The sequence below is a fragment of the Delftia sp. PX-1 genome (assembly GCF_055797465.1).
In genome coordinates, this window is record NZ_CP184763.1 from 5024576 (window position 1) to 5082246 (window position 57671).

The following is a 57671-nucleotide window of genomic DNA, read 5'->3' on the forward strand; positions in this document are numbered from 1 at the left end:
TGGCCAGCACCTCGGGGTCGTTGACGGCCTCGCGCAGCAGCTCCAGCACGCCGTCGAAGCTCTCGAAGGGCTGGTGGATCAGCACATCACGCTTGCGGATCTGGGCCATCACCGAGCGGCCCGGCTGCAGCTGGCGCGGCCATGCCGGACGCCAAGGCGGAAACAGCAGCGCGGGGTCATCGACCAGATCCACCAGCTGCGACTGGCGCACCAGGTTCACGGGCCCCTTGACGCGGAACAGTGCCTCGGTCGGCAGGCCGAACTGGCCCAGCAGCAGGTCGGACAGCATGGGCGAGCAGGCAAAGGACACCTCCAGCCTCACCGCCTGGCCGTAGTGGCGATGGTGCAGACCCTGGCGCAGGGCCGTGCGCAGGTCGCTGACGTCTTCCTCATCCACAGCCAGGTCCGAATGGCGCGTGACACGGAATTGCGCAAACTCCGCCACCTCACGCCCCGGGAACAGCTCGACGAGATGGGCGCGCACGATGCTGGAGATGCTCACGAACAGTCGCTGCTTGCCCGCGATCTTCTCGGGCAGGCGCACCAGGCGCGGCAAGACACGCGGCACCTTGACGATGGCCACCTCGTTGGCACGGCCAAAGGCATCGACACCTTTGAGGCGCACGATGAAGTTCAGCGCCTTGTTGGCCACCTGGGGGAATGGATGGGATGGGTCCAGGCCCACGGGCATGAGCAGCGGCTGGACTTCGCGCAGGAAGTACTCGCGCACCCATTTGCGCTGGGCGCTGCTGCGCTCGCCATGGGATACCACGCGTATGCCCTGCCCCGCAAAGGCCGGAATCAGCGACTGGTTGTACAGCGTGTACTGGCGCAATACCAGCTCATGCGCCTTGTCCATCAGCGAGCGGAAGCTCTGCAGGGTGTACAGGCCCTTGGCGTCGCCGGCCTTGGCGGCCGTCACATGCGGGGCGCAACGCACCTCGAACCATTCGTCGAGATTCGAGGAGACGATGCACAGATAGCGCAAACGCTCCAGCAGCGGCACATCTTCACGCACGGCCCAGTCCAGCACGCGCTCATTGAAGGCCAGGATGCAATGGTCACGGTCAAGAAACTGTTGCTGCTGCTCTTGCACTTCACCGCTTTCGGCTGTGGCGTGCAGTCCAGTGTATTCGGGGGCGGGAAGCCTTGCAGAAGAAGCAGAGGCAGAAGCCGCAATGGCCTGGCCCTGCAGCTCCGACAAGGCGGTGGAGAGGCTTTTCGCCAGAGGCATCATCGGGACATTCAGGGGTGCAGAGACGGGTATGGGAGCTGTCTGGCGGGCCATGCCCAGCGAAGCCGGCCCTGCGGGCACGGCACGCGCTCCCTGTTCATGTTCTGGTTCGGCAGGTGCGGCAGAGGCGCCACCGGGAATCGGCGTGAATGTCTGGGGCATGGATGCAGGGGCCCGGCCTGGGCAGGACCCGGTAGTCACCCCGCTAGCCGGGGATTCGGGCAGTCTGCCCCGGATTTGTGACATGTTCATGACATGCATTCCTCTGTTCATGACATCTGTCATACAAGCCAAGCCAGGCGCAAGCAACGGCGCAGAAACCGTCACGCAAAGGTCATGACCCAGTCACACCGGCACGAGAGCGACGCGAGATCGCCGGGGTGCTAAGCTAGCTGCCTTCCCCTGGATGCCGTTGGCTGCTGCAAACCTGCCGCAGCCGTGCCGTCGTCCGCCTTTCGCGCATGCCCTCTTCCAATCCCCCCGAAAGCCGCCTGGCCGCCATCGACATTGGCTCCAACAGCTGCCTGCTGGCCATGGCCCGCAGCGACGGCGCAAAGGTACAGCTGCTCAGCCATCGCAAGGAAGCCATACGCCTGGGCAGCGCCCTCGACGCCCAGGGCGCCTTGAGCCTGGAGGCCATGCAGCGCGGCTGGGCCTGCCTGGAGCGCTATGCGCAGGTGCTGGGTGATTTGCCCCGCCACCGCGTACGTGCAGTGGCCACGCAGACGCTGAGAGAGGCATCGAATCGCCAGATCTTCCTGGACGAAGGCCAGCGCATCCTGGGCTGCCCCATCGAGGTCATTGACGGCGAGGAGGAAGCACGCCTGATCTATCGCGGCGTCGCCCAGTTGCTGCCGTCCGGCGCCCAGCGGAGGCTGGTGGTGGACATCGGCGGCCGCTCGACCGAGCTGTGCCTGGGTCAGCAGCGGCAAGTACTGCAGGCACGCTCCTTCGCCTTCGGCAGCGTGACCTGGGCCTTGCGCCACTTCCCCGATGGCGAGCTGTCGGCCCAGGCCCTGTCCCAGGCCGAAGCAGCCGTGGCCGACATCATTGCGCCCGAAGCAGGACTTTTCGCTGCCGGGCAATGGAGCCATGCCTATGGCTCCTCGGGCACGGCCGGTGCCATTGTCAAGGTCCTGGCCCATGCGCCCGGGGGCACGGCCGGCTGGATCACGCGGCAGGGACTGGACTGGCTGCATGCGCAGTTGCTGCGCGCAGGCCATGTCGACCGTGTGAACATGGACGGACTCAAGGAAGAGCTGCGCCCCATGATCGGCGGCGGTATGAGCGTGATGCGGGGCATCTTCTCCAGCCTGGGCATCGAGCGCATGCGCGTCACGCACGGAGCCCTGCGCCATGGCGTGCTCTATGAATTGGCCCACAAGCTCGATGCGCAGGCCAAGGGCCGGCAACGACAGTCCACCGGCACCTGAAAACCAAGGCCCTGCCCTCGCCAGGGAACGACAAAATGCTGTTTTGCGCGCAAGTGCTACACTTTGTAAGTTCCCCCTCATCCCTTTACCACCGCCCTAACGCTTCGCCATGTCCGCGCCGACGATTGCGTACGACCCTGTACTCGAACGTCCGTCTTCGATGATGGCGGCGTCGCTGCAGCGCAGCCTGCGCGAGCAGCAGGCACTGCTCGACAATGCCGGCGTGGGCATCGTCTTCATCCGCCAGCGCGTCATCGTCCGATGCAACCAGTGCTATGCCGACATCTTCGGCTACGCGGGCGAACATGCGCTGGTCGGCATCAACAGCGAGCACCTGCACCCCAGCCGCGACGAGCTGCGCAGCCTGGGGCGCGAGGCCTATCGCACGCTGAGCGCGGGCCTGTCCTTTCGCACGCAGCGCCGCCTGCGCCGCAAGGATGGCAGCCTGTTCTGGGGTGAACTGACGGGCCGGCTCATCAATCCGGGCGATGCACGCGAAGGCTCCATCTGGATCGTCAGCGACATCGACGACCGTCTGCGCGCCCAGCAGGCCCTGAGCCAGGCCCACGAACTGCTGGAGCAGCAGGTGCGCGACCGCACACGCGAACTCAGCGCCACGGTGGAGAACCTGCACCGCGAGATCGCCGACCGCAAGCTGGACCAGGAACGCATCTACTGGATGGCGCACTACGACGCGCTCACCGGCCTGCCCAATCGCACGCTGCTGGCCGAGCGCAGCGCCCGCGCCATCGAGCTGGCCAAGGTCAACGACACGCCACTGGCCGTGATGTTCCTGGACCTGGACCATTTCAAGCATGTCAATGATTCGCTGGGCCATCGCGTGGGCGATGCCCTGCTGGTGGAGATTGCCCGCCGCCTGCGTGCCGTGGTGCGTGACCGCGATACGGTGGCCCGCATCGGCGGCGACGAATTCGTGCTGCTGCTGCCCGGCGCCAATGCCCAGGGTGCGGCCCGCGTGGCAGGCAAGCTGCAGGAGGCGTCGCGCCAGGCCTACCAGATCGACCGCCACGAACTGACCATTGCGCCGTCCATGGGCATCGCGCTGTACCCGCGCGACGGCCACGACATCGACTCGCTGACACAGGCCGCCGACGCGGCCATGTACCACGCCAAGCAGGCCGGCCGCAACACCTACCGCTTCTTCACTCCGCAGATGCAGGCCCAGTCCCTGCGCGCCCTGCAGCTGGAGAACGCCTTGCGGCGGGCGCTGGAACGCAATCAGCTGTATCTGCACTACCAGCCGCAGATCACCCTGAGCACCGGGCGCGTGCGCAGCGTGGAGGCACTGCTGCGATGGGAGCACCCCGAGCTGGGCTCGGTCTCGCCCGCGGAGTTCATCCCCGTCGCCGAGGACAGCGGCCAGATCCTGCAGATCGGCGAATGGGTGCTGCGCAGCGCCATGCAGCAACTGCAGGCCTGGCGCAATGCGGGGCTGCGGGACCTGAAGGTGGCCGTGAACCTGTCGGCCATCCAGTTCCACCAGCAGCAACTGCCCGAAATCATCAACCGCATCCTGCTCGACAGCGACCTGCCAGCCGATTCTCTGGAGCTGGAGCTGACCGAGGGCGTGGCCATCCATGATCCGCGCCAGGCCACGGCCACCATGGACCGGCTGCGCGAGCATGGCGTGCGCCTGGCCATGGATGACTTCGGCACCGGCTATTCATCCCTGAGCCAGCTCAAGCGCTTTCAGATCTACAAACTCAAGATCGACCAGTCCTTCATCCAGGACCTGGACCACGACAGCAATGACCGCGCCATAGTCAGCGCCATCATCCGCATGGCCCAGGCCCTGGGCATGCAGACCACGGCCGAAGGCGTGGAAACGGAGGCGCAGCTGCAGTTCCTGCGCGAGCAAGGCTGCGATGAAGCCCAGGGCTACCATTTCAGCCGCCCGCTGCCGCCCCAGGCGCTGGAGGCCTTTCTGCGCAGCCAGGGCTGAACGGCTCACCGCGCCACGGTCTGCAGACGAAAAAGCCGAAGACTGCAGCTTCGGCTTTCCATGGCAGAGAAAGTGCCCCCGCCGCTCAGGGCATGGGTGAATTCTTCGCCACGCTGGCCAGGCGCTCGGCGCAGCGGCTGGCCTGGTCGCCATCGCGTGCCTCCACCATCACGCGCAGCAAAGGCTCGGTGCCGCTGGCGCGGATAAGCACGCGCCCCGTATCACCCAATTCGGCCTTGACGGCCTCGGTGGCTTCCTCCAGCTGGGTGTTGCGCTTCCAGTCCTGGCCCGGCTGCAGCCGCACGTTGAGCAATACCTGGGGAAACAGCTGGACCGAAGACAGCCACTGCGACAGGCTCTTGCCCGAACGCACGCAGGCCTGCAGCACCTGCAGCGCGCTGACCAGGCCATCACCCGTGGTGTGCTTGTCCAGCGCCAGCAGATGGCCCGAGCCCTCGCCCCCCAGGGTCCAGCCCTGCCGGTGCAGCTCCTCCAGCACATAGCGGTCGCCGACCTTGGCGCGCACAAAGCCCACACCCTGGGACTTCAGCGCCACCTCCACGGCCATATTGGTCATCAGTGTGCCCACGGCGCCCGGCACGGCCTCGCCACGCGCCAACCGGTCGGCCGCCATCAGGTACAGCAGTTCGTCGCCGTTGTAGAGCCGGCCTGCCGCATCGACCAGCAGCAGCCGGTCGGCATCACCATCCAGCGCCACGCCGAAGTCGGCCTTGTTCGCTCGCACGGCCAGCACCAGGGCCTCGGGATGGGTGGCACCCACGCCTTCGTTGATGTTCAGTCCATCGGGTGCACAGCCAATGGCCACCACATCGGCCCCCAGTTCATGGAAGACCTTGGGGGCGATCTGGTAGGCCGCGCCATGGGCCGCATCGACCACGATCTTCACACCCTTGAGCGTGAGCGCATGGTCGAAGGTGCTCTTGCAGAACTCGATGTAGCGCCCTGCCGCGTCTTCAAGGCGCCGGGCCTTTCCCAGAGCGGCAGAGTCGACCCATACGGGATCTTCGGTCAAGGCCTGCTCGACCTCTTCCTCCCAGGCATCGGGCAGCTTGGTGCCCTGTGCGCTGAAGAACTTGATGCCGTTGTCGTAATAAGGGTTGTGGCTGGCGCTGATGACCACGCCCAGGCTGGCGCGCTGGGCGCGCGTCAGATAGGCCACGCCCGGCGTGGGCAGGGGGCCCAGCAGCATCACGTCCACGCCGGCAGAGTTGAACCCGGACTCCAGCGCGCTCTCCAGCATGTAGCCCGAGATCCGCGTGTCCTTGCCGATCAGCACCATGGGACGGGCTTCCTTGCGCCGCAGCACACGGCCCACGGCATGCGCCAGACGCAGCGCGAAGTCGGGGGTGATGGGCGAACGGCCCACCAGGCCGCGAATTCCATCGGTACCAAAATATGTGCGTGCCATAGTGCTCCTTTGTTGTTCAGTCGTTGTCGTGCATGGTCTGCCAGACCGTCAATGCCGCCACCGTATCGGCCACGTCGTGCACGCGCACCACGCGCGCGCCACGCTCCACCGCAAGCAGTGCCGCCGCCACGCTGGGCACCATGCGCTGGCCCTGTGGACGGCCACTGACCTGCCCGAGCGAGCCCTTGCGCGACCAGCCGGCCAGCAGCGGGAAGTCTAGGCCCAGCAATTCATGCTGGCGTGCAAGCAGGGAAAAATTCTGTGCCACGCTTTTGCCGAAGCCGATGCCATAGTCCCAGACGATGCGCTCCCGCGCCACGCCCCGGGCCAGCAGGGCATCGCTGTGCAACTGCAGGAAATCGCGCACGGCGGGCACGGCATCGCCTTGCATGGGCGTGGTCTGCATGTCCTGCGGCGTGCCATGCATGTGCATGAGACAGATGCCGCAGCTCGGGTGCGCGGCCACCACCTGCTGCGCGCCCGGCTGGCGCAGCGCCCAGATGTCGTTGACGATGTCGGCCCCCAGATCGAGCACAGCCTGCATGACCTCGGGCTTGTAGGTATCGACGGAGACAGGCACGCCCAGTTGTACCGCACCCTGCACAACGGGCAGCACGCGCCGCAACTCCTCATCCAGCGGAACAGCTGGTGAGCCGGGCCTGGTGGACTCGCCGCCAATATCGAGGATGTGCGCGCCCTCACTGACCAGTTGCTCTGCATGCCGCAAGGCCTGCTCCACCGTGTTGTGCCGCCCGCCGTCGGAAAACGAGTCGGGCGTCACATTGACGATGCCCATGACCAGTGGACGCTGAAGGTCTAGAACAAAGCGCGAAGTCTGCCATTGATGCGGCATGGGGTTTCCTGAAGGTAGGCGCCTGCCGGACCGGGTTCATCGCCCGGCCGTTGCGGGCGATTGAGCACATCCTGCAAGCAAAGCAAAAGGGCCCCTCAGGGCCCTTTGCATGGGATTGACCAATTCTGCGGCAAGCAGCTCAGGCCGTGGTGGGCGCAGGGTCGGCATCCACTGCCGGCGTGCCGCCGGACGAGTTGCCACCGTCGGACGACGGAGGGTTGCGCGGCACCCAGTCCTTGGGAGGACGCGGCTCACGGCCGGCCATGATGTCATCGAGCTGCTCGGCGTCGATGGTTTCCCAGTCGAGCATGGCCTTGGCCATGGCATGCATCTTGTCGGAGTTGTCCTCGATCAGCTTGCGCGCCAGTCCGTACTGCTCGTCGATGATGCGGCGAACCTCCTGGTCCACCTTCTGCATCGTCTGCTCGCTCATGCTGTTGGTCTTGCTCATCGAGCGGCCCAGGAAAGGCTCGCCTTCCTGCTCCGCATAGACCATGGGACCCAGCGCGTCGGTCATGCCGTAGCGGGTGACCATGTCGCGTGCGATCTGCGTGGCCCGCTCGAAGTCGTTGCTCGCGCCCGTGGTCATCTGGTTCATGAACACTTCTTCGGCAATGCGCCCACCGAACAGCATGGCGATCTGGTTGAGCATGAACTCCTTGTCGTAGGAGTAGCGGTCCTTCTCGGGCAGGCTCATGGTCACGCCCAGCGCACGGCCGCGCGGGATGATGGTGACCTTGTGCACGGGATCGCACTTGGGCAGCAGCTTGCCGATCAGTGCGTGGCCTGCCTCGTGGTAGGCTGTGTTGCGGCGCTCTTCCTCGGGCATGACCATGCTCTTGCGCTCGGGGCCCATGATGATCTTGTCCTTGGCCTTCTCGAAGTCCTGCATCTCGACGGTGCGCGCATTGCGGCGCGCGGCCATCAGGGCTGCTTCGTTGCAGAGGTTGGCCAGATCGGCGCCCGACATGCCAGGCGTGCCGCGCGCGATCACGCCCGGGTTCACGTCCTGGCCTACAGGGATCTTGCGCATGTGCACATTGAGGATCTGCTCGCGGCCACGGATGTCGGGCAGCGTCACATACACCTGGCGGTCGAAACGGCCGGGGCGCAGCAGCGCCGCATCCAGGATGTCGGGACGGTTGGTTGCAGCCACGACGATCACGCCGAGGTTGGTCTCAAAACCGTCCATCTCGACCAGCATCTGGTTCAGGGTCTGCTCACGCTCATCGTTACCACCGCCCAGGCCTGCGCCACGCTGGCGGCCCACGGCATCGATTTCATCGATGAAGATGATGCAGGGTGCATTCTTCTTGGCGTTCTCGAACATGTCGCGCACGCGGGCCGCGCCCACGCCGACGAACATTTCCACGAAGTCGGAGCCCGAGATGCTGAAGAACGGGACCTTGGCTTCACCAGCGATGGACTTGGCCAGCAGCGTCTTGCCGGTACCCGGAGGCCCGACCAGCAGCAGACCACGCGGAATGCGGCCGCCGAGCTTCTGGAACTTGTTGGGGTCCTTCAGGAAGTCCACGACTTCCTTGACCTCTTCCTTGGCTTCGTCGCAGCCTGCGACGTCGGCAAAGGTCACGGTGTTGTTGTTCTCGTCCAGCATGCGCGCCTTGCTCTTGCCGAAGCTGAAGGCACCGCCCTTGCCGCCGCCCTGCATCTGGCGCATGAAGTACACCCACACGCCGATCAACAGCAGCATGGGTCCCCAGCTGACGAGCAGGGTCATGAGGACCGAGCCTTCTTCGCGGGGCTTGACGTCGAACTTGACGTTGTTGTTGATCAGGTCACCCACGAGCCCGCGATCCAGGTAGGTAGCGGTGGTGCGCACCTTGCGGTCATCGTTGGTCGTGGCCACGATCTCGGTGCCGCCGGGGCTTTCCTGGATGGTGGCGCTCTTGATGCGATTGCTTCGCACCTCTTCCAGGAACTCGGAGTAACCGACATGGGACGCGCCAGCGCCGCCACGGGTGTCAAATTGCTTGAACACCGTAAACAGCACCATGGCGATGACCAGCCAGACGGCAATTTTTGAAAACCACTGATTGTTCAAGCGGGGCTCCAATGGGGGATACAGATAAAACGACTTCCAGCGTGCTCGAAGCGTATTTGCGGTCCATTTTAGGTGTTTCAAGCTGGCTGGTCGCCTATATCCCTCTATAGCAGCCATAGCTTGAATACGGTCTTGACCCGGGTCAGGGCAGCGCCGGGCGGCTGCACAGGCCTACTTGAGCCCCATGCCCACCAAAAACGTCTCCGAAGACTTGTCACGCGAGGACTTGGGCTTGATCGGCTTGACCACCTTGAAGGTCTGCCGGAACAGCGCAACCAGGTCATCGTAGGCCCCGCCGTGGAAGAGCTTCACGACCAAGGCGCCTTCAGGTTTCATATGGTGGATGGAAAAATCAACCGCCAGTTCGACCAGCAGCGCAATGCGCGCCGCATCCGTCGTGCCGTTGCCCGACAGGTTGGGAGCCATGTCGGAGACCACCACGTCGGCCTTGCCCCCGCCCAGGGCCTCCTGGAGCTGGGCCAGAACCGGCTCCTCGCGGAAATCGCCCTGGATGTACTGCACGCCCTCGATGGGCTCCATGGGCAGCAGATCCAGCGAGATGATGCGGCCGTTGAGCGCGCCGACGGCCGCCCCGTTGGGCGACAGGCAACGGCGCACATACTGGCTCCAAGCCCCGGGTGCGCAGCCCAGGTCCACCACCGTGGCACCCGGCCGGATGAGCTTGAGCTGCTCGTCGATCTCCTTGAGTTTGTAGGCCGCGCGCGCGCGGTAGCCGTCCTTCTGGGCGGCCTTGACGTAAGGATCGTTGACGTGGCTGTTGAGCCAAGCCTTGTTGACCTTCTTGCTTTTTGTGTTGACTTTCATGCTGGATTCTTTCAGCCTCGATAATACGGCCATGCCCCAAATTCAATTGACTCCCGCCGAGCGCCGGGAACACCGCGCCAACGCACACCACCTGGACCCCGTGGTCCTCATCGGGGGTGACGGCCTGACGGCTGCCGTGCAAAAGGAGGTCAACGCCGGCCTTAACGCACATGGCCTGATCAAGGTCCGTGTCTTCAACGACGACCGCGCCGCACGCGAGCAGATGTATCTGCAGCTGTGCGACGAGCTTGGCGCTGCACCCATTCAGCACATCGGCAAGCTGCTGGTGCTCTGGCGCCCCATGCCGGAAAAGGAAAAAGCCATCGACGAGAACCGCATGCCCGGCCCTCGCGATGTCAAGCTGCTCAAGTTCAGCAAGCGCTCCGGCCAGAAGCCCGAGGTCAAGCAGATCCGCGTGCTGGGCAACCAGCGCCTGACGGCAGGTGGCCAGGTCAAGCGCGCCAAGCCCAAGCAGAAGTCGGTCAAGAAGCGTCAGGCAGACTGAGTCCGCCGCATCCATGACCGTAGCATCCCATGCCGCCAGCGTGGCCCAGGCCGCGCAACCGCCCTCCGCCTCCCCCTCTGCGCAGCAGCGCTTCGTGATCTGCATGAAGTGGGGCAAGAAGTACGGTCCGGAGTATGTCAACAGGCTCTACGCCATGGTGCGTCGGCATCTGAAGGGCGATTTTCGCCTTGTCTGCCTGACCGATGACGGCGTGGGGATTCGCGACGAGGTCGAATGCCTGCCGATTCCTCCGCTGAACCTGCCCGCGGGCATTCCGGAGCGTGGTTGGAACAAGCTGGCCACCTTCAGTGCCGACCTGCACGGCCTGCGCGGCACGGCGCTGTTTCTTGACGTGGACGTGGTCATCACCGGGCCGCTGGACGATTTTTTCACCGAACCCGGCGAGTTCCTGATCATCCACGACTACAAGCGTCCGTGGCGCATCACGGGCAATTCCTCGGTGTACCGCTTCGAGCTGGGTGCCCACCCCGAGGTGCTGGACTACTTCCGCACGCATTTCGAAGAGATACGCCGCAACTTTCGCAATGAGCAGGCCTATCTGTCCGACATGCTGCACAAGCAGGGCAAGCTCAAGTACTGGCCGCAGGCCTGGTGCCCCAGCTTCAAGTACCACTGCATTCCCGCATGGCCGACGAACTACTGGAAGCCGCCCTTCGTGCCGGATGGTGCGCGCGTGGTGATCTTCCACGGCGAATGCAACCCGCCTGACGCGTTGACCGGCCGGCGCAATCGGCGCTTTCGCTATATCCGGCCTGCCACCTGGGTGGCCGAGCACTGGCACGAGTGAGCAGCTCGACCCACAAAAAAACGCCCGCGCTTGCGGGCGTTTTCGTTTGGCATGGTGCCGAACCGGCAGGACCGGGATCAGGCCGTGGCCCGGGTGTTCGCTTGAGACGAACGGCCTATGCGCCACAGCACGACGAGCGCACACAGCCACTGCAGCGCATACATCACCGTGCCCACGCTGTGCCACAGCTTGAGGTTGTCGCGTGCAACGATGCGCGGCGACACGCCGTACTGGACGACAAATGCCAGCAGCATGCCTGCGATCACAAAGCCCAGGCAGGCCTTGGCCCAGGGCTGCACGACCGACTCCTTGCTGCGCCGGGACAGGACCAGCAGCACGGCCGCGCAGGCGATGGACACCCAGGTCTGCGCGGCAAACAGCTTGGCAGCCATGAAGCCCGCGACAGCCGGCGTGGGCAAGTGGGCGAACAGCATGGGCACGGCCATGAAGCCGATGGCCGACAGGCTGCCCCACCACAGGGCAGCAGCCAGCAGGGGAACGCGCTCGTACAGGTTGCTCATGGGCTTAGGCCTTCCTCAACGATCGAGGCACAGGCACCGACGCATCAGAGGTAGCGCACCGACACCACTTCATAGCGGCGCTCGCCGCCCGGTGCCTGCACGACAGCGGTATCGCCTTCCTCCTTGCCGATCAGCGCGCGTGCGATGGGGCTGGAGACGTTGATCAGGCCCAGCTTGAGATCGGCCTCGTCCTCGCCGACGATCTGGTACTTGACCGTGTCGCCGCTGTCCTCGTCTTCGAGTTCAACCGTTGCACCGAAGACCACGCGGCCGCCGGCATCCACGGCGGAGGGATCAATGATCTGGGCTGCGGACAGCTTGCTCTCTACCTCGGCAATGCGGCCCTCGATGAAGCCTTGGCGGTCCTTGGCGGCCTCGTACTCGGCGTTTTCGCTCAGGTCGCCCTGGGCACGGGCCTCGGCGATGGCCTGGATGATGGAAGGACGCTCCACGGTCTTCAGACGGTGCAGCTCGTCCTTGAGTTTCTCGGCTCCGCGCTTGGTGATGGGAATGGTGGCCATTGAAAAGTCTCCATGTGCAGCAAACGCCGCGCGTTGCGCGGCTTCTTTGGCACAGGCGGGCCGGCAGTATGGCGGCAGGGCCTGCGCCCCAAAAGCAAACCGCCGCACGTTGCCGCGCGGCGGTTTCATCAAGTCATGTGGTCCATTATGCCGCGTTTGACCACCAGCTTCGGTGGGAAAACCCGGCGGCACTGTCGGACAGTGCCGCCGGCTGCACCTCGTCAGAAACGAGGGGCGGCAGCGCGGAAGGATCAGGCCGTCTGCAGCTGGGCGTGCAGTTCCTGGACGGAGTGCACATCCATGTTGCCCATGGACTTCATGCCTTCGACGGCGGCTTCGGCACCGAAGATGGTGGTGAAGGTGGTCACGCGCGCCAGCAGGGCGCTGGTGCGGATGGCTCGCGAGTCGGCGATGGCGTTGCGGCGCTCTTCCACCGTGTTGATGACCATGGCGATCTCGCCGTTCTTGATCATGTCCACGATGTGGGGACGGCCCTCGGTCACCTTGTTGACGAGCTGCACCTCGATACCTGCCTCAGAGATGGCCGCTGCCGTGCCGCGCGTGGCGCACAGCACGAAGCCCATGGCAGCCAGTTCCTTGGCCACGGCCACGGCGCGCGGCTTGTCGGCGTTCTTCACGGTCAGGAAGACCTTGCCCTGGGTGGGCAGTGCCACGCCGGCGCCCAGCTGGCTCTTGACGAAGGCTTCGCCAAAGGTCTTGCCCACGCCCATGACTTCGCCGGTGGACTTCATCTCGGGGCCGAGGATGGTGTCCACGCCCGGGAACTTCACGAACGGGAAGACGGCTTCCTTGACGCTGAAGTACGGCGGCGTGACTTCCTTGGTGATGCCTTGCTGGGCCAGCGTGTCGCCGGCCATGCAGCGCGCAGCCACCTTGGCCAGCTGGATGCCCGTGGCCTTGGAGACGAAGGGCACGGTGCGCGAGGCACGCGGATTGACTTCCAGCACGTAGATCACGTCGCCATCGGCCGTTTCCTTGATGGCGAACTGCACGTTCATCAGGCCGACCACGCTCAGCGCGTTGGCCATGGCAGCCGTCTGGCGCTTGATCTCGGCCACGGTCTCGGGCTTGAGGTAGTAAGGCGGCAGCGAGCAGGCGGAATCGCCCGAATGCACGCCGGCCTGCTCGATGTGCTCCATCACGCCGCCGATGAAGACGGCGCCTTCGCGGTCACGCACGCAGTCCACATCGCACTCGATGGCGTTGGACAGGAAGTGGTCCAGCAGCACGGGCGAGTCATTGCTGACCTTGACGGCTTCGCGCATGTAGCGCTCCAGGTCGCGCTGCTCATGCACGATTTCCATGGCACGGCCACCCAGCACATAGCTGGGACGCACGACCAGGGGGTAGCCCAGGCCGGCCGCCTTTTCCAGCGCTTCGGGCTCGGTACGGGCCGTGGCATTGGGCGGCTGGCGCAGGCCCAGCTCATGCAGCAGCTTCTGGAAGCGCTCGCGGTCTTCGGCCGCGTCGATCATGTCGGGCGTGGTGCCGATGATGGGCACGCCTTCCTTTTCAAGACCCAGCGCAAGCTTCAGGGGCGTCTGGCCGCCGTACTGCACGATGACGCCAACAGGCTTCTCGACAGCCACGACTTCGAGCACGTCTTCCAGCGTCAGCGGCTCGAAGTACAGGCGGTCCGACGTGTCGTAGTCGGTGGACACGGTCTCGGGATTGCAGTTGACCATGATGGTTTCATAGCCGTCCTCGCGCATGGCGAGCGCAGCATGCACGCAGCAGTAGTCGAACTCGATGCCCTGGCCGATGCGGTTCGGGCCACCGCCCAGCACCATGATCTTTTTCTTGTCCGTCGGCTCGGCTTCGCACTCCTCGTCATAGGTGGAGTACATGTAGGCCGTGTCGGTGGCGAACTCGGCAGCGCACGTGTCCACACGCTTGAACACGGGGCGCACGCCCAGTGCCTTGCGTGCCTCGCGCACGGCCTTTTCATTGCTGTGCAGCAGCTTGGCCAGGCGACGGTCGGAGAAGCCCTTTTGCTTGAGCGTGCGCAGCGTGGTGGCGTCCAGTGCGGCCAGCGCGGCATCGCCCTTTTCCTCGTAGACCTGGTCCAGCTCGAGTTCGATCTTCACGATCTCTTCGATCTGCACGAGGAACCACTTGTCGATCTTGGTGATGTTGTGCACCTCGTCCAGCGTCCAGCCGGCAGCGAAGGCATCGCCCACATACCAGATGCGGTCCGGACCTGGCTCGCCGAGTTCCTTTTCGAGAATTTCGCGGTCCTGGGTTTTTTCGTTCATGCCGTCCACGCCGACTTCCAGGCCGCGCAGCGCTTTCTGGAAAGACTCCTGGAAGGTACGGCCAATGGCCATGACCTCGCCCACGGACTTCATCTGCGTGGTCAGGCGGTTGTCGGCAGCGGGGAACTTCTCGAACGCGAAACGCGGGATCTTGGTGACCACGTAGTCGATCGAGGGCTCGAACGAAGCGGGCGTCTTGCCGCCCGTGATGTCGTTCTTGAGTTCGTCCAGCGTGTAACCCACGGCCAGCTTGGCAGCAACCTTGGCGATGGGGAAGCCCGTGGCCTTGGAGGCCAGCGCCGAGGAACGCGACACGCGCGGGTTCATCTCGATGACGATCATGCGGCCGTCCTTCGGATTCACCGAGAACTGCACGTTGGAGCCGCCCGTGTCCACACCGATCTCGCGCAGCACCGCCAGCGAGGCGTTGCGCATGATCTGGTATTCCTTGTCGGTCAGCGTCTGCGCGGGTGCCACGGTGATCGAGTCGCCGGTATGCACGCCCATGGGGTCCAGGTTCTCGATGGAGCAGATGATGATGCAGTTGTCCGCCTTGTCGCGGACGACTTCCATCTCGTACTCCTTCCAGCCGAGCAGCGATTCCTCGATCAGCAGCTCATTGGTCGGCGACGCTTCCAGGCCGCGCTTGCAGATGGTCTCGAACTCTTCGGGGTTGTAGGCAATGCCGCCGCCCGTGCCGCCCAGCGTGAAGCTGGGGCGGATGACGGTGGGAAAGCCCATTTCCTTTTGCACGGCCCAGGCTTCGTCCATCGAATGGGCGATGCCCGAGCGCGCCGAACCCAGGCCGATGCGCGTCATCGCATCCTTGAACTTGAGGCGGTCCTCGGCCTTGTCGATGGCCTCGGGAGTTGCGCCGATCAGCTCGACCTTGTACTTGTGCAGCACGCCGTTGCGCCACAGGTCCAGCGCGCAGTTCAGCGCGGTCTGGCCGCCCATGGTCGGCAGGATGGCGTCGGGACGCTCCTTGGCGATGATCTTCTCGACCGTCTGCCAGGTGATGGGCTCGATGTAGGTGACGTCGGCCGTGGCCGGGTCGGTCATGATCGTGGCAGGGTTGCTGTTGATCAGGATGACCTTGTAGCCCTCTTCGCGCAGCGCCTTGCAGGCCTGCACGCCGGAGTAGTCAAACTCGCAGGCCTGGCCGATGACGATGGGACCGGCGCCAATGATCAGAATGCTTTTGAGGTCGGTGCGCTTAGGCATTTTTGTGTTTCTCCATCAGCGCCGTGAAGCGGTCAAACAGGTAGGCGATATCGTGCGGGCCGGGCGAAGCCTCGGGGTGGCCCTGGAAGCAGAACGCAGGCTTGTCCTTGTGCTCAAGGCCTTGCAGCGTGCCGTCGAACAGGCTGATGTGCGTGGCGCGCAGCGTGTCGGGCAGGGACTCCATCTCCACGGCAAAACCGTGGTTCTGGCTGGTGATGCTGACCCGGCCGTTGTCCAGGTCCTTGACGGGGTGGTTGGCGCCGTGGTGGCTGTTGGCCATCTTGAAGGTCTTGGCGCCGGCGGCCAGGGCCATGATCTGGTGACCCAGGCAGATGCCGAAGACGGGCTTGCCGGACTCCACCAGCTCCTTGGTGGCGGCAATGGCGTAGTCGCAGGGCTCCGGGTCGCCAGGGCCGTTGGACAGGAAAACGCCGTCGGGGTTGAGTGCCAGCACATCCTTGGCGGGCGTCTTGGCCGGCACCACGGTCAGCTTGCAGCCGCGCTCGGCCAGCATGCGCAGGATGTTGAACTTCACGCCGAAGTCATAGGCCACCACATGGAAACGCGGGGCCTGCTGCTGGCCGTAGCCTTCGCCCAGCTTCCACTCGGTTTCCGTCCATTCGTACTGCTGGGCTGCGCTCACCACCTGGGCCAGATCCAGGCCCTTCATGCTGGGGGCCGCCTTGGCCGCAGCCAGTGCCTCGTCGATGCGCGCCTGGGTCACTTCTTCGCCAGCGGCCAAACCGACGATGGCGCCGTTTTGTGCGCCCTTGTCGCGCAGCAGCCGTGTGAGCTTGCGCGTGTCGATGTTGGCAATCGCCACCGTGCCGCTGCGCGTGAGGTAGTCGGGCAGGGTCTCGGACTTGCGGAAGTTGCTGGCCAGCAGCGGAAGGTTCTTGATGATCAGGCCCGCCGCATGGACCTTGCCAGCCTCGACATCCTCTGCGTTGACGCCGTAGTTGCCGATGTGCGGATACGTGAGCGTCACGATCTGCTGGCAGTAGCTGGGGTCGGTGAGGATTTCCTGGTAGCCGGTGATTGCCGTGTTGAAAACGACTTCACCAACCGTGGTGCCTTGCGCACCGATCGAGTTGCCAACAAAGACCGTGCCGTCTGCGAGCGCCAGGATGGCGGATGGGAATGCTCCCTTGAGAGACAAAAGCACTGGGTTCTCCGGTTCTAATTACGGTTACGCCCAGCGTGCCGCACGGACGGATCCGGGCGGGTTATAGCTTGTCTGCAGGGGGTGGCGAGGAAGCGTCGCTAGGCGTAGTGTGGAATGCTTGAAAGCCGCCCATTATAGGCTGGTCGTGCTTCAGCCTCCTGACAGGAGGCGGGATTACCCTTGACGTGAGCCGGCACTCACGCTGCTTGCGTGCAGGCATATCGCCGCTGCAGCAGCCACGTTCAGCGACTCCTCACCGCCTGGCTGGCCGATGCGCACATGCTGCGCTGCCCGCTGCATCAGCGCCTCGCCAACGCCCTGCCCTTCATGGCCCATGGCCCAAGCACATGGCCAGGGCAGAGCCGCGCTCTGGATCAGTTCACCTTGATGGGAACTGGTCACGATCAGGGGCAAGCCAAGCGCACTCAGATCCTCGGGTGACGCCGACTCCACCAGGTGCAGCCCGAAATGCGCGCCCATTCCGGCGCGCAGCACCTTCTGGCTCCACAGCGCAGCCGTGCCCTTCAAGGCCACGATCTGGCCGAAGCCGAAAGCGGCCGCACTGCGAAGAATGGAGCCCACGTTGCCTGCGTCCTGCACACGGTCGAGCACCACGGTGGCCACGCCGGCACGCACGGCCGCCGACGCCTGCCAGTCCATCAGAAAGCCGATGCGCGCCGGAGACTCCAGTCCGCTGACCTCGGCAAACACGGCATCGGACAGCACCACGCACTTGCCTGCGCCCTGCACCCACTCCCGCGGCACCTGAGGCCAGAAGGACTCGGCCACCACGGCCACGGCGGGCTGCATGCCGCGCGCCAGGGCAGCACGGCACAGATGGTCCCCCTCCAGCCAGACACGTCCTTGTTTGCGGTAGGCCCCGCTGTCCTGGGCAAGCCTTCGCAAATCCTTGACCAGGGCGTTGTCACGGGACTGGATCGATGTAGCGGCAGGTTGTCGGCTCATGGCAAGGCTTCCGGGCAAAGAGAACAGCGAAGAACAGCGCCACGGGCGCAGAAAGCGAAGGCGCTCAGGCCGACAGCAGCAAGGCCTGCGCGCCCTGCGCCGCAGCGGCCACGCGGGCGGCTGCCAGCGGCTCGGCCCTGCGGGCAATGCTCACGACATGGGCCACGGGCGCGAAGGTTCGCCGGTGCTCCTGGCAGGCGCCATGCAGGCGCAGCGCGGCAAGATGGGCCGCCGTGCCATAGCCCTTGTGGCCGTCGAAGCCGTATTCCGGGTATTGCTCATGCAGGCGCTGGCACCACCGATCCCGCGTGACCTTGGCAAGAATGGAGGCCGCCGAGATGGACTGCACCAGGGCGTCGCCCTTGACGATGGCCTCGGCCTGCACATCCAGCACGGGCAACTGGTTGCCATCCACCAGAACCAGTACCGGCTTCAATCGCAGGCCCAGCACCGCGCGGCGCATGGCCAGCAGCGTGGCCTGCAGGATGTTCAGGCGATCGATCTCTTCGACCGAGGCCTCGGCAATGCTGCAGCACAGCGCCTTGGCACGGATCTCGTCATAGAGTGCCTCGCGGCGCGCAGCCGTGAGCTTCTTGGAATCGTTCAGACCCTCGATGGGATGGAGATCGTCAAGAATGACAGCGGCGGCCACCACGGGGCCGGCCAACGGGCCGCGGCCCGCTTCGTCCACGCCCGCAACCAACCCCGGCGGATGCCAGGGCAGGCACGCCTGTTCAGGCGGCAGTGGGGGCAATGATTTTCTCGATCGCATGGGCGGCCAGTTCGGCAGTATCGCGCCGCAATTCATGGTGCAGCGCTGTGAAGCGCTGTACCAGCGCTTCGACGGTTGAAGGGGAATGCTCGCAGGCCTGCAGCCATTGCAGCACGGCCGCGCTCAGCGCCTGGGGCGTTGCCGCATCCTGGATCAGCTCGGGCACGACGAAATCGCCGCACAGGATGTTGGGCAGGCCCACCCAGGGCTGCAGTTGCTTGCCACGCATCAGACGCCAGCTCCACGGGTGCATGTTGTAGCCGATCACCATGGGCCGCTTGTACAAGGCGGCTTCCAGCGTGGCCGTGCCGCTGGCTATCAGCGTCACGTCACAGGCTGCCAATGCGTCATGGGACTGGCCGCGCACGATGTGCAGCGACGAAGCCATGCCGGCTTGCGCGGCAATGCGCTGCAGCTCGTCGAATTGCGAAGGCACAGCAGGCACTACTATTTTAATAGCTGGCAGCGCCTTCCGAACCAAAGCTGCCGCCTGAAAGAAGCGGGCAGCCAGGTAACGTATTTCAGAGCGCCGACTGCCGGGCAGCACGGCCAGCACCAGACCATCTTCGGGCAGCCCTAACCGGCGGCGTGCAGCTGCGCGGTCGGGCTGCAGCGGAATCACGCTGGCCAGGGGATGGCCCACGTAGGTCGCGTCTATGCCATGGCGGGCCAGCAACTCGGGCTCAAAGGGGAAGATGCACAGGACATGATCGGCCGCGCGGCGGATCTTGTCGACGCGATCGGCACGCCAGGCCCAGATCGAAGGACAGACGAAATGCACGGTCTTGATGCCCGCAGCACGCAGATCGGTTTCCAGCCCCAGGTTGAAGTCCGGCGCGTCGATGCCGACAAAGACGGCCGGCCGCTGCTGGAGCAGTCGCTGACGCAGCTGGCGTCGGATATTCAGAATCTCGGCCAGCCGGCGAAACACTTCCCAGCTGTATCCATGCACGGCCAAGCGCTCGCTGGACCACCAGGCTTCAAAGCCGCGCTGCTGCATCTGCAGCCCGCCGATGCCAAAGGCCGAGGCCTCTGGCCAGCGGGACTGCAGCCCACCCAGGAGCAAGGACGCCAGCAGGTCGCCAGAGGTTTCTCCGGCGACCATGGCAATCGATGGACTCAGGCGCGCCGATGGCGCCGCGTTCTCTGTCATGCCGTCCTTTCGCGCGCCAGATCAGCGCGCAATGCCCCGGGTCGAAGCCGCCAGGAAATCCAGCATCAGCGATACATCGGCCGCGGCCTCGGGCAGTTCACCCTCCAGCGAAGCAATGGCTTCTCGCGCAGCTTCAAGGGTCAGTCCCTGGCGGTACAGCAGACGATGCATCTGCTTGACGGCCTGAATGCGCTGCGACCCGAAGCCGCGACGGCGCAAGCCTTCGATATTGAAGCCGCGCACGGCCAGCGGATTGCCATCCACCATCATGAAGGGCGGTACATCCTGCGAGATATGGCTGGCAAAGCCGGCCATGGCATGGGCACCCACCTTGGTGAACTGGTGCACACCCGTCAGGCCGCCCAGGATGACATGGTCGCCCACGTGCACGTGGCCGGCCAGGGTAGCGTTGTTGGCCAGGATGGTGTGGCTGCCGACAACGCAGTCATGAGCCACATGCACATAGGCCATGATCCAGTTGTCGTCGCCGATGGCCGTGACGCCCTGGTCCTGCACGGTACCGGTGTTGAAGGTGCAGAACTCCCGCACCGTGTTGCGGTCACCGATAACCAGCCGGGTAGGCTCGCCTGCGTACTTCTTGTCCTGGGGCTGCGCGCCCAGGGACGCGAACTGGAAAATCCGGTTGTCGCAGCCAATGCGGGTATGGCCTTCAACAACGCAATGCGCGCCGATGGTGGTGCCGGCGCCGATTTCCACATGCGGTCCGATGACGGCATAGGCGCCGACCGACACCGACGAATCCAGCTGCGCAGCGGAATCTATCAGTGCCGTGGGATGGATGCGTTCAATGCCAGCCATGCGCCCGTCAGCCCACGTTGCGCATGGTGCACATCAGCTCGGCTTCGCAGGCCACTTCGTCCTCGACGCGGGCCACGCCCTTGAACTTCCAGATGCCGCCGCGCACACGGTCGATGGTGATCTCCAGCACCAGCTGGTCGCCCGGCTCCACGGGACGCTTGAAGCGCGCCCCGTCGATGCCCACGAAGTAGTAGATGTTGTTCTCATCCGGAACCTGGCCCATCGCATCGAAGGCCAGAAGGCCGGCCGCCTGCGCCAGCGCCTCCAGGATGAGCACGCCAGGCATGACAGGGCGGCCCGGGAAATGGCCCATGAAATAGGGCTCGTTGAACGTGACGTTCTTGATCGCCTTGATGCGTGTATTGCGCTCAAGCTCCGTGACCTTGTCCACCAGCAGGAAGGGGTAGCGGTGGGGCAGTTGCTTGAGAATTGCGTGAATATCCATCATTGCGTTCCGTTATGGCCTTGATCCGCCGATTGCTGCAGTTGCCGCTCCAGGGCCTTGATGCGATCGCGCATGGAGTGCAGCTGCTTCAGCGTCGCAGCATTTTTTTCCCATTTGGCGTTTTCATCCACGGGAAACATGCCCGTGTAAACACCTGATTGTGTCAGCGAACGGGTCACTACCGTCGCTGCCGAAATATGCACCCGGTCAGCCAGCTGCAGATGGCCCAGCACGATGGCCCCGCCTCCCACGGTGCAATGCGCGCCAATGCGCGCGCTGCCGGCCACCCCCACGCAGCCGGCCATGGCCGTATGCCTGCCGACGTGCACGTTGTGACCGATCTGGATCAGGTTGTCGAGCTTGACCCCATCCTCGATCACCGTGTCGTCCAGCGCACCCCGGTCTATGCAGGTATTGGCGCCGATTTCCACATCGTCGCCGATCCGCACGCCGCCGAGCTGCTCGATCTTCACCCATGCGCCGTTCTCGGGCGCGAACCCAAAGCCGTCCGCCCCCAGCACCACGCCGGAATGCAGCAGACAGCGCGCGCCCACATGGCAGTTCTCGCCAATGGTGACGCGCGACTTGAGCACGGTGTGGGCACCGATCGTGGCACCCTCCTCGACCACGCACAGCGGGCCAATGGTGGCCGATGCATCAACGATGGCGCTCTCGTGCACCACGGCGCTCGGATGGATACCGGCCGGCGCCACGGGCCTGCAGTTTCGCTTCCACCACTGCGTGGCCCTGGCGAAATACGCATACGGATCAGGGACCACGATGCAGGCACCCCGCTGCTGCGCCAGCTCACGCATGGCGGGCGCCACAATAACGCAGGCCGCCTCGGAGGCGGCCAGTTGCTGGCGGTAGCGGGGGTTGCTCAGAAAACTGAGATCCCCGGCCCCGGCAGAGTCCAGCGGTGCGATGCGGGAGATGGACATCTCCCTTTCGCCACCGACCAACTCGCCACCGAGTGCATCGAGGATCTGGCCCAACAATACGCTCACGGCATGCAGCCCTGGACAGCTGGCTTACTTGCCGCCGCCGTTCAGCGCCTTGATCACCTTGTCAGTGATGTCGTACTTGGGGTTGATGTAGACGGCTTCCTGAAGGATGACGTCGTACTTCTCGGATTCGGCCACTTGCTTGACCACCTTGTTGGCGCGTTCCAGCACCTGGGCCAGTTCTTCGTTCTTGCGGGAGTTCAGGTCTTCCTGGAACTCACGGCGCTTGCGCTGGAACTCGCGGTCCTGATCCACCAGCTGGCGCTGGCGCGAGACGCGCTGGCTTTCGGCCATGGTGGGAGCTTCACGCTCGAACTTCTCCGAAGCGCTCTTGAGCGAGTTGCCCTGGTCAATCAGCTCCTTCTCACGCTTGGAGAATTCCTGCTCCAGCTTGGACTGCGCAGCCTTGGCAGTCGATGCTTCACGGAAGATGCGATCCGTATTCACAAAGCCGGCCTTGAACTCCTGGGCGTGCGCGGAAACGGCCATGGCGCCAAGCAGCACAGCCAGGGAAAAATGGCTAGATAGAGATTTCATTAGAAAGAGGTTCCGATTTGGAATTGCAGTCGCTGGATTTTATCCCCGGTCTGCTTGCGGATGGGTTGAGCAAAGGCCAGGCGCAGGGGACCCAGCGGGGAAATCCAGCTGATGCCCAGGCCCGTGGATGCCCGCAGTTCCCCGAGATCGAAGTTCTCGTTGGCTCCGTAGACATTGCCCACATCGAGGAATGTAAAAAGACGCAAAGTCCTGTCATTGCCGGCACCAGGGAACGGAACCATGAACTCGGCGTTCAATGTCACCTTCTTGGAGCCGCCAAGCGCCAGGTTTTCCTTGGTGTCGCGCGGACCCAGCGAGCCCTGCTCGAAGCCACGCACCGAGCCCAGGCCACCCGAGAAGAAGTTCTTGAACAGCGGGAACGGACGGCCATTGAGGCCCTTGCCGTAGCCCAGTTCACCGTTCAGTGCCAGCGTGTACTTCTTGCTCAGCGGGATGTACTGCTGGATCTGGTAGTTGGCTCGCACATACCGGGCCTCGCCACCCACCGACCATTCGGTGTTCAGGCGCTGGTAGAGACCGGAGTTGGGCGCCAGCGCGCTGTCGCGGCTGTCGCGCGACCAGCCCAGGGTCAGCGGTATGCCCGTGTTGGAGTAGCCGTACTTGTCGGCATAGTCCTTGTACGCCTGGGGCAGGTAGGTGCCGGGCTTGATTTCGGAGCGTTCAACGCCGCCGCCGAAGTAAACGGTGTCGATCTCGCTGAAGGGAACGCCAAAGCGGACGCTGCCGCCCGAGGTGACGATCTTGTAGGCCGCATCGTCGTAGTAGGGACGGTCAGTGCGGTAGTACAGGTCGTAGGTGCGCGAGATGCCGGTGTCCGTGAAGTACGGGTCCGTGGTCGACAGCACCATGGTGCGGCGGTACTTGCTGGTGTTCACGTCCACGCCCAGGTAGTTGCCCGAGCCGAACACGTTTTCCTGCTTGATGCCGAAGGACAGCGAAACCTTTTCAGCGCTGGAAAAACCAGCGCCCAGCTGCAGCGAGCCGGTGGGCTTTTCAGCCACCGAGATGACCAGATCCACCTGATCAGGCGAACCCGGCACTTCCTGGGTTTCGACGTTGACTTCGGTGAAGAAGCCCAGACGGTCCACCCGGTCGCGCGACAGGCGAATCTTGTCGCCGTCGTACCAGGAAGCCTCGTACTGGCGGAATTCGCGGCGGATCACTTCGTCGCGCGTGCGGTTGTTGCCGCTGAGATTGATGCGTCGCACATAGGCGCGGCGAGAAGGCTCGGCGTGCAGCACCAGGGCCACCCGGTTGGTCGCACGGTCGATGTCCGGCACGGCCTCGACGCGCGCGAAGGCAAAGCCGAAGTTGCCGAAGTGCTCGGTGAAGGCCTTGGTCGTTGCCGTGACCTGATCGGCGTTGTAGGGCTCGCCGGGCTTGATCTTGACCAGGGACTTGAATTCGTCGTCGCGGTCCAGGTAGTTGCCTTCCAGCTTGACGCCGGAGACCACGAAGCGCTCGCCTTCATGGATGTTCAGGGTCAGCGAGATGGTCTGCTTGTCGGGCGAGATCGCCACCTGGGTGGAGTCCACGCGGAATTCCAGGTAGCCACGCTGCAGGTAGTAGGAGCGCAGCGTTTCCAGGTCGGCGTTGAGCTTGTTGCGCGCATAGCGGTCCGACTTGGTGTACCAGCTCATCCAGTTGCCGGTGTCCTGGTCAAAAAGGTCCTTGAGCGTGGATTCGCTGAAGGCCTTGTTCCCGACGATATGGATCTCGTTGATACGGGCGGGATCACCTTCGGTCACCGTGAAGGTCAGGTTGACGCGGTTGCGCTCGATGGGCGTGACCGTCGTGACGACTTCGGCGCCATACAGGCTGCGGTTGATGTACTGGCGCTTGAGCTCCTGCTCCGCGCGGTCGGCAAGTGCCTTGTCGAACGGACGACCCTCGGCCAGGCCCACATCGCGCATGGCCTTTTGCAGGGTTTCCTTGTCGAATTCCTTGGTGCCGGCGAAGTTCACTTCGGCGATGGTCGGGCGTTCTTCGACCACGACGACGAGCACGTTGCCGTTGGCTTCCAGGCGGATGTCCTTGAACAGGCCCAGTGCGAACAGCGAGCGGATGGCGGCTGCGCCCTTGTCGTCGTCATACTGGTCTCCCACGCGCAGGGGGATGGAAGCGAAGACCGTGCCCGGCTCCACGCGCTGAAGACCTTCGATGCGGATGTCCTGTACGCGGAAGGGCTCCAGTGCCCAGGCTGCATTGGCAGCCAAAACCATGGCAGCCAGGGTCGATGCAGCGCGCACGCCCAGGCGATTGATACGTTTAGTCATGAATGGATTTGCCGCCGCTGCGGCTTGCCGAAAACGGCTGAAAAGTTAGCCCCAAAGCCGGTTGATATCGTTGAAAAAGGCGACGGACATCATCATCATCAAAACCGCCACGCCTGCACGCTGCAAGCGTCCGGCCCAGACTTCCGACACGCTTCGGCCAGTCACGCCCTCCCAAAGATAATACATCAGGTGCCCACCATCGAGCACCGGCAGGGGGAGCAAGTTGAGAACCCCCAGGCTGATGCTGATCAGCGCCAGGAACGAGAGATATTGGACCAGGCCCATGCTGGCCGAACGCCCCGCGTAGTCGGCAATGGTCAGGGGCCCGCTGATGTTCTTGAGCGAGGCCTCGCCGATCACCATGCGGCCCATCATGCGCAGTGTCAACGACGACAGCTCCCAGGTGCGCTGCACGCCGGCCCACAGGCCCTCCAGCGGACCGCGCTGCACCAGCGCCATTTCCGGGGCGCTGCCGATGTAGGCGCCGATGCGGGCGATGCTTTCCTTGCCGTCTTCCGATCGGCCCAGGTCGGGCAGCACCGGGATCTGCAACTGCCGCCCCTCGCGCTCCACCAGCCAGATCTGCTGCCGGACCTGGCCCGATGCGCCCATCTTGCGGATGAGATTGCGCAGCTGCGTGCCATCGTCCACCGAGGTGCCACCCACGCGCAAAACCAGATCGCCCGGGCGCAGGCCCGCCTTCTCGGCGGCACCACCGGCAATCACCTTGTCCAGCACGGGCTGCGTCCAGGGACCAAGCAAGCCCAGGCGCTCGAAGAAGGCGGCATCGGGCTCGCCCTGAACCTGACCAGCCAGCGCGAGCCGCAGCTCGGACGGGGCGGTGCGGCGGGCCTGGAGCACCTCCATGCGCACGGACTCGTCATCGAGCGCTGCACGGGTCAGCGTCCAGCGCAGATCATTGATGGAGCGGACCTCTTCCCATTCCTGGTCACCCAAAGCCATGCGCAGCACGCGATCGCCGCCTTGAACACCCGCCATCTGCAGCACCGTGCCTGCTGGCGGTGTTGCCAGCCGTGCAACGGGCTCCTGCATGCCGACCCAATTGACGATGGCCAGCAGCGCAATGGCCAGCACGAGATTGGCCACGGGACCTGCGGCCACGATGGCTGCACGCGCACGCAGCGGCTGGGTGTTGAATGCCAGATGGCGCTGGTCGGCAGGCACCTCGCCCTCACGCTCATCGAGCATGCGCACATAGCCGCCAAGGGGCAGTGCACCGATGACAAATTCCGTGTCCGAACCCTTGCGCTTCCATCGCAGGATGGGGCGGCCGAATCCGACGGAAAAGCGAAGCACCTTCACGCCGCAAGCCACGGCGACGCGGTAGTGGCCCCACTCATGCACGGCAATCAGCAAGCCCAGTGCGACCACGAATGCGACAACGGTCAGCAACAATTGATACTCCTTTGAATCCAATGCGCCTCTGGATTCCGCCGCAGGCCCATCAAGAAAACCATCCTGACCTGCGAAGCCGGCATCACAGCTGCCACTGCCGCGCCACGGTCTGCGCGATTTCGCGCGCCTGCGCGTCCAGGGCCAGCAGGTCTTCCAGGCTGCCCAGTGTAGGCGGCAGCAAGGTCTCGAGCGTGCGCAAATTCACAGCGTGGATACGGTCAAATGCCAGGCGCCGCTCCAAGAAGGCGGCAACGGCGACTTCGTTGGAAGCGTTGAGAACCGCCGTGGTTCCCTCGCTGGCGTGCAGCGCCTGCCAGGAAAGGTGCAGGCCCGGAAAGCGCACGGCATCCGCCTCCTCGAAGGTCAGGGCCGACAGCTTGGCGAAATCCAGGGGTGCCGCACCGCTGGCGATGCGGCGGGGCCAGGCCAGGCCGCAGGCGATGGGCACGCGCATGTCGGGCGTACCCAGTTGCGCGAGCACCGAAGCATCCTTGAACTGCACCATGGAGTGCACGATCTGCTGCGGATGGATGACGACCTTGATCTTGTCAGGCGCCATGTCGAACAGCCAGCGGGCCTCGATCACCTCCAGCGCCTTGTTCATCATGGTGGCCGAGTCCACGGAGATCTTGCGCCCCATGGAGAAATTCGGGTGCGCGCAGGCCTGCTCCGGCGTGATCCCGGACAGGGTGGACGGATCGCGCAGGCGAAAAGGCCCGCCCGAGGCTGTGAGCAGCAGACTGTCCACGCGATCGGGCCAGCTGGTGCGGTCTTCGGGCAGGCACTGGAAGATGGCCGAGTGCTCACTGTCTATGGGCAGCAGCGTTGCGCCGTGGCGCTTGACGGTGTCCATGAACAGGGCGCCGCCAACCACCAGCGCCTCCTTGTTGGCCAGCAGCAAGCGCTTGCCGGCGCGTGCGGCGGCCAGGCAAGGCGCCAGGCCCGCCGCACCGACGATGGCCGCCATGACGGCATCGGCTTCAGGATGCGAGGCGATCTGCTCCAGCGCGTCAGGCGACTGCAGCACTTCGGTGGCCAATCCATTGCTGCGCAGCTGCTCAGCCAGCAGCCTTGCATGCGGCGCGCTGGCCATGACGGCGTAGCGGGGCTTGAATTCGGCACACTGGCGCAGCATCAGGTCCACCTGCGTGGCCGCGCTGAGCGCAAAGACTTCGTAGTGATCGCGGTGGCGCGCCACCACATCCAGCGTATTGGTACCGATGGAGCCTGTGGAGCCCAGGACGGTGATTTTCTGCTTCATGAATGCGCGAAAGAGGAAAGCATCAGGGCCAGCGGCAGGGTCGGCAGCAGGGCATCGACGCGGTCGAGGACGCCGCCATGACCGGGCAGCAGGCCACTGCTGTCCTTGACGCCGACGCTGCGCTTGACCAGGGATTCGACCAGGTCGCCGACCACGCTCATCGCGGCCATGAAAACAACCGCCAGCAGCAGGAACCAGGCCCCGCGCGCCAGCAGCAATGAATAGAAACTGGGCACGGCCACCGCGTAGTGGCGGTCAGCCCAGACCCAGACCAAGGCCAGCACCACAACGCCTGCCATGCCGCCCCATACGCCTTCCCAGCTCTTGCCGGGACTGATCGTGGGAGCCAGCTTGGATTTGGTGAATTTCAGGCCCAGGGTCCGTCCTGCGAAATACGCGAACACGTCGGCCACCCAGACCAGCACCAGCACCGACAGCAGGAAGTTGATGCCCATCATGCGCGCCTGCACCACGGCGACCCAGGCCAGCCACAAGGCCAGCACTCCGCCGACCAGGCGCACAGGCGCTGCAATGCGAGGCCAGCCAGCCACGCCGGCACGCAGCAGCGCCCCGCCACCCAGCACCCAGGCAGCACCGGCAACAATCCAGAGCGCTGACAGCGGACGCTCCAGCCAGCCGGCAGCCCAGGCGCCCAGGCACATCGCCGTGCAGATGGCGCCTATGCCGATGGCGCCCGCGGTGCCAAAGCCGTTGAGACGTCCCCATTCCCAGGCACCTGCCGCCATGAGCACGAGCACGACCACGGCGAACGGAATACCCGTGGGATAGAACAGCGCAGGCAACAGGATGGCCAGCAGGATCAGGGCGGTGATGACTCGCTGCTTGAGCATGGCTCCCCCTTGTTCAGGACGTCTGCGGATGGGACGACGTCGGTTGTGATTGTTGTACTTGCGCGGAAGTCTGGCCGAAGCGCCGCTCGCGTGAAGCGAAAGCCGCGATGGCCTCGTCCAGGCAGGCCTCATCGAAATCAGGCCACAAGCTGTCACTGAAGAAAAGCTCGGAATACGCAGCCTGCCACAGCAGGAAGTTGCTGATGCGCATTTCCCCGCCGGTACGGATCAGCAGATCCGGGTCGGGCACATGGGCCAGTGCGAGCGCGCGGTCCAGGCTCTGCGGGGTGATGGGCTCGCCCTTCTCTGCCAGCCGGGCAGCTGCCTGTGCAATGTCCCAGCGTCCGCCGTAGTTGAAGCAGACGTTGAGAACCAGGCGATTGTTGTGCGCAGTGACGGTCTCGGCCTGCGCAAGGCCCGCGCACACTTTATCACCCAGGCCGCTGCGGTCACCGATGAAATGCAGGCGCACGCCGTCGCGGCTCAGTTGCTGCACTTCCTTGGCAAGCGCATTGGCCAGCAGGCCCATGAGACCGGAAACCTCCTCTTCGGGACGGTTCCAGTTCTCGGAAGAGAAAGCGAAGACGGTCAGGACCTGCACGCCGCGCTGGACGCAGGCGCGGGCGCAGCGGCGCAGTGATTCCACGCCCTGCTTGTGGCCGGCCAGTCGCGGCAGAAAGCGGCGATTGGCCCAGCGTCCATTGCCATCCATGATGACGGCAATATGGCGCGGCACCGCGCCGGAGTCTTGTTTGGTCAAAGGTACGGACCCTGAGGCAAATGAGGCCAGAAGCCTCAGACCGCCATGATGTCTTGTTCCTTGGCCGCCACCAGCGTATCGATCTCGGCGATGTGCTTGTCGGTCATCTTCTGGACATCGGCTTCGCAACGCTTTTGATCGTCTTCCGAGGCTTCCTTGTCCTTGACCAGCTTCTTGACGGCTTCGTTGGCATCGCGGCGCAGGTTGCGCACGGCGACCTTGGAAGCTTCGCCTTCATTGCGCGCCAGCTTGGTCATTTCCTTGCGGCGCTCCTCGCTCATGGGAGGCATGGGCACGCGGATCAGGTCGCCCAGCGAGGCGGGGTTCAGGCCCAGATCGCTTTCGCGGATGGCCTTCTCCACCTTGGCCGACATGCTCTTTTCCCAGGGCTGGACGCTGATGGTGCGCGCGTCAAGCAGGGTGACGTTGGCCACCTGGGACAGCGGCACCATGGAGCCGTAGTACTCCACATGGATGGAGTCCAGCAGCGATGGATTGGCACGACCGGTGCGCACGCGCGCAAGATTGTTCTTGAGCGCTTCGATGGACTGGCCCATCTTGGACTCGGTGGTCTTCTTGATGTCTGCAATCGTCATGTTCTTGTTCCTTGAAGAGCTGTGTAACGCGGTATCAAAACGCTCAAGCGTACACCAGCGTGCCCTCGTCCTCGCCCATGACCACGCGCTTGAGCGCGCCGGGCTTGACGATGGAGAACACCCGGATCGGCAGCTTCTGATCGCGGCACAGCGCAAAGGCGGTGGCGTCCATGATGCCCAGGTTGCGCGAGATGGCCTCGTCGAAAGCCAGCTTGTGGTAGCGGGTCGCGTCGGGGTTCTTCATCGGGTCGTCGGTGTAGACACCGTCGACCTTGGTGGCCTTGAGCACCACCTCGGCGCCGATTTCAGCGCCACGCAGCGCGGCGGCCGTGTCGGTCGTGAAGAACGGGTTGCCGGTGCCGGCAGCGAACACCACCACCTTGCCCTCCTCGAGGTACTGCAAGGCCTTGGGGCGCACATAGGGCTCCACGACCTGCTCGATGGCAATGGCCGACATCACGCGGGCTGTCAGCCCCTGCTTGTCCATGGCATCGGCCAGGGCCAGGGCATTCATGACCGTGGCCAGCATGCCCATGTAGTCGGCGGTGGCACGGTCCATGCCGACCGAGCCGCCAGCCACGCCGCGAAAGATGTTCCCCCCACCGATCACCACCGCCACCTGGACACCAACCTTGGTGACCTCGGCAATTTCGGAAACCATGCGCTCGATGGTCGCACGGTTGATGCCGAACGAGTCATCCCCCATGAGTGCCTCACCGGACAGCTTGAGCAGGATGCGCTTGTGGGCCGGTGTGGCGTGGGTCATGGTGTTTCTCCGAAGTGGTGGATGATGATGGATGGTGAAGGGAACGGTTCGGGCGCCTGGAAGGATCAGGCGCCGGCCTTGGCGGCAGCCACCTGGGCAGCCACTTCGGCAGCGAAGTCGTCGACCTTCTTTTCAATGCCTTCGCCGACCACGTACAGGGTGAAGCCCTTGACGTTGGTGTTGGCGGCCTTGAGCATCTGGGCCACGGTCTGCTTGCCGTCGGCAGCCTTCACGAAGACCTGGTCGGCCAGCGAGACTTCCTTCAGGTACTTCTGCACCGAGCCTTCGACCATCTTGGCGACGATGTCGGCAGGCTTGCCGGACTCGGCAGCCTTGGCGGCAGCAACGGTACGCTCCTTCTCGATCAGCTCGGCGGGCACGTCGGCGCTGGTCACGGACACGGGCTTCATGGCGGCCACGTGCATGGCGACATCCTTGGCAGCCGTGGCATCGCCGTCGAACTCGACGACCACGCCGATGCGCGAGCCGTGCAGGTAGGAAGCCAGGCTGGAGCCTTCGAAGCGCTTGAAGCGGCGGAAGGACATGTTTTCGCCGATCTTGCCGATCAGGCCCTTGCGCACGTCTTCCAGCGTGGGGCCGAAGCCGTCCTGCTCATAGGCCAGTGCGCTCAGCGCGGCCACGTCGGCGGGGTTTTGCTCGGCGACCAGCTTGGCGGCGGCGTTGGCCATCGCGATGAAGCTGTCGTTCTTGGACACGAAGTCGGTTTCGCTGTTGACTTCGATCATGGCACCCTGGTTGCCATTGATGAAGGCGGCGATCACGCCTTCGGCGGTCACGCGCGAGGCAGCCTTGCCAGCCTTGGTGCCGAGCTTGACGCGCAGCAGCTCTTCCGCCTTGACCAGGTCGCCTTCGGCTTCGGTCAGGGCCTTCTTGCACTCCATCATGGGCGCGTCAGTCTTTGCGCGCAGTTCAGCCACCATGCTTGCGGTAATTGCAGCCATCGTATTTCTCCAATGTCAGTTCGATTCGTTACAGGATTTCGGCTTAAAAAAACGGGGCTACCCTGAGCCCCGCTTTTTATTCGGCGACGAGGTCGCTCAGCCGGACAAGCTCAATCAGGCAGCGGATTCTTCCACTTCCACGAACTCGTCACCGCTCTCGCCGGATGCGGCCTTGACCACGTCGGTCAGTGCAGCAGCGCGGCCTTCCAGGATCGCGTCGGCGATGCCTTGGGCGTACAGTTGCACGGCCTTGGCAGAGTCGTCGTTACCGGGGATGACATAGTCGATGCCTTCGGGATTGTGGTTGGAGTCAACCACGCCGACCAGGGGGATGCCCAGCTTCTTGGCTTCGGCCACGGCAATCTTGTGGAAGCCCACGTCGATCACGAAGATGGCGTCGGGCAGGCTGTTCATGTCCTGAATGCCGCCGATGTCCTTTTCCAGCTTTTCCAGTTCGCGAACGAACATCAGCTGTTCCTTCTTGCTCATGGCTTCCAGACCGGCTTCCTGCTGAGCCTTCATTTCCTTCAGACGCTTGATGGACGTCTTGACGGTCTTGAAGTTGGTCAGCATGCCGCCCAGCCAGCGCTGGTCAACGAAAGGAACGCCAGCGCGCTGGGCTTCGGCAGCCACCAGCTCGCGGGCCTGGCGCTTGGTGCCGACCATCAGGATGGTGCCGCCGTTGGAAGCCAGCTGCTTCACGAACTTCTGGGCGTCCTGGAACATCGGCAGTGACTTTTCCAGGTTGATGATGTGGATCTTGTTGCGGTGGCCGAAGATGAAGGGGGCCATCTTGGGGTTCCAGAAACGGGTCTGGTGACCGAAGTGGACGCCTGCTTCCAGCATATCGCGCATAGTGACGGACATATGAATACCTCAAAGGTTAGGTCTAAAATCCAGCCCGACAATTGCCCCTGGATACAGGAAGCAACACCTTGAAGGGACTGGTTTGCGATTGACTTTGCAACGGGGGTTGCAAGCATGGGCAGGCATTCATGACGAACACCTCGCACCCCAAAGCCATCACCTGATCTCCGGCAATTCCGAAGAAAATCAGGGTGAACCCCTAGCAAAGCCGCAAGATTCTAGCATACGCAATCCCAAGACTGAGGCTTCGCACCCAACGCGCGCTCACACCCCGCATAGCCACGGTTGCCGCATCGGCCACACACTCCTGTAGTGATAGCTACATCCGCTTGATAATTCAGGCACTTCAGCAGATTCCACCCCAAAATGAACATCGCGATTGTGGGCGCCGGCAGCATTGGCGTTGCGACAGCCCACGCACTGGCCCAGGTCGGGCACGAGGTCACCGTCTACGAGCGCCATGGCACGGTGGCCGAGGAAGCCAGCTTCGGACATGCCGGCTGGCTGGGCCCCAGCCTGCTCCAACCGTGGAGCGTCCCCGGTCTCTCCACCACAGAACGCTCACCCACGCTTCCCGGCCGGCAGGCTTTGCCACGCCCCGGCTCCGGAAACCTCGCAGCCCAGCTGCGCTGGCTATGGCAATGGCGCCAGGCTGGGCGGCGCCTGCGCAAAGCCGGCGAACCCACAGCCACGATGGCGGCACTGGAGACACTCACCCAGCGCAGCCAGCAGTTCCAGCAATCGCTGTGGCGGCAGTGGGAGCTGGACCCGGAATATGTCTCCGGCAGCCTGGTGCTGCTGGGCAGCGAGGCCGACCATGAGCAACTGAAACCTGCACTGGCAGCGCTGGCCGAGGCCGGCACGCGCTGCGAGGCACTGGATGCCGCCCAGACCCGCCTGCGTGAGCCCGCGCTGGGCGAGGAGACCGCACTCGCAGGCTCCTTGTATTTCCCGCAGGCTGGCGCCGCCAACGGCCGCCTGGCCACGCTGATGCAAAGGCAGGCCGCACAGTCCGCAGGAGCACGATTCGAGACGCAACGCCTGGTGCAGCGACTGCAGCCCGGCGGCGCCGGGCGCACCGCTCGCCTGCAGCTGCAAGGCGAAGACACGCCCCGGTCGCACGATGCCATCGTCGTCTGCGCTGGCGCCGAGGCCGCAAACCTGCTCGCGCCGCTGAGCCTGCGCCTGCCCATGATCGCCCTGCGCGGCTATGGCATCAGTGCTCCGCTGCGCGAACAAGGCTACGCGCCCCGCCACGCCATCGTCGACTGGAGCGAGCAGATGACCCTGGTGCGCCTTGGCCAGCGCATGCGGGTCGTGGCCGGCGCTGAACTGGGCAGCCACGGCCCCATGCACGAGGCCACGCTGCAGCGCATGTACCACCGACTCAACATGGTCTTTCCCGGCAGCGCCGTGCTGACCTCGGGCGTTCAGATCTGGCATGGCACACGCATGTGCACAGCCGATGGACTGCCTTTGCTGGGCGCCAGCGGTTTGCCCGGCATCTGGCTCAACCTGGGCCATGGCAGTTGTGGTGCCGCTATTGCCCAAGGCTGCGCCAGCATGCTGAGCGACCTGATGGACAACCGCACCAGTTTCCTGGACAGCGCATTGCTGGATCCGCGCCGCTTCGGCTGACCGCTGCGGACACCCCGCCCTGCGGCTGGCGGCTATGCTCAGGCCATGCTGCGCATTCCCACATCCACCGCATTGCCACTGTTCGATACGGTGGCCACACGCACCCTGGAACAGCAGGCCGCGGCCCGACTGCCCGAACACTGCCTCATGCAGCGCGCAGGCATGGGGCTGGCACGCCTGGCACGCGCCATCGCCCCTCACGCCAACCGCATCTGGATCGCCTGCGGCCCTGGGAACAACGGCGGAGACGGCCTGCAGGCAGCCGCCTGGCTTCAACAGCACCTGAACACGATGCCGGCACGATCCCGCAATTGCCGCATCCTGGTCAGCTGCGTGCACGAACGCGACCGCATGCCCGCCGACGCGCGTGCCGCATGGGATGCAGCCCACAAGGCCGGCGTGCAATGGATCGCCCACATGCCCTCCGACATGGGGCCTCAGGATCTGTGCATTGATGCCTTGCTCGGCATCGGCCTGCGCCGACCCGACACGGCAAGCCCACCCACCCGAAAAGATGACCGATTGCTGCCGCTGCTGCGCAGCCTGCAGTCCGGCATCAGCCCCGTCCTTTGCGTGGACATCGCATCCGGCCTGGATGCCGACACCGGGCAATACCTGCCTGGATTCGAGCCCATGAACCTCCCGGTCAGCGCACGGCATACGCTGGCTCTGCTGACACTGCAACCCGGCCTGTTCACAGGAAGCGGCCGCGACGCCTGCGGCCAGATATGGTGGGACGATCTGGACACAGGACTGGCAAGCAGCGCGCCACCCTTCGCCATCTCACCGTGCGCACAACTTTTCTCCCCGGAAGCCCGCGCCCCGCGTCCGCATGCCAGCCATAAGGGGAGCTTTGGCGACGTGGCCATTCTGGGCGGAGAGGGGCTGGAACACCGCGGCCTGTCCATGACCGGCGCCGCCTGGCTGGCCGCACTGGCAGCCTTGCACGGCGGGGCGGGACGCGTGATGCTGGCACTGCTCGATGCCTCGCACGGGTCAGACCAGGCCATCTCCCCCTGGCCCGAAATCATGTTGCGCAGCCCCGAAGCACAAGACTGGCGCCGCGCCACCGTCGTGTGCGGATGTGGCGGCGGCATGGCGGTGCGCGCCTGGCTGCCCCAAATTCTGGATCAGGCGCCCAGGCTGGTACTGGACGCAGACGCACTGAACGCGGTTGCCGAAGATGAGTCGCTGGCCCTGCTTCTGAAAGAACGCAGCCGACGCAGCCAGCACACGGTGCTGACACCGCACCCGCTGGAGGCCGCCCGCCTGCTGAAAATGAGCACTGCCCAGGTCCAGGCCCAGCGACTTTCAGCAGCCAGGCAACTGGCGCTCCAATTCAACTGCACTGCGTTGCTGAAGGGCTCGGGCACCGTGATCGCCGGACCGCAGGGCGACGGCAATGCATCGCCGCCCTGCTGGATCAACCCCACAGGCAACGCCCGGCTGTCCACCGGAGGAACCGGAGATGTTCTCGCCGGGCTGATTGCCGCGCTATGGGCGCAAGGGCTGGACCCCGCGCAGGCCGCAACACTGGCGGCCTGGCGCCACGGCCATGCGGCAGACCAATGGCCCGCGCAAATGCCGTTCAGCGCCAGCGCGCTGGCCCAGCGGCTGGGCCAATAGACGCCCTCAGGGCTTGCGCCGGGGCTTGGATGTCTTGCCTGCCACCTTGGACTTGACGGCCCCCAAGGCCTTCTTACCCAAGGCGCGCAGCGCCTGCACCGGCGATGGCGGCGGCAACTGCGGCAGACCGTGGTCAGCATCGACGGCGACAGACTGGCGCGCTTCAGCCGCCCTGCCCCTGCGGGAAGCGCGTGCCGCAGGTGCGGACGAACCCGGCACCACGGCCGGCTCACTCACGTCGCTTTGACGCACTGGCGCGGCCGGGCGGGACTGGGCACTCGCATATTCAGCCTCCAGCGCGGCCAGGTTCACGCCCTTGACCATGGCCTTCTTGGACGCCTTGCGCCCCTGCTTGCCGGAAGACACCGCGCCGTCGGATTCAGACCGGGCTCCGCCGACACCGCCGGAGTTACGCTGCGCACGCTTTTCCTTGGCGTCGCGGCGCCCCCATTTTTCGCCCTGATGGGCTTCCGTGCGCGCCGGCACCCTGCCGGAACGACCCGAAGCCGGCTGCTCTTCGCCGTCGCGCACCAGGCGGAAATCGATGCGCCGGCCATCCAGGTCCACACGGCTGACCTGAACGCGCAGCCGCGTACCTATGCCGTAGCGAATGCCCGAGCGCTCGCCCCGCAGTTCCTGGCGCGCCTCATCAAAGCGGAAGTAGTCCCCCCCCAGCTCGGTGATGTGGACCAGACCCTCCACATACATGGCATCGAGCGTGACGAAGATGCCGAAGGTGGTGACCGCAGAGACCACGCCTGCGAACTCCTCCCCCAGATGCTCACGCATGTACTTGCACTTGAGCCAGGCCTCGACATCTCGGCTGGCCTCATCGGCGCGGCGCTCGTTCGCGCTGCAGTGCAGGCCTGCAGCCTCCCAGGCCTGGACCTCGGCGGCGGGCGCGCGCTTGCGCGGCTTCTGGCCGGGTGCACTGACACGCGAGGCCAGACGCTTGGCCAGCTTGGCTTCGGCCTCTCCAGGCGTGGGCAGCTCGGGCAGGCGATAGTGCGTGCCTTCAAGCTCGGCCTTGATCACGCGGTGCACGAGCAAGTCGGGATAGCGGCGAATCGGACTGGTGAAGTGCGTATAGGCATCGAAGGCCAGCCCGAAGTGGCCCGAATTTTCAGGCGTGTAGAAGGCCTGCATCATCGAGCGCAGCAGCATGGTGTGGATCTGCTGGGCATCAGGCCGGTCCTTGGTGGCATTGGCAATGGCCTGGAATTCGGACGTGGCCGGATTCTCGCCAAGCGCCATACCCACTCCCATGGCCTTGAGGTAGTTGCGCAGGATGTCCTGCTTCTCCAGCGAGGGCTTGTCGTGCACGCGGAACAGGCCAACGCGGCCGCTGTGCTCGATGAAGTCCGCGCTGCAGACGTTGGCGGCCAGCATGGCCTCCTCGATCAGCTTGTGCGCCTCGTTGCGCGTGCGCGGCACGATCTTCTCGATGCGGCCGTTCTCGTCACAGACGATCTGCGTCTCCGTGGTCTCGAAGTCCACGGCGCCGCGTGCTTCGCGCGACTTGAGCAGCGCCTGGTACACCCCATGCAGATTCAGCAAGTCGCCCACGCGATCGGAGCGCTTGGCAGCCTCCGGGCCACGCGTATTGGCCAGGATGGCAGCCACCTCGTTATAGGTGAAGCGCGCATGGCTGTGCATCACCGCGGGGTAGAACTGATAGGCATGGATATCGCCCTTTGCAGTGATCAGCATGTCGCAGACCATGCACAGGCGATCCACATCGGGATTGAGCGAGCACAGGCCATTGCTGAGCTTCTCGGGCAGCATGGGGATCACACGGCGCGGGAAATAGACGCTGGTGGCACGGTCATAGGCATCGATATCGATGGCACTGCCCGTGGTCACGTAGTGACTCACATCGGCAATCGCCACCAGCAGGCGCCAGCCCTTGCCGCGCCCGACCTTGGCAGGCTCGCAGTAGACGGCATCGTCGAAGTCGCGCGCATCCTCGCCATCGATGGTGACCAGGGGCACATCGGTCAGATCGATGCGATTCTTGCGATCGGCAGGCCGCACCCTGTCCGGCAGGGCCTTGGCCTGTGCCAGGCAGGCATCGGAAAACACATGGGGCACGCCGTACTTGCGCACCGCAATCTCGATCTCCATGCCGGGATCGTCGACCTCACCGAGCACTTCAATGATGCGCCCCACGGGCTGGCCGAACAGTGCAGGCGCCTCGGTCAACTCCACCACGACCACCTGCCCGATCTTGGCCGAACCCGTCGCGTTGGCAGGGATCAGGATGTCCTGGCCATAGCGCTTGTCTTCGGGAGCGACCAGATACACGCCGCTTTCCTGCAAGAAGCGGCCAATGATGTTGTGCGCAGGCCGCTCGATGATCTCGACCACGCGGCCTTCAGGCCTGCCGCGGCGGTCCTGCCGCACGATGCGAACCTTGACACGGTCCTTGTGCAGCACCGCACGCATTTCATTGGGAGGAAGGAAGATGTCGCCTTCGCCGTCATCACGGATGACGAAGCCATGTCCGTCGCGGTGCCCCTGCACACTGCCCCCGATTTCGTCGTTCGCGTCGGCACTTTTTGCGTGAGGGTTCATTTTCTTGGTATACAATCTAAATCTTTCCGTGCGACACGTAACGTGTCGTTCTGAATGAGGTAGCTGCCTCGTTAAATATTAGCAATTTACTCACCCGCTTCGGCGGGCATAAAACAGATGCTCGGCTCACCCCGATCATCCCACAGCTTGATCCGCAAGGACGGGCTTTAATAGAAGATAGACGGGCAACCGAGCTATCTCATCAAGGTCACTCTATCGAGTGACTTTGTATTGAAAGCGGCAGAGATGCCGTTTGTGGCGCTCGCGCACATAGCCGACGAGCACGCCACAAGCGGAGCTTTGTCTGCCGCGTGCGCAGCTCGTTTCTGAGTAAACTATTCAGAGCGTCCTGCTCTGATCTGCCTTGTCATACATCCGGCAACGGACCGCTGTGACCTCGCGTGCGACCGCGAGTAGCCTAGAGTGGCATGCAGGGACAGCAATGACCCTGTGTGAAGCCCACTCAACAATGAACCCCTACTTCGGTAGCAGCTACGCCCGCGAGGGTGTAACTGGAAGCTGCCAGCAGAAAGGCGGCCAAGGGAGCTAGGCTAGTTCCATATGGGCAACATAAGTGAACCATCGTCAGAACCTGGGTGAAGATTGAACGGCCAAATCTGCTGATAGGCCGTAACCAAAAGGTGCGCTGCTGGCTATTCCTGTGGAAAGTGGGAATACGTCGTCAAAATGCAGCCCCAGGAAAGATGGGTCCTAAATGGAGAGATCGAAGCGGCGCAAACCGCCAAGATCGGTAGATCAGGGAACGTGGTAAGCCCCACCACCCGCCTGCGTGCTTCGGCACGCAGGCAGGGAAGCCGCAAGGCAACCTGTTGGATGAGGGGGTATGGGATGGTGGAAAAAGCGAACGGCTGCCTGTAACGGGTGGCATAGGGGTTCCAACTTTGCCCCAACGCGAAAGCGTGCAAACTTCCACTTGGTGCAACCGTCGCGAGACGGCTGTCTAAGTTCAATCGACCCCGAAGGGATGCTCAATTCCCCTTCGGGGGAGAAGTGCGTCCTCGATGGGTCTAACTCAAAGAGGAAAGCATGAGAAAACTTGCTGGCAACAGCGAGCCTGCATCCTCACGCGAACCCGCCAACTGGCACGCCATTGACTGGCAGCGAGTTGAAAGGTTTGTGCGAACGATGCAGCAAAAGATCGCGAAGGCGACGCAAGAACAGGATTGGCGGCGGGTGAAAGCCCTCCAACGATCCTTGATCCACTCGCACTCCGCCAGAGCTCTGGCGGTAAGGCGGGTGACCGAAAACCAAGGCAAGCGAACGGCAGGGGTCGATCGCCAACTTTGGGACACTCCGCTCCTGAAATGGGCGGCAATCGGTTTGTTGAAACAGCAACGAGGGTATAGGCCCCTGCCCTTGCGGCGGGTCTACATCCCAAAATCGAACGGGAAGGAGCGCCCCCTGGGCATTCCAACCATGTTCGACCGGGCCATGCAGGCACTTCACCTGCTAGGACTAGAGCCCGTGGCGGAAAGCACGAGCGACCCGAACTCCTATGGGTTCAGGAGAAATCGCTCCACGGCCGATGCCATGGGCCAGATATTCGTCTGCACATCCAAAAAGGCTTCGGCCCCATGGGTGCTGGAGGCGGACATCCGAGGCTGTTTCGACCACATCAATCACGACTGGCTGGTGCGCCACGTCCCCACGGACAAGGCAATCCTGCGCAAGTGGCTGAAAGCCGGGGTGATCCACCAGGGTCACTTCTCGCCGACTGACGAAGGAACGCCGCAAGGCGGCATCATTTCGCCAACCTTGGCGAACATGTGTCTGAACGGGCTCGAATCCGGCTTGGCCGCGCACCTCAAAGCGCGGTTCAGGTCTCGCGCCTTGAAGCTGAAAGTCAATGTAATCCGGTACGCAGACGATTTCGTCATCACCGGCGACTCCAAGGAGTTGCTGGAGACAGAAGTCAGGCCGTGGATCGAAGCATTCCTCGCACAACGAGGGTTGCAACTGTCGCCGGAGAAGACAAGGGTCGCCCACATTGATGACGGCTTCAACTTTCTGGGGTGGAATTTCCGCAAGTACGCGGGAAAACTACTCATCAAACCAAGCAAGAAGAACGCGCAAGCGCTCTACAGCAAGGTCAGGGAGATCGTAAAGACACATGCGATGGTGAAGCAGGAGGATCTCATCGCCAAACTGAACCCTATCCTTCGGGGCTGGGCGCAGTACCACCATCCGGTGGTGGCAAAAGAAACCTTCAACAAGATGGACAACTTGATCTACTGGCGGCTTGTCCGCTGGGCGAGACGGCGCCATCCAAACAAGTCCCCGAAGTGGTGTGCGAACCGTTACTGGCAGCGCATCAACGAGAGGAATGAGTTCGCTGCAACCGTCAAGACGGCAGAAGGTCCATTCACGAAAAAGCTGTTGAAGCTCGCGGATACAGAGATCGTGAGGCACGAGAAGATCAAGGCGGACTACAACCCCTTCGATCCATCGTGGGAAGCGTACGGCGAAAAATTGAGGACGAAGCGCATGCTGCGAAGCATCGCGTACAGGGCCGAAACAACTATGCTGTATGTGTCCCAGGCGGGGCAGTGTGCACTTTGCGCACAGCCCTTGGACTACGAGAGCGGATGGCACGACCACCACATTGTTCGCAAAGTGGATGGCGGGTCGGATGCTCTCTACAACCGGGTGCTACTGCACCCGGTCTGCCACATCAGACTGCACGCCTTGGGTCTGACGGTAGCGAAACCGGCCCCACATGGGGCTTCGAGTCCGAAGAAGGCGAAAACTTAGGGTACAATCTGAGTCTTCGCACAATACGGACAGTGTTGTGCTTGAGCCGGATGCGGTGAAAGTCGCAAGTCCGGTTCTTAGGGGGGGATGGTTCAGTAATGAACTGTCCCTACCCTCCTGAGATGCCCAGGTGGCGGAATTGGTAGACGCACTAGTTTCAGGTACTAGCGGGTAACTCCGTGGAGGTTCGAGTCCTCTCCTGGGCACCAAGTTTAACGACAACCTGCAGAGGTTGCGGTGAACTGAGGAACTATCTTCACAAGAAGGTGGCTCCCTGGCTTCATGACTTGGCCGATCACAGTCTCAAGAAAAAATCGAAGATCAGGACTTCGCTGCAAAAAAATGCAGTAGAATTTCAGCTTCAGCAAGCCCAGGTGGCGGAATTGGTAGACGCACTAGTTTCAGGTACTAGCGGGTAACTCCGTGGAGGTTCGAGTCCTCTCCTGGGCACCAAACATGAAAAGGCCGTTGCACATGCAACGGCCTTTTTCTTTGCCGTTTCCGAAAAGCGACGTCACGCGCCTCTCGCCAGAAAAATTTCACGAAAATCTTTGCAAACCTGCCCGGCACATCGCTTTCGCGCTATATAATTTGCGTACTCTGAAATGCCCAGGTGGCGGAATTGGTAGACGCACTAGTTTCAGGTACTAGCGGGTAACTCCGTGGAGGTTCGAGTCCTCTCCTGGGCACCAAACATGAAAAGGCCGTTGCACATGCAACGGCCTTTTTCTTTGTCGATCCCGATAGTCGACGGGCCCGCGCTTCACACCGCAAAAAGTTCACGAAAATCTTTGCAAGCCGGCCCGGCACGTCGCTTTCGCGCTATATAATTTGCGTACTCTGAAATGCCCAGGTGGCGGAATTGGTAGACGCACTAGTTTCAGGTACTAGCGGGTAACTCCGTGGAGGTTCGAGTCCTCTCCTGGGCACCAAACATGAAAAGGCCGTTGCAAATGCAACGGCCTTTTTGCTTGGGTGCGTACACGGATGCCTCCATCCCAAGCACCATCAGGTATCGGCAGGGTCAAAAAAAAGGGAGCCGACGGCTCCCTTTCTTGACGATGAGGGTCTCAACCCCACCCCGTCACTTGCGCAGCAGTTGCTTGAGCACGTTCTGCAGGCGGCGTGCGGTGGCGTCATCGCGTGCCGATGCCAGCACCCGCGCGGCATCGCTGCCCCAGGTTTCCTGCGGGGCCGGATCGTTGCGGCGCGTCAGCAGTTGCAGCTGCAGGGCACGGCGGGCGCTCAGATGCTCTGCAGGCGTGGGCACGTCGGCAGCCATTTCAAGGCGCAGCAGGGCTTCACCCGCATCACCCTTGGGCGCCTGGGCCAGTGCCTGCGACCAGGCGTTGCGCACTTGCGCAGACACGCGACCGCCGAGCTGCTGGGCCGCCGGAATCTGCGTAGCGTCACGCGATTCCCAGGCCGCCATCAGCTGGGTCAGCGCTTCGCCATGGGCCTGGGCCGCGAGCTTGCGCAGAGCGTCCTGCGCATGCTCCATGGCTTCACGCTGGGCACGGAAGGCCGGATCGGCCAGGCGCGGACCGCGCTCTTCACGCGGTTCGCGGCCAAAGCGGCCATTGTCACGGTTGTCGCGTCCGTCCCTTCCATCGCGGCCACGGCCACCGTCGCGGCGGTCGCCAGGACGGGCAGCGCGCGCACCACCCTCTTCCTTCTTCATGCCGGGACGATCATCCCCGCGCACGGCAACCACGGGGCGCACCGGCGCCGGCTTCGCTTGCGATTCTTCCGAGCCGGCCGCAGCCACTGGCGCCTGTTCCGGCTGGGCAGCGTTGACGGAGGCATCGGCACGGCCGCGCAGCGCCTGCTCCAGAGCCTCCACCGCAGCGCGGATTTGCTGCACGTCACCCGATGTGTTGGCAGCTTCCACGGCCTGCGAAGCCTCCAGTACGCGGCGGTCATGGTCGCTGAGCTGCACGGCTGCGGCCCGGGAACCACGCTCGCTGCCCTTGCGGTTGAAAGCCTCGTCCAGGGGCTTGCGGAAGGCGTCCCACAGCTTTTGCTCGTGCTTGCGATCCAGCGGCACGGCCTGTGCCTCGGCCTGCCAGCGCTGCTGCAGTGCCTTGACGGCATCGATGCGCAGGCTGGGTGCGGCGCCCAGCGCCGTGGCCTCGTCGATCATGGCGTGGCGGCGCTGCAGGCTGGCCTTTTGCGCAGCATGCAGCGGAGCCTCGGCCAGGGCCATGGCCTGCTTGAACTGGGGCTGCAGCTCGGCAAACAGTTTTTCACCGATATGACCGCTCTCGCGCCAGCGTTCAGCGAACTGGCGCAATGCGCGGGCCGCACCCTTGAGATCTTCGCTGGCGGCCTGCTGCGCTGCCCAGGCCTTGATCTCTTCGATCAGCGCCAGGCGCTGTGCCTTGGACTGGGTGGTTTCCGTGCGCAGCTTGTCGTGCCAGGACTCGACCACCTTGTGGGCCGCGTTGCAGGCTTCGTCAAACTTCTTCCAGAGAGCGTGGTTGGCCGCGCTGCCCTGGTCGGCCAGCTTCCACTGCTCACGCAGGCTGCGCAGGGATTCCTGGATCTTGCGACCGCCCAGCGCCTGGCCTTCAGGACGGTTCAGCAGAGCTTCCGCCTTGGCAACCAGCTCCTCACGCAGCTTGTCTGCGTTCTGGCGCGGCCAGCCTTCGGCTTCGCCTGCTGCCAAGAGGGCCTCGTGCACCTTGGTGACCAGTGCGTCGTCCACCAGACGACCATGGGCCTTGATGGCGGCACGCACGGCTTGCACGGCAGCGGAGCCAGCCTTGCTTTCGCCAGCAGCCGTCTCGGCCTGGAGCTGTTCCAGCGCCTGGGTCAGGGCAGCGCTGGCGGCAGCCACCTGCTCAGGCGACGTCTTGGCCTTGGGCTGCGCTGCGCTGCGGCCGGCAGGCGCTGGCTTGGACGGCTCGGCGGCCGCTGCCTCGGGAGGCAGGCCACGCGCCACACGCAGTTCATCGGCCCACACGGGCACGGTGGGCAGCGGGGCTGCTTCGTCCGCTGCGGCGGCCTCGGTCAGCGCAAGGGCAGACTGGAACGCATCCCAGACAAGGATCAGCTGTGCGCTGGCGGCTTCCAGCTGGGGCGGGAAGCGTCCATCCACGCTGGCCCAGTTGGCATCGCCGGTGAGCTCGCCGGCCTGCTCCTGCCAGCGGGCCACGTCGGCGCGCAGGTTGTCGAGCACAGCCTGGGCGTCGCGCCATGGCTTGGTGGACAGGACTTCGATGCGCTGGGCCAGCAAGACAGCCACTTCGCGCTGGACCTGCACGCGATGCTGCAGTTCCTCGATGGCCTTGACGCGCTCGGCCAGTTGGGCCTTGTACTGCGACAGCGGCTCACGCGACAGCGGGGCGCCTGCCTTGGCGGCGTCGCGCTGCCAGGCGATGGCGTCGGCGGCATTGAAGGGCGATGCGACCAGCAGTGCCTGGGCCTTTTCAGCCCATTCCACTGCGATCTTTTCCTGGTCCTTGGTGCGGCGGATTTCATCCAGACGCTCACGCACGGCGCGGGCCGCGCTCTTGTCGCGCGCGCTCAGCTCCTTGAGGACGTCCTGCAATTGCTCGACCGAAGGCTGGGTTGCCAGCCAGTCGCGGATGCGCGAGGCGCGATCACCCGAGGTTTCGGCGGAGAAGGCACCGCCCGTGAGCACATCCAAGGGGTGTTGTTCAGGATTCTTGGCAGAAGCAGGGCTCACTTCAGGTGCATCGGACATGGTGCTGCGGGGGGAAAGAGAAGACATGAATCAATCGTTGAATGCCTGGCTGCCGCGGGCCGCCAGACGCGGCCGGCCGGGCTGCATGCGGGCATGCTAGCCGGGCCGGGAAAACCATATTCTCGCCGTTATTTGAAGCGGAGCCAAAACCGGGCTACTGTGCGGACAGGCTGAGCTGGGCGCGCGGGCTCCATTCCTGGTCGTCGGAATCCAGTTTCGGGGCCCCGAGAAACAGGCGCTCGAGCGGCAACTGCTGCTGCGCCAGATAGTCGCGAACGGCCACGCCGCGCGCCAGCGCCAGCTCGCGCATGGCATCGTCGGGCACGGTGATCTGCTCCAGCAGCAGGCTGCGCATCTGGTCGGTGGGCAAGTCCTTGGCCATGCCGATGACATTGCGCGGCTTGGCAAAGTCGGCACGGCTGTAAAGCGCCTTGGTCAAAGCCGGCACTTCGGCAGCAGACAACTCGGTCACCGATTCTGCCGATTTGCCCTCGCGCAGCACCTGGCGGCGTTTCTGGGCCAGCAACAGGCGGTCGAGTTCGGCCTGCTTCCAGGCCTCCTTGTCCTGGGCCTCGCGCGCCTCGCCGATCACGGTAAGCCTGAGGGCCGGGCGCTCCTTGAGGGAGGCGACCACCTTGTCCAGGCTTTCGCGGGCCTTGGCATCGATCTGGGATCGGCCCGGCGCAAAGGCCACCACGCCCGACTCGCCGCTGCCGCCAAATGCGCCCGACAGCAGCGAGAACGGCGAGGTGACGGCCTTCATGATCAGGTTGCCGATGATCTTGAAGATGACTGGCGCCAACCTGAATTGCGGGTCGTTGAGCGAGCCGCTGACCGGCAGGTCCAGGTCGATGACGCCGTTGCGGTCGGCCAGCAATGCCACGGCCAGGCGCACGGGCAGCGAGGCCGGCGCACCTTCGACGGCTTCGCCGAAGGTGAGCTGGTGCAGCACCAGCTTGTTGCGCGCCGTGAGCTGGCCATCGGGCTCGATCTTGTAGCTGACATCCATGCTGAGCTTGCCGCGCTCGATGCCATGGCCCGCGTACTTGATGGAGTACGGCGACAGCGGCGGCAGTTCCAGGTCGCGCATCTGGGCGCGTATGTCCAGGGCCAGCGGCTTGGCCAGCGGATTGACCTGCCCGGTGATCTCCAGCGAAGCCGTGCCCTGGGCGCGGCCGCGCAGCTCCACATCCGCCAGTTGCGGCCCCTGCTCCCCGGCCGGCTGTTCGGACGAGAAGGCGCTCAGGCGGCCGGCCAGCTCGCTGAGGTCAGCCGAGTAGTTGGGCTGGATGAAGTAGTCGGAGAACTGCACCTTGCCGCCCGTCAGCACGATGGGGCCGATCTTGATGACCGGTGCAGGCCCGGAAGCGGCCTTCGGCGGGACCGGCTCGGCAGGAGCCGCCGCGCCATCCGCAGCCGGCGCGGTGTTTTGCTCCAGGGACTGCTGAGACTGGGCCGACTTGACGATGTCCTGCAGATTGATGCGGCCATTGCGCTGCACGATCACGCGTGCAAAGAAGTCGCTGAGCGCCGTCTCGCGCACGCTCAGGCGCAGCGGCTGGGCGGGCTGCATCTGCAGGTCCAGGCCACGCACGGCCAAGGTTTTCCAGGCGACGAGTTCATCGCGCAGGCCCAGGCCCAAGGCAGCCGATCGAGCCTTGGCCCGGTCGGCCGTGGATTCGCTGAGCACGGCTGCCACGGCGCCTGCAGCCGTGCTGGGTGCGCCCTGCACCGCAGCCTCACCACCGGCTTGCACGGGCGAGGCCAGCGCGGAACGCATGCGCAGATCCACCAGTTCGACATCGCCCTGCACCATCAGCTCGGGGCCGGCAGGCTGGCTGGCAAAGCGCAGCTGACCCAGGAAATTGCCATCGGCGCGCACCAGCTCCACATTGAGCATGTCGGCAAAGTAGGGCTCCAGCGCGTGCAGCGGCAGGCTGCGCGCCTGCAGCCTGCCCTGAAGCGACAGTGGCGCCAGTCCCAGATCGCCGCGCAGGCTCAGCGAGCCTGCCTGGACACGCCGGCCCGAGCCGACCTGGGCGGACAGCTCCAGCGGCGTGGGAGCGGACTTGGCCGCCAGCGGCTCGATGGCGCCCAGGCGCAGGCGCAGCGAACTCAGATCCAGGGACACGGTGCGCGCCGAATCGGCGTTGCGCACGGGCGCTTCGTCACGCAGCGCAACGGCGCCACCGTCCACTTCCACGGCCTGCAGCCTCAGACCCCAGGGCCTGGGCTTGTCCTTGGCGGGGTCCGGCGTCGCAGGTGCCGAGGATGCGGGTGGCAGCCATTGCTCATACATCCACCGGCCCTGGGCGTCGCGCGACACGCCCAGCTGCGGCTTTTGCAGCGCCAGGCGCCCCACGGAAACCTGCTGGCTGGCCAGATTGACCTGTACCTGCTCCAGCTGCAGGCGCGCGATGTCGACCGGCGCGGCCTTGTCCTTGAGGCTCAACTGCTCCACGCCCAGCTCGGCCACCTGCACCACCATGGCGGAGCCGCTCCAACCCAGGCCGGCGTCGGTGCTCAGCAGGCCGGTCAGCTCCGGCCTGAGATGGGCAGACAGATACGGCGCCGCCAGTTGCAGAGGCAATTGCCGCGCGGAGACGGCCAGTTGCCCCTGCCTGTCGGTCATGGCGCCGCTCAGCCTCAGTTCGGCAGGTTTTGCACCCTCTCCTGCCGCTGCAGACTGCACCTGCATGCCGGCATCAAATTGCAAAGGCTGCTGCAGCGGCCAGCGGACATCGCGCACTTCCAATGACAGCTGGCGCGCCTGCAGCGCCGCACCCGACTGGCCTGCGCCGGGCGACGCATCGCGCCAATGCACCGTGGCATCGGAAACGGCCAGCCTGTCCAGGCTCACCCTCCAGGGCTGGGGCGCATCGGAGGCAGGCTTTTCCACTGCCGGCCTGGAATCGGAGGCAGAGCGACTGCCCATCGCCATCCAGTTGATGCGGCCTTGCGCATCACGGGCCGCGAAAATCTCTGGAGAGTTCCACTGCACGGACTCCAGCTCCACCACCGACTGCAGGGGCTGAACGTTCTTGAGCACGGCCGCCAGGCGCTCGAAACGCAGCAGGGGCGCCTCATCGCGGTCAAGCAACTCGGCACCGGACAGGCTGACCTCGCCGGTGATCCGCACCACGGCCTGCTCGGCCTGCTCAAAGGAGATGTGCAGATTGGTATCCAGCACGCCGGAGCGGGGCTTGACGGGAGCATTGGCGGGCACATAGCCCAGGTAAGGCGTCAGGTCCACGCCCTGCCAGCTCAGATCGACGGCCGTCTGGCGCTGGTCGGTGAAAGGCGTGCTCTGGGCACTGGATTCAAAGCGGCTGCCGTTGAGCGCGAAGGACAGGTGCGGCAGCACCTTGATCTCGCGCTTGGACTCCAGATTGCTGATGAACGGCAGCTTCAGCTGCAGCTGATCCAGCATGTGCTCACGCTGCTGGACATCGTCCTGCAATTGCACGCGGCCGTCGCGCAGCGCAATGTTGTACAGCGCAAAGCCCAAGGGCTTGGCCGGCGGCGTATCGCTGGGCTCGGCCAGCCGGGCCAGCACATCATCCACATCGAAGTGCCCCAGGCTCTGCTGCGTGAGGCGCAGCACCGGCGCATCGACCTCGATGGCATCCAGGACAGGCGCCAGCCTGAAGAGGGACTGGATACTGGCATTCACATAGATGCGGTCGACCTGCAGCTGTGGCGACGACGGCGCGGGTTCTGCCTGCCCTGCGCCCGCCTGCTGGCTTTTGGCAATGCGCAGATCACGCAGGGTCAGCTCCAGCGACCAGGGCCGGAACTCCACTGCCCCCACATGGACCTGGCGACCCAGCTTGGCCGATGCCTGCTTTTCCAGCTGGCTTTTGGCGACAACGGGCACCAGCGCCCACAGCAGCAGCCACAGCAAAAGAAACGCTGCAAAGGCGATGGCCAGCCTGCGCAGCCAGCGGTGCTTGAAGAGAAGTTGCATGGGGCTCTAATAACTAGTACGGCGCCATCCTGGACAGAGGACGCAGCGGTGGCTGCATTGCATCAGAAATTGGGCTGGCAGCAAGACCTCAACCCGCATCACCGCACATTTCTTGACGTTGCAGTCACCCTGGAACGACAAAGCCCGGAAGCCTTGAACCGGCTTCCGGGCTTTACGGCAGGCACAAGTCCTGGCCGTTTTCCGCAGTCAAGGAGAGGATGGTCCTTGCTGCTCGGAAGCAAGAGATTGCTTCCAGGAAGGCCGCGGAAGAAGACTTGAACGACTGTGCCCGAACCATCGAACACCACTTTTACCCGTCTTCCACCTTGGCGAGACGACTGCAGGAGCAGTCGCCTCCAATATAGAAGGATGCAGGCCAGGCCTGCCAGTGCTTTTGCATTTCATTGCAATTTCATGAAGCCCTGTACAACCGCCGCAAGCGCCCCACATCGGTAGCACGCAACCTGCTCTCAAACACTCAGAAACTGTGTTTGCATCCATGGTTTGTTATTATTCATCGATCTAACAAACGCACTTCATAGTGTTGACCGTGTATTTGGTGAACTCCTAGAATCCGCCAGCGCTCGAATAGAGCGTTTTTTGTTTCTGCTGCCTCACGACTGAGCAGATCCCGCAGGCCTACAACGCAATGGTGCACCAAGCGCCAGCCTCCCGGATCCGCAGCACCCAATCCAGGGTGTCAGCCTCACCGGCCTTCGCTTCGGCGAAGGCCGTTTCGGGTTGGTGCCCCTAGAAAGGAAAAAGCTATGCCAGCGTCAGGAAAATTTTTCGCCGCCGCGCGAACGTTCGCCATCGATGTGGCCAACGGTTTTCTTGCCATCATCCACAACAGCTTCGCCCTTCTGGGCCTGGCTGTGGCCTTCCTGGCCATTACCTTGTTCGCCCGTCCCGACCTGCGCGATGCCGGAGAGAGCCAGCTGCGCTCCTGGCTGACCGCTCGCCAGATGGCCGAGCTGGGTGCGCCCGTCGAACTCGCGGCCAGCGACCGCGCGACGGCGACCAACCCGAAGAACCTGCCCAAGGATCAGGCGGCCGTGGCCTTCTGGCTCAGCAAGAAGTACCGCGTGGCGCCCGAGCCCATCGCGGCACTGGTCAGCGAGGCCTACGACCTGGGCAAGGTCAACCGCCTGGACCCGACGCTGATCCTGGCCATCATGGCCATCGAGTCCAGCTTCAATCCGTTCGCGCAAAGTGCTGTCGGCGCGCAGGGCCTGATGCAGGTGATGACCACGGTGCATACCGACAAGTACGAGAACTTCGGCGGCCAGAACGCCGCGTTCGACCCCGTCAGCAATCTGCGCGTGGGCGTGCGCGTGCTCAAGGAGTGCATTGAGCGCGCCGGCTCCATCGAAGGTGGCCTGCGCTACTACGTGGGCGCGGCCAACCTGCCCACCGACGGCGGCTATGCCGCCAAGGTGCTGGCCGAGCACCAGCGCCTGCGCATGGCCGCCGGCCTGCGTGCCGTGCCGCTGATGACCGCCAAGATCGAGCAGCCCAAGCAGGCCGTCCAGATCGCAGCCACCAAGCCGGCCACATCCACGGCCGAGGCAGCCGGACCTGCGGCCTCGGCTGCGTCCGCTGGCACCCCGGCAGTGCCGGTCAGCTCGAGCAGCATGTCCGCGCGCACCGAACAGGTGGCCCTGCAGACACAGGAGCCGGCGCTGTAACCGGAACCACCGACATGGCGCACGAAGCTGGCTAAGGCCAGCTTTTTTCATTCCTGCCTGTACCCGCTGATCTGCCAGGCAGGCGGCTTTGCCAACGCCCCTCGCCTGTCTTCGGCTCCATCAGCTCAGCTACACTAGCGGGGTACGCAACTGGCGATAGGCGCAGCCGTTTCACGCACCGCTGCCGCTGACGTGGAAACCAGCAGAAGGCCTGAAAAGAACCACCTTCTGTGAACCACCGGGGAGCGTACCGCCCAGCCTCCATGCGCACGCGGGATCTGGAGTGTTCCGCCGTTCGCCTGGGCAGCCCTTGGCCTCAAGGGAATTTCAAGTTCACAGGACTGCCATGTTTCAACGCACCAATACCGTCGAGAAGGTCGACGCCGAAGTCTTTGCCGCCATCCAGGCCGAGAACCTGCGTCAACAAGAACATATCGAGCTGATCGCCAGCGAGAACTACTGCTCGCCCGCCGTGATGGAAGCCCAGGGCTCCCAGCTCACCAACAAGTACGCCGAAGGCTACCCGGGCAAGCGCTACTACGGCGGCTGCGAGAACGTCGATGTGGTCGAGCAGCTTGCCATCGACCGTGTCAAGAAGCTGTTCGGCGCCGAAGCCGCCAACGTTCAGCCCAACTCCGGCTCCCAGGCCAACCAGGCCGTGCTGATGGCCTTTGCCAAGCCCGGCGACACCATCATGGGCATGAGCCTGGCCGAAGGCGGCCACCTGACGCACGGCATGCCGCTGAACATGTCGGGCAAGTGGTTCAACGTAGTCTCCTACGGCCTGAACGCCGAAGAAGCCATCGACTACGACAAGATGGAAGCGCTGGCGCGCGAGCACAAGCCCCGCATCATCGTGGCCGGCGCATCGGCCTACGCCCTGGCCATCGACTTCGAGCGCTTCGCCAAGATCGCAAAGGAAGTCGGCGCCATCTTCTGGGTGGACATGGCCCACTACGCCGGCCTGATCGCCGCGGGCGTGTACCCCAACCCCGTGCCCCACGCCGACGTGGTCACCACCACCACGCACAAGAGCCTGCGCGGCCCGCGCGGCGGCGTGATCCTGATGAAGGCCGAGCATGAGAAGGCCATCAACAGCGCCATCTTCCCCGGCCTGCAAGGCGGCCCGCTGATGCACGTCATCGCCGGCAAGGCCGTGGCCTTCAAGGAAGCACTGTCTCCCGAGTTCAAGGCCTACCAGGAGCAGGTCGTGAAGAATGCCAAGGTCGTCGCCGAAACGCTGACGGCCCGCGGCCTGCGCATCGTCTCCGGCCGCACGGAAAGCCACGTCATGCTGGTGGACCTGCGCGCCAAGGGCATCACCGGCAAGGCGGCAGAAGCCGCACTGGGTGCCGCCCACATGACGATCAACAAGAACTCCATCCCCAACGACCCCGAAAAGCCGATGGTCACCAGCGGCATCCGCGTGGGCACGCCCGCCATGACCACGCGCGGCTTCAAGGAAGAGGAAGCCCGCCTGACGGCCAACCTGCTGGCCGACGTGCTGGAGAACCCCAGCGACGAAGCCAACCTGGCCCGCGTGCGCGCCCAGGTGGCCGAGCTGACGGCCCGCTTCCCGGTCTACGGCGCCTGATTTGAGCGCATAGAGGCCTGCCATGAAGTGCCCGTTCTGCAGCCACCCGGACACCCAGGTCGTGGAGACCCGTGAGGCCGAGGATGGGGGCTTCATCCGCCGCCGCCGCCAATGCGGCGGCTGCGACAAGCGCTTCACCACCTATGAGCGGCCCGAGGTCAGCTTCCCCGCCATCGTCAAGAAGGACGGGCGGCGCATCGAGTACGAGCGCGCCAAGCTGCTGGGTTCGTTCAAGATTGCGCTGCGCAAGCGTCCCGTGAGCACGGAGCAGATCGATGCCGCCATCGAGCGCATCGAGGAACGGCTGCGCAACCTGGGCGAGCGCGAAGTGCTCTCCAGCCGCCTGGGCGAGATGGTGATGCGCGAGCTCAAGCTGCTCGACAAGGTCGGCTACATCCGCTACGCCAGCGTCTACCGCAGCTTCGAGGACGTGGACGACTTCAAGAACGTCATGGATGAAGTCCGCAATCCCGGCTGATCAGGCCGGCAGGACACAAGAAAGCCGCCCTTGGGCGGCTTTCTCTTTGGCGTCCTGGCAGCGCTTTCAGGGCGCCGCGGCAGGAATCGGCGCCAGGCCTGAATCGACGTCGCCGCACTGGGCGCGGTGGCGCAGGGCGTGGTCCATCACCACCAGGGCCAGCAACGCTTCGGCGATGGGCGCGGCGCGGATGCCCACGCAGGGGTCATGGCGACCCTTGGTGATGACTTCGGTGCTCTGGCCCTGGGTGTCGATGGACTCGCGCGGCGTGATGATGGAGCTGGTGGGCTTGATGGCGATGCGCACCTCCAGATCCTGGCCCGTGCTGATGCCGCCCACGATGCCACCGGCGTTGTTGCTGCGAAAACCTTCAGGACTCAGCGAGTCGCCGTGCGTGGTGCCGCGCTGGACCACGCTGTCGAAGCCCGCGCCGATCTCCACGGCCTTGACGGCGTTCAGGCCCATCATGGCGTAGGCGACGTCGGCATCGAGGCGGTCATACAGCGGCTGGCCCAGGCCCACCGGCATGCCACTGGCCTGCACGCGCAGCGCGGCGCCGCAGGAGTCGCCCGACTTGCGCAGCGCATCCATGTATTCCTCGTAGCGGGACACATCGGCCACCGGCGCAAAGAAGGGATTGTTGCGCACATGCTCCCAGCTCTCGAAGGGCAGCGACAGCTCGCCCACCTGGGTCATGCAGGCGCGGAACTCGGTGCCGAATTTTTCCTTGAGCCACTTCTTGGCCACGGCGCCGGCCGCCACCGTGGGCGCCGTCAGCCGTGCGGAGGAGCGGCCGCCGCCGCGCGGATCACGGATGCCGTACTTCTGGAAGTAGGCGTAGTCGGCATGGCCGGGACGAAAGCTTTGCGCAATGTTGGAGTAGTCCTTGCTGCGCTGGTCGGTATTGCGGATCAGCAAAGCGATCGGCGTGCCCGTGGTACGGCCTTCGTAGACGCCCGAGAGGATTTCCACCGCGTCCGGCTCGTTGCGCTGCGTCACGAACTTGCTGGTGCCGGGGCGGCGGCGGTCCAGGTCGTGCTGGATGTCCGCCTCGCTCAGTGCCATGCCAGGCGGGCAACCGTCGATGACGCAGCCGATGGCCGGGCCATGCGATTCGCCGAAGTTGGTGACAGTGAATAGGGTTCCGAAGGTGTTGCCGCTCATAGGCCGATGATTATGCCCGGGTCGCCCCCAGGCGCCGCTCCCGCTGCAGCGGTGCATTGCGCAGGCAGCCATCTCCCGCAAAGAAACAATAAAACTATCAAATTACAAATATTGATAGCTAGAATTACAGAACATTGTTCTTCAACCGCCTGCGGACCATCCCTCAGGCACCAGCCGCAACTTGCGGGAGATTCGTGAAATGCAGACCTCTTCCGGCTCAACGCAACGCCAGGATCGCAGCGATCCTGCGAGCAGCACTCCACCGCCCTCACCCATCCTTCAACAGGATGCCGGTGACCAGAATCTTCACCCCACCCTGATGACCATGCTGCTGGTCTCAGCCAGGCCCGATGATTTCAGAACCCGCAACCGGCTTGCCCAGGCCAAGCAGTACATGCGGGCCCGGCTGGATGACCCCGAGCTCAAGCCCCTGCAGGTGGCCCAGGGCCTGGGCATGTCGCTGCGCAGCCTGGCGCGCCTGTTCGCCACCGAGGGACTGACTCCCAGCCGCTGGCTCTGGAACGAGCGCCTGGCCCAGGCCCACCTGCTGCTGCAGGCCGACAATGCGCGGCGCGTGACCGATGTGGCGATGGCCTGCGGCTTCACCAGTTTCTCGCACTTCAGCCGCGTCTTCAGGCAGGCCTATGCCGTGCCGCCCAGCGCCTTGCTCAAGCCCCGGCGCAGCAGCGTGCATTGAACGGGCTTGCGCCCGGCCGTAAAAAACCAAGGCCTGCGCCGCGTTCTGCGGTCGCAGGCCTTGCTGCATGGGCAGGGACGGTCTTGCCGCGACCGGATGATCAGTCCGTGCCCTGGCGCTCGCCTTCGGGCCAGTCGCGGATATAGGCCTTGAGCATGCGGTTCTCGAAGTTCTGGCTGTCCACCACGGCCTTGGCCACGTCGTACAGGCTGATCACGCCCATCAGCATGCGCTTGTCCATCACCGGCATGTAGCGCGCATGGCGGTCCAGCATCATGCGGCGCACCTCGTCCATGTCGGTTTCCATGGTGCAGGTCATGGGAGCGTCGTCCATGGCCGAGCGCACCAGCGTCTCGCCCACGCCGCCGTGCTTGACAAAGCCCTGGATCACTTCGCGGAAGGTCAGCATGCCGACCACGTCGCCGTGCTCCATGACCACGAGGGAGCCTATATCGCGCTCGGACATCACCTGCACCGCGCTGGCCAGGCTTTCGTCCGGCGACACCGTGTAGAGGGTGTTGCCCTTGACGCGCAGGATGTCACTTACTTTCATGCCGTATCTCCAAGATTGTCTGTGTCGCCGTGGTTGCGGCAAGCCCATGTCTGTCGGGAAATATAGCCCACAATGCCCGCTTGCCTTGACAACCATGGAGACAGGAATGCCCGGCTACTCGGATCCCGGCTTTGACACTCTGGCGCTGCACGCGGGCGCACAGCCCGACCCCGCCACCGGTGCGCGCGCGACGCCCATCCACCTCACGACCTCGTTCGTCTTCGAGTCCAGCGACCATGCGGCCTCTTTGTTCAATCTGGAGCGCCCCGGCCACGTCTACAGCCGCATCTCCAATCCCACGAACGCCGTACTGGAGCAGCGCGTCTCGGCCCTGGAAGGGGGCGTGGGCGCCATCGCCGTGGCCAGCGGCCAGGCGGCGCTGCACCTGTCGGTGGCCACGCTCATGGGCGCGGGCAGCCACATCGTGGCCAGCACGGCGCTGTACGGCGGCTCGCAGAACCTGCTGCACTACACGCTGGCGCGCTTCGGCATAGAGACCACCTTCGTCAAGCCCGGCGACATCGACGGCTGGCGCGCCGCCGTGCGGCCCAATACCAAGCTGTTCTTCGGCGAGACCGTGGGCAACCCGGGCCTGGATGTGCTCGACATTCCCACCATCAGCGCCATCGCGCATGAGGCCGGCGTGCCGCTGCTGGTGGACTCCACGCTGACATCGCCCTGGCTGATGAAGCCGTTGGAGCATGGCGCGGACATCGTCTACCACTCGGCCACCAAGTTCCTGTCGGGCCACGGCACCGTGGTCGGGGGCATCGTGGTGGATGGCGGCAGCTTCGACTGGGAAAAGTCGGGACGCTTCCCGGAGCTGACCGAGCCCTACGACGGCTTCCACAACATGGTGTTCAGCGAGGAAAGCAGCACTGGCGCCTTCCTTCTGCGCGCACGCCGCGAAGGCCTGCGCGACTTCGGCGCCTGCATGAGCCCGCACACGGCCTGGCTGATCCTGCAGGGCATAGAGACGCTGCCGCTGCGCATGGAGCGCCATATCCGCAACACCGAGAAGGTGGTGCAATTCCTGGCCAGCCATCCGCTGGTGGGCCGCGTGGGCCACCCGCTGCTCGATACCCATCCCTCGCACCAGCTCGCCAAGAAGCTGCTGCCGCGCGGCGCAGGCTCGGTGTTCAGCTTCGACATCAAGGGCAACCGCAACCAGGGCCGCAAGTTCATCGAGACGCTCAAGGTCTTCAGCCACCTGGCCAACGTGGGCGACTGCCGCAGCCTGGTCATCCACCCTGCCAGCACCACGCACTTCCGCATGAGCGACGAGGCGCTGGCCCAGGCCGGCATCGGCCAGGGCACGATCCGCCTGTCCATCGGGCTGGAAGACGCAGACGACCTGATCGACGACCTCAAGCGCGCCCTCAAGGCGGCCGAGAAGGCCGCGTGAATCGGCAAGGGAGACACCAACAATGAAGATCGATGTTCACGGCCATGCCATCTACGCCTATACCGGCGGCAAGGCCTTCAATCCCGCACAGCCGACGGCCATCCTCATCCACGGCGTGCTGTGCGACCACAGCGTCTGGGCACTGCAAAGCCGTTACCTGGCCAACCACGGCTGGAACGTGCTGGCCATAGACCTGCCGGGCCACTGCCGCAGCGCAGGCGATGCGCCGGCCAGCGTGGAGGCGGCGGCGGATTTCATCGGCCAGCTCATGGATGCGGCAGGCATCGAGAAGGCCGCGCTGGTAGGCCACAGCTGGGGCAGCCTGATCGCCATGGAAGCGGCCGCGCGGCTAGGCGCGCGCGTCAGCCACCTGGTGCTGGTGGGCACGGCCTATCCGATGAAGGTCTCGCCCGCCCTGCTGGACTCCGCACTGAGCACGCCAGAGCAGGCCATCCGCATGGTCAATGTGTTCTCGCGCGCCACGCTGGCGCCACCCAGCGGCGCAGGCAGCTGGGTGTTCGGCGCCGGCATGGCGCTGGGCCGGCGCGTGCTGGCCAGCAATGACCGCACCAACCTGCTGCACGCCGGCTTCAAGGCCTGCGACAGCTACGCGGGCGGCGAGGCGGCCATGGCGGCGCTGCAATGCCCGGTCCTGTTCGCCCTGGGCGAGCAGGACCAGATGACGCCGCCCAAGGCCGCCAAGGGCCTGATCGAGGCGGCCCGGGGCGCGCAGCGCCAGGTCAGCATCGTGCACCTGCCCAGCGGCCACAACCAGATGACCGAGGCGCCCGACCAGACGCTGTTCGCCATCCGGGATTTCCTGGCGCGCTGAGACCGGCCGGGTCCTGCCCGCAGGGCAGGCACGCACTCACTCACGCACTCACGCCCCGCGCGCGGGGAAGATGCTCTTTTTCACGAGCGCGTGCACGCCCCAGTTGCCATCCACCACCTGGGTGATGCCGAAGTCCACGGCGATCGACATCAGCGAGATGGCCTCGTCCTCTCCCAGCCCCTGGGTGGTCATGAGGAAGTGGCGCATCTTGTGATAAGCGTCGCGCAGCGCCAGGTCCACGGAAGACTTCTTGAAGATCTGGTTTTGCGCATCTGGCCCCAGCTCCGCCAGGTAGTTGGCGTAGCTGAAGCCGTGCAGCAGCCATTCGTCCTGGGTTTCGAGCAGCGGATAGGCCAGTTCGGCCAGCGGCGTTCCAGGCAGGTCCGCCTTCTTGTGCAGGACCAGCTGGAAGGTGCCGGTCAGCGAGCACTCGATGGCCGTGCCGCACAGTTCGGAGTCCCCCTGCGAGGCATGCGGATCGCCCACGGTGAAGTTGGCCCCTGGCACGGCCACGGGGAAATACATGGTCGCCCCCTTGCCGATGCGCCAGTTGTCGATGTTGCCGCCCGTGTGGTTGGGCGGAATGGAGCTGGCCATCTCCACCTCGGCCGGCGCCACGCCGATGGTGCCGAAATGCGGGCGCACGGGAACGCGGATATTGCGCAGCACGTTTTCGTTCTTGC

Annotated in this window: 44 protein-coding genes, 4 tRNA genes and 1 riboswitch (2 of these 49 running past the window's edge); of the genes, 17 read left to right on the top strand and 31 right to left on the bottom strand. The window is 64.4% G+C overall.

Going from position 1 to position 57671, the window contains the following annotated elements; all coding sequences use genetic code 11:
- On the bottom strand, nt 1–1486 hold the 5' portion of the coding sequence (gene ppk1, locus ACN20X_RS23045; protein ID WP_047473911.1) for a polyphosphate kinase 1. 959 nt of this gene lie to the left of the window's left edge; the window shows 1486 of its 2445 coding nt (coding positions 1–1486); its start codon is at nt 1484–1486; the stop codon falls past the left edge of the window.
- A gap of 209 nt (nt 1487–1695) precedes the next feature.
- Between ppk1 and ACN20X_RS23050 the strand changes: the two genes are divergently transcribed.
- Nucleotides 1696–2667: a Ppx/GppA phosphatase family protein gene (locus tag ACN20X_RS23050; protein ID WP_473209944.1), complete on the top strand. Its 972-nt coding sequence runs from the start codon at nt 1696–1698 to the stop codon at nt 2665–2667.
- 109 nt (nt 2668–2776) lie between these two features.
- A complete protein-coding gene (locus tag ACN20X_RS23055; RefSeq protein ID WP_016451338.1) occupies nt 2777–4630 on the top strand; it encodes an EAL domain-containing protein in 1854 nt (617 codons plus the stop codon).
- 85 nt (nt 4631–4715) lie between these two features.
- On the opposite strand, the gene glmM is transcribed toward ACN20X_RS23055, so the two are convergent.
- The 4 genes from glmM to ACN20X_RS23075 all read right to left on the bottom strand — a co-directional run bounded on the left by glmM (nt 4716) and on the right by ACN20X_RS23075 (nt 9799).
- Complete coding sequence (gene glmM, locus ACN20X_RS23060) at nt 4716–6059, bottom strand: phosphoglucosamine mutase (protein WP_016447467.1); 1344 nt, start codon at nt 6057–6059, stop codon at nt 4716–4718.
- A gap of 16 nt (nt 6060–6075) precedes the next feature.
- Complete coding sequence (gene folP, locus ACN20X_RS23065; RefSeq protein WP_016447468.1) at nt 6076–6912, bottom strand: dihydropteroate synthase; 837 nt, start codon at nt 6910–6912, stop codon at nt 6076–6078.
- A gap of 139 nt (nt 6913–7051) precedes the next feature.
- Entirely contained in the window at nt 7052–8974 is a 1923-nt protein-coding gene (gene ftsH, locus ACN20X_RS23070; protein ID WP_016447469.1) for an ATP-dependent zinc metalloprotease FtsH, read from the bottom strand.
- 171 nt (nt 8975–9145) lie between these two features.
- A complete protein-coding gene (locus ACN20X_RS23075) occupies nt 9146–9799 on the bottom strand; it encodes an RlmE family RNA methyltransferase (RefSeq protein WP_016447470.1) in 654 nt (217 codons plus the stop codon).
- 31 nt (nt 9800–9830) lie between these two features.
- On the opposite strand from ACN20X_RS23075, the gene ACN20X_RS23080 reads away from it, so the two are divergent.
- Both ACN20X_RS23080 and ACN20X_RS23085 read left to right on the top strand, forming a co-directional pair.
- Nucleotides 9831–10304 carry a YhbY family RNA-binding protein gene (locus ACN20X_RS23080; protein WP_012206726.1) on the top strand — a complete coding sequence of 158 codons (474 nt, stop codon included), beginning with the start codon at nt 9831–9833 and terminating at the stop codon, nt 10302–10304.
- A gap of 13 nt (nt 10305–10317) precedes the next feature.
- A complete protein-coding gene (locus ACN20X_RS23085) occupies nt 10318–11112 on the top strand; it encodes a glycosyltransferase (protein ID WP_473209945.1) in 795 nt (264 codons plus the stop codon).
- Between the two features lie 77 nt (nt 11113–11189).
- Here ACN20X_RS23085 and ACN20X_RS23090 read toward each other — a convergent pair whose 3' ends face one another.
- The 20 genes from ACN20X_RS23090 to rpsB form a co-directional block, all read right to left on the bottom strand.
- Nucleotides 11190–11633 carry a DUF4149 domain-containing protein gene (locus ACN20X_RS23090; protein WP_016451337.1) on the bottom strand — a complete coding sequence of 148 codons (444 nt, stop codon included), beginning with the start codon at nt 11631–11633 and terminating at the stop codon, nt 11190–11192.
- A 44-nt stretch (nt 11634–11677) separates the two neighbouring features.
- On the bottom strand, nt 11678–12154 hold the full coding sequence (gene greA, locus ACN20X_RS23095; RefSeq protein WP_016447473.1) for a transcription elongation factor GreA: 477 nt from the start codon (nt 12152–12154) through the stop codon (nt 11678–11680).
- A 251-nt stretch (nt 12155–12405) separates the two neighbouring features.
- Nucleotides 12406–15654, bottom strand: a complete 3249-nt coding sequence (carB, locus tag ACN20X_RS23100) for a carbamoyl-phosphate synthase large subunit (RefSeq protein ID WP_473209946.1) — start codon at nt 15652–15654, stop codon at nt 12406–12408.
- Complete coding sequence (gene carA / locus ACN20X_RS23105) at nt 15647–16819, bottom strand: glutamine-hydrolyzing carbamoyl-phosphate synthase small subunit (RefSeq protein WP_016447475.1); 1173 nt, start codon at nt 16817–16819, stop codon at nt 15647–15649. Before carA ends, carB begins: the two co-directional genes overlap by 8 nt.
- A gap of 174 nt (nt 16820–16993) precedes the next feature.
- Complete coding sequence (locus tag ACN20X_RS23110) at nt 16994–17785, bottom strand: TrmH family RNA methyltransferase (RefSeq protein ID WP_473209947.1); 792 nt, start codon at nt 17783–17785, stop codon at nt 16994–16996.
- A gap of 64 nt (nt 17786–17849) precedes the next feature.
- Nucleotides 17850–18557, bottom strand: coding sequence for a ribonuclease HII (gene rnhB, locus ACN20X_RS23115; protein WP_016447477.1), 708 nt, complete (start codon nt 18555–18557; stop codon nt 17850–17852).
- On the bottom strand, nt 18520–19710 hold the full coding sequence (gene lpxB, locus ACN20X_RS23120; RefSeq protein WP_016447478.1) for a lipid-A-disaccharide synthase: 1191 nt from the start codon (nt 19708–19710) through the stop codon (nt 18520–18522). The genes rnhB and lpxB overlap by 38 nt, the downstream gene beginning before the upstream one ends.
- Nucleotides 19711–19731: 21 nt before the next feature.
- A complete protein-coding gene (gene lpxA, locus ACN20X_RS23125; protein WP_016447479.1) occupies nt 19732–20529 on the bottom strand; it encodes an acyl-ACP--UDP-N-acetylglucosamine O-acyltransferase in 798 nt (265 codons plus the stop codon).
- 7 nt (nt 20530–20536) lie between these two features.
- The gene (fabZ, locus tag ACN20X_RS23130) at nt 20537–20977 is read right to left on the bottom strand and encodes a 3-hydroxyacyl-ACP dehydratase FabZ (RefSeq protein ID WP_012206736.1); all 441 of its coding nucleotides are present in this window, start codon (nt 20975–20977) and stop codon (nt 20537–20539) included.
- Nucleotides 20974–21981 (bottom strand): UDP-3-O-(3-hydroxymyristoyl)glucosamine N-acyltransferase, encoded by a 1008-nt coding sequence (lpxD, locus tag ACN20X_RS23135; RefSeq protein WP_016451336.1) that lies wholly within the window; start codon nt 21979–21981, stop codon nt 20974–20976. The genes fabZ and lpxD overlap by 4 nt, the downstream gene beginning before the upstream one ends.
- Before the next feature lie 24 nt (nt 21982–22005).
- Entirely contained in the window at nt 22006–22515 is a 510-nt protein-coding gene (locus tag ACN20X_RS23140) for an OmpH/Skp family outer membrane protein (RefSeq protein ID WP_016447481.1), read from the bottom strand.
- Nucleotides 22515–24812, bottom strand: coding sequence for an outer membrane protein assembly factor BamA (gene bamA, locus ACN20X_RS23145; protein WP_016447482.1), 2298 nt, complete (start codon nt 24810–24812; stop codon nt 22515–22517). The genes ACN20X_RS23140 and bamA overlap by 1 nt, the downstream gene beginning before the upstream one ends.
- 45 nt (nt 24813–24857) lie before the next feature.
- Nucleotides 24858–26228 (bottom strand): RIP metalloprotease RseP, encoded by a 1371-nt coding sequence (rseP, locus tag ACN20X_RS23150; RefSeq protein ID WP_034347698.1) that lies wholly within the window; start codon nt 26226–26228, stop codon nt 24858–24860.
- An 82-nt stretch (nt 26229–26310) separates the two neighbouring features.
- Nucleotides 26311–27489, bottom strand: a complete 1179-nt coding sequence (ispC, locus tag ACN20X_RS23155) for a 1-deoxy-D-xylulose-5-phosphate reductoisomerase (RefSeq protein WP_016447484.1) — start codon at nt 27487–27489, stop codon at nt 26311–26313.
- Nucleotides 27486–28340 carry a phosphatidate cytidylyltransferase gene (locus tag ACN20X_RS23160; protein ID WP_016447485.1) on the bottom strand — a complete coding sequence of 285 codons (855 nt, stop codon included), beginning with the start codon at nt 28338–28340 and terminating at the stop codon, nt 27486–27488. Before ACN20X_RS23160 ends, ispC begins: the two co-directional genes overlap by 4 nt.
- Nucleotides 28341–28353: 13 nt before the next feature.
- Nucleotides 28354–29100 (bottom strand): polyprenyl diphosphate synthase, encoded by a 747-nt coding sequence (gene uppS, locus ACN20X_RS23165; RefSeq protein ID WP_016447486.1) that lies wholly within the window; start codon nt 29098–29100, stop codon nt 28354–28356.
- 35 nt (nt 29101–29135) lie between these two features.
- Nucleotides 29136–29696 carry a ribosome recycling factor gene (gene frr / locus ACN20X_RS23170; RefSeq protein WP_016447487.1) on the bottom strand — a complete coding sequence of 187 codons (561 nt, stop codon included), beginning with the start codon at nt 29694–29696 and terminating at the stop codon, nt 29136–29138.
- A 43-nt stretch (nt 29697–29739) separates the two neighbouring features.
- Nucleotides 29740–30462: a UMP kinase gene (gene pyrH / locus ACN20X_RS23175; protein WP_016447488.1), complete on the bottom strand. Its 723-nt coding sequence runs from the start codon at nt 30460–30462 to the stop codon at nt 29740–29742.
- Between the two features lie 65 nt (nt 30463–30527).
- The gene (tsf, locus tag ACN20X_RS23180) at nt 30528–31424 is read right to left on the bottom strand and encodes a translation elongation factor Ts (protein WP_016447489.1); all 897 of its coding nucleotides are present in this window, start codon (nt 31422–31424) and stop codon (nt 30528–30530) included.
- Between the two features lie 114 nt (nt 31425–31538).
- Nucleotides 31539–32291, bottom strand: coding sequence for a 30S ribosomal protein S2 (gene rpsB, locus ACN20X_RS23185; RefSeq protein WP_016447490.1), 753 nt, complete (start codon nt 32289–32291; stop codon nt 31539–31541).
- A 366-nt stretch (nt 32292–32657) separates the two neighbouring features.
- Between rpsB and ACN20X_RS23190 the strand changes: the two genes are divergently transcribed.
- Together ACN20X_RS23190 and ACN20X_RS23195 are read left to right on the top strand one after the other, a co-directional pair.
- Nucleotides 32658–33929 (top strand): FAD-dependent oxidoreductase, encoded by a 1272-nt coding sequence (locus tag ACN20X_RS23190; RefSeq protein ID WP_016447491.1) that lies wholly within the window; start codon nt 32658–32660, stop codon nt 33927–33929.
- A gap of 45 nt (nt 33930–33974) precedes the next feature.
- Entirely contained in the window at nt 33975–35555 is a 1581-nt protein-coding gene (locus ACN20X_RS23195; RefSeq protein ID WP_473209948.1) for an NAD(P)H-hydrate dehydratase, read from the top strand.
- 6 nt (nt 35556–35561) lie between these two features.
- Here ACN20X_RS23195 and rnr read toward each other — a convergent pair whose 3' ends face one another.
- Complete coding sequence (gene rnr / locus ACN20X_RS23200; RefSeq protein WP_016451334.1) at nt 35562–38129, bottom strand: ribonuclease R; 2568 nt, start codon at nt 38127–38129, stop codon at nt 35562–35564.
- 1047 nt (nt 38130–39176) lie between these two features.
- Between rnr and ltrA the strand changes: the two genes are divergently transcribed.
- The 5 genes from ltrA (at nt 39177) to ACN20X_RS23225 (ending at nt 41833) form a co-directional block, all read left to right on the top strand.
- Nucleotides 39177–40901, top strand: coding sequence for a group II intron reverse transcriptase/maturase (gene ltrA / locus ACN20X_RS23205; protein ID WP_108499507.1), 1725 nt, complete (start codon nt 39177–39179; stop codon nt 40899–40901).
- Nucleotides 40902–41025: 124 nt separating this feature from the next.
- Nucleotides 41026–41110, top strand: a tRNA-Leu gene (locus tag ACN20X_RS23210).
- Nucleotides 41111–41269: 159 nt separating this feature from the next.
- Nucleotides 41270–41354 (top strand) — tRNA-Leu (locus ACN20X_RS23215).
- Between the two features lie 154 nt (nt 41355–41508).
- Nucleotides 41509–41593 (top strand) — tRNA-Leu (locus ACN20X_RS23220).
- Between the two features lie 155 nt (nt 41594–41748).
- Nucleotides 41749–41833 (top strand) — tRNA-Leu (locus ACN20X_RS23225).
- Between the two features lie 152 nt (nt 41834–41985).
- On the opposite strand, the gene ACN20X_RS23230 is transcribed toward ACN20X_RS23225, so the two are convergent.
- Together ACN20X_RS23230 and ACN20X_RS23235 are read right to left on the bottom strand one after the other, a co-directional pair.
- Nucleotides 41986–44610 carry a DUF349 domain-containing protein gene (locus ACN20X_RS23230; RefSeq protein WP_043792014.1) on the bottom strand — a complete coding sequence of 875 codons (2625 nt, stop codon included), beginning with the start codon at nt 44608–44610 and terminating at the stop codon, nt 41986–41988.
- 154 nt (nt 44611–44764) lie between these two features.
- The gene (locus ACN20X_RS23235) at nt 44765–48577 is read right to left on the bottom strand and encodes a DUF748 domain-containing protein (protein WP_016451333.1); all 3813 of its coding nucleotides are present in this window, start codon (nt 48575–48577) and stop codon (nt 44765–44767) included.
- 767 nt (nt 48578–49344) lie between these two features.
- Between ACN20X_RS23235 and ACN20X_RS23240 the strand changes: the two genes are divergently transcribed.
- The 3 genes from ACN20X_RS23240 to nrdR all read left to right on the top strand — a co-directional run bounded on the left by ACN20X_RS23240 (nt 49345) and on the right by nrdR (nt 52337).
- Entirely contained in the window at nt 49345–50265 is a 921-nt protein-coding gene (locus ACN20X_RS23240) for a lytic transglycosylase domain-containing protein (RefSeq protein WP_016447496.1), read from the top strand.
- A gap of 136 nt (nt 50266–50401) precedes the next feature.
- Nucleotides 50402–50577, top strand: a riboswitch (ZMP/ZTP riboswitch).
- 34 nt (nt 50578–50611) lie between these two features.
- The gene (gene glyA, locus ACN20X_RS23245; RefSeq protein WP_016447497.1) at nt 50612–51859 is read left to right on the top strand and encodes a serine hydroxymethyltransferase; all 1248 of its coding nucleotides are present in this window, start codon (nt 50612–50614) and stop codon (nt 51857–51859) included.
- Nucleotides 51860–51881: 22 nt separating this feature from the next.
- On the top strand, nt 51882–52337 hold the full coding sequence (gene nrdR / locus ACN20X_RS23250) for a transcriptional regulator NrdR (protein WP_012206755.1): 456 nt from the start codon (nt 51882–51884) through the stop codon (nt 52335–52337).
- Nucleotides 52338–52403: 66 nt separating this feature from the next.
- Here the strand turns inward: nrdR and aroC are convergent, their stop codons facing one another.
- A complete protein-coding gene (aroC, locus tag ACN20X_RS23255) occupies nt 52404–53501 on the bottom strand; it encodes a chorismate synthase (RefSeq protein ID WP_016447498.1) in 1098 nt (365 codons plus the stop codon).
- Between the two features lie 319 nt (nt 53502–53820).
- Between aroC and ACN20X_RS23260 the strand changes: the two genes are divergently transcribed.
- Nucleotides 53821–54198 carry a helix-turn-helix domain-containing protein gene (locus ACN20X_RS23260; RefSeq protein WP_223275132.1) on the top strand — a complete coding sequence of 126 codons (378 nt, stop codon included), beginning with the start codon at nt 53821–53823 and terminating at the stop codon, nt 54196–54198.
- A gap of 100 nt (nt 54199–54298) precedes the next feature.
- Here the strand turns inward: ACN20X_RS23260 and ACN20X_RS23265 are convergent, their stop codons facing one another.
- Nucleotides 54299–54751: a CBS domain-containing protein gene (locus ACN20X_RS23265; RefSeq protein ID WP_212646536.1), complete on the bottom strand. Its 453-nt coding sequence runs from the start codon at nt 54749–54751 to the stop codon at nt 54299–54301.
- A 106-nt stretch (nt 54752–54857) separates the two neighbouring features.
- On the opposite strand from ACN20X_RS23265, the gene ACN20X_RS23270 reads away from it, so the two are divergent.
- Complete coding sequence (locus tag ACN20X_RS23270; protein ID WP_017406117.1) at nt 54858–56156, top strand: O-acetylhomoserine aminocarboxypropyltransferase; 1299 nt, start codon at nt 54858–54860, stop codon at nt 56154–56156.
- Between the two features lie 22 nt (nt 56157–56178).
- On the top strand, nt 56179–56988 hold the full coding sequence (locus ACN20X_RS23275; protein ID WP_126310643.1) for an alpha/beta fold hydrolase: 810 nt from the start codon (nt 56179–56181) through the stop codon (nt 56986–56988).
- Nucleotides 56989–57036: 48 nt separating this feature from the next.
- Here ACN20X_RS23275 and ACN20X_RS23280 read toward each other — a convergent pair whose 3' ends face one another.
- On the bottom strand, nt 57037–57671 hold the 3' portion of the coding sequence (locus ACN20X_RS23280) for an acetamidase/formamidase family protein (RefSeq protein ID WP_473209949.1). Its footprint extends 841 nt past the window's final position; the window shows 635 of its 1476 coding nt (coding positions 842–1476); its start codon lies beyond the right edge, outside the window — the gene reads right to left on this strand; its stop codon occupies nt 57037–57039.

Bases quoted from the DNA above. Each gene is read 5' to 3' on its own strand.
- ACN20X_RS23050 (WP_473209944.1), top strand. From the start codon at position 1,696: ATGCCCTCTTCCAATCCCCCCGAAAGCCGCCTGGCCGCCATCGACATT.
- ACN20X_RS23055 (WP_016451338.1), top strand. From the start codon at position 2,777: ATGTCCGCGCCGACGATTGCGTACGACCCTGTACTCGAACGTCCGTCT.
- glmM (WP_016447467.1), bottom strand. From the start codon at position 6,059: ATGGCACGCACATATTTTGGTACCGATGGAATTCGCGGCCTGGTGGGC.
- folP (WP_016447468.1), bottom strand. From the start codon at position 6,912: ATGCCGCATCAATGGCAGACTTCGCGCTTTGTTCTAGACCTTCAGCGT.
- ACN20X_RS23075 (WP_016447470.1), bottom strand. From the start codon at position 9,799: ATGAAAGTCAACACAAAAAGCAAGAAGGTCAACAAGGCTTGGCTCAAC.
- ACN20X_RS23080 (WP_012206726.1), top strand. From the start codon at position 9,831: ATGCCCCAAATTCAATTGACTCCCGCCGAGCGCCGGGAACACCGCGCC.
- ACN20X_RS23085 (WP_473209945.1), top strand. From the start codon at position 10,318: ATGACCGTAGCATCCCATGCCGCCAGCGTGGCCCAGGCCGCGCAACCG.
- ACN20X_RS23090 (WP_016451337.1), bottom strand. From the start codon at position 11,633: ATGAGCAACCTGTACGAGCGCGTTCCCCTGCTGGCTGCTGCCCTGTGG.
- greA (WP_016447473.1), bottom strand. From the start codon at position 12,154: ATGGCCACCATTCCCATCACCAAGCGCGGAGCCGAGAAACTCAAGGAC.
- carB (WP_473209946.1), bottom strand. From the start codon at position 15,654: ATGCCTAAGCGCACCGACCTCAAAAGCATTCTGATCATTGGCGCCGGT.
- ACN20X_RS23110 (WP_473209947.1), bottom strand. From the start codon at position 17,785: ATGAGCCGACAACCTGCCGCTACATCGATCCAGTCCCGTGACAACGCC.
- rnhB (WP_016447477.1), bottom strand. From the start codon at position 18,557: ATGCGATCGAGAAAATCATTGCCCCCACTGCCGCCTGAACAGGCGTGC.
- lpxB (WP_016447478.1), bottom strand. From the start codon at position 19,710: ATGACAGAGAACGCGGCGCCATCGGCGCGCCTGAGTCCATCGATTGCC.
- lpxA (WP_016447479.1), bottom strand. From the start codon at position 20,529: ATGGCTGGCATTGAACGCATCCATCCCACGGCACTGATAGATTCCGCT.
- fabZ (WP_012206736.1), bottom strand. From the start codon at position 20,977: ATGATGGATATTCACGCAATTCTCAAGCAACTGCCCCACCGCTACCCC.
- ACN20X_RS23140 (WP_016447481.1), bottom strand. From the start codon at position 22,515: ATGAAATCTCTATCTAGCCATTTTTCCCTGGCTGTGCTGCTTGGCGCC.
- bamA (WP_016447482.1), bottom strand. From the start codon at position 24,812: ATGACTAAACGTATCAATCGCCTGGGCGTGCGCGCTGCATCGACCCTG.
- ispC (WP_016447484.1), bottom strand. From the start codon at position 27,489: ATGAAGCAGAAAATCACCGTCCTGGGCTCCACAGGCTCCATCGGTACC.
- ACN20X_RS23160 (WP_016447485.1), bottom strand. From the start codon at position 28,340: ATGCTCAAGCAGCGAGTCATCACCGCCCTGATCCTGCTGGCCATCCTG.
- frr (WP_016447487.1), bottom strand. From the start codon at position 29,696: ATGACGATTGCAGACATCAAGAAGACCACCGAGTCCAAGATGGGCCAG.
- pyrH (WP_016447488.1), bottom strand. From the start codon at position 30,462: ATGACCCACGCCACACCGGCCCACAAGCGCATCCTGCTCAAGCTGTCC.
- tsf (WP_016447489.1), bottom strand. From the start codon at position 31,424: ATGGCTGCAATTACCGCAAGCATGGTGGCTGAACTGCGCGCAAAGACT.
- rpsB (WP_016447490.1), bottom strand. From the start codon at position 32,291: ATGTCCGTCACTATGCGCGATATGCTGGAAGCAGGCGTCCACTTCGGT.
- ACN20X_RS23190 (WP_016447491.1), top strand. From the start codon at position 32,658: ATGAACATCGCGATTGTGGGCGCCGGCAGCATTGGCGTTGCGACAGCC.
- ACN20X_RS23195 (WP_473209948.1), top strand. From the start codon at position 33,975: ATGCTGCGCATTCCCACATCCACCGCATTGCCACTGTTCGATACGGTG.
- rnr (WP_016451334.1), bottom strand. From the start codon at position 38,129: ATGAACCCTCACGCAAAAAGTGCCGACGCGAACGACGAAATCGGGGGC.
- ltrA (WP_108499507.1), top strand. From the start codon at position 39,177: ATGAGAAAACTTGCTGGCAACAGCGAGCCTGCATCCTCACGCGAACCC.
- ACN20X_RS23230 (WP_043792014.1), bottom strand. From the start codon at position 44,610: ATGTCCGATGCACCTGAAGTGAGCCCTGCTTCTGCCAAGAATCCTGAA.
- ACN20X_RS23235 (WP_016451333.1), bottom strand. From the start codon at position 48,577: ATGCAACTTCTCTTCAAGCACCGCTGGCTGCGCAGGCTGGCCATCGCC.
- ACN20X_RS23240 (WP_016447496.1), top strand. From the start codon at position 49,345: ATGCCAGCGTCAGGAAAATTTTTCGCCGCCGCGCGAACGTTCGCCATC.
- glyA (WP_016447497.1), top strand. From the start codon at position 50,612: ATGTTTCAACGCACCAATACCGTCGAGAAGGTCGACGCCGAAGTCTTT.
- nrdR (WP_012206755.1), top strand. From the start codon at position 51,882: ATGAAGTGCCCGTTCTGCAGCCACCCGGACACCCAGGTCGTGGAGACC.
- aroC (WP_016447498.1), bottom strand. From the start codon at position 53,501: ATGAGCGGCAACACCTTCGGAACCCTATTCACTGTCACCAACTTCGGC.
- ACN20X_RS23260 (WP_223275132.1), top strand. From the start codon at position 53,821: ATGACCATGCTGCTGGTCTCAGCCAGGCCCGATGATTTCAGAACCCGC.
- ACN20X_RS23265 (WP_212646536.1), bottom strand. From the start codon at position 54,751: ATGAAAGTAAGTGACATCCTGCGCGTCAAGGGCAACACCCTCTACACG.
- ACN20X_RS23270 (WP_017406117.1), top strand. From the start codon at position 54,858: ATGCCCGGCTACTCGGATCCCGGCTTTGACACTCTGGCGCTGCACGCG.
- ACN20X_RS23275 (WP_126310643.1), top strand. From the start codon at position 56,179: ATGAAGATCGATGTTCACGGCCATGCCATCTACGCCTATACCGGCGGC.